The organism is Acuticoccus sediminis (assembly GCF_003258595.1).
In the GTDB taxonomy this organism is placed as follows: Bacteria; Pseudomonadota; Alphaproteobacteria; order Rhizobiales; family Amorphaceae; genus Acuticoccus; species Acuticoccus sediminis.
Genome location: NZ_QHHQ01000006.1, coordinates 171,180 through 228,066, shown reverse-complemented (window position 1 = coordinate 228,066; position 56,887 = coordinate 171,180). Strand labels below are relative to the sequence as shown.

Below are 56,887 nucleotides of genomic sequence, written 5' to 3'. Positions count from 1 at the left end.
CGATCACCTCGCTGTTCCCGGCCGCCGACTGGTACGAGCGCGAGGCGTACGACCTTTACGGCATCCTCTTCACGAGCCATCCGGACCTGCGCCGCCTGCTGACGGACTACGGCTTCGACGGCCACCCGCTGCGCAAGGACTTCCCGCTGACGGGCTTCGTCGAGGTGCGCTACGACGACGAGGCGAAGCGCGTCGTCTACGAGCCGGTGAAGCTGACGCAGCAGTTCCGCGACTTCGACTTCCTCTCCCCCTGGGAGGGCACGGACTACATCCTGCCCGGCGACGAGAAGGCGGCGAACTGATGGCCCGCACCGGACGCTGCCTCTGCGGAGCCATCGAGTTCGAGACGGAGCTGCAGAGCGAGGATGTCGGCGCCTGCCACTGCTCGATGTGCCGCAAGTGGTCGGGCGGCCCCTATGTCGAGGTGCAGACCGGTCCGCTGACGTTCACCAAGGGCGAGCCGACCGTCTACAACTCCTCCGATTGGGCGGAGCGTCTGTTCTGCCCCACCTGCGGGACGCACATCTGCTACCGCACGAAGGACGGCAGCTTCCATGCCGTCAACGCGGCGGCCTTCGACAGTCCGCCGACGGGCACGCTCGCGCTGGAAGTCTTCATCGACGAGAAGCCCGACACCTACGCCTTCGAGGGCGAGCGCAAGCGTATGACCGGGGCGGAGGTGATGGCAGCCTTCGCGGGGAACGACTGAGATGGCCGAGCAATCCGTCCGTAACTTCAACATCAACTTCGGCCCGCAGCACCCGGCGGCGCACGGCGTTCTCCGCCTCGTCCTGGAGCTCGACGGCGAGATCGTCACGCGCGTCGACCCGCACATCGGCCTCCTGCACCGCGGCACCGAGAAGCTCATCGAGCACAAGACGTACATGCAGGCGGTCCCCTACTTCGACCGTCTCGACTACGTCGCCCCGATGAACCAGGAGCATGCGTTCGCGCTGGCGACCGAGCAGCTCCTCGGCATCGAGATCCCGAAGCGCGCGCAGCTCATCCGCGTCCTCTTCTGCGAGATCGGGCGGATCCTGTCGCACCTTCTCAACGTCACGACGCAGGCGATGGACGTCGGCGCCCTCACCCCGCCGCTGTGGGGCTTCGAGGAGCGCGAGAAGCTGATGATGTTCTACGAGCGCGCCTGCGGCGCGCGGCTTCACGCGAACTATTTCCGCCCCGGCGGCGTCCACCAGGACCTCCCGCCGGAGCTGATCGACGACATCGAGGCGTTCTGCGACCCGTTCCTGAAGGTCGTCGACGATCTCGACCGTCTCATCACCGACAACCGCATCTTCCGCCAGCGCAACGCCGACATCGGCGTCGTGTCGCTGGACGAGTGCTGGGCCTGGGGCTTCTCGGGCGTGATGGTGCGCGGCTCCGGCGCGGCGTGGGACCTCAGGAAGTCGCAGCCCTACGAATGCTACGACGAGCTGGAGTTCGACATCCCCATCGGCAAGAACGGGGACTGCTTCGACCGCTATCTCATCCGCATGGAGGAGATGCGCCAGTCGGTCCGGATCATGCACCAGTGCATCGACATGCTGCGCGCGACGCCGGGCCCGGTGCACACGCTGGACGGCAAGGTCGCTCCGCCGAAGCGGGCCGAGATGAAGCGCTCGATGGAGGCGCTCATCCACCACTTCAAGCTCTACACCGAGGGCTACCACGTCCCCGAGGGCGAGGTGTACGCGGCCGTCGAGGCGCCGAAGGGCGAGTTCGGCGTCTATCTGGTGTCGGACGGCACGAACAAGCCGTACCGCTGCAAGATCAAGGCGCCCGGCTTCGCGCACCTTCAGGCGATGGACACCATGTGCGAGGGCCACATGCTCGCGGACGTCGCGGCGATCCTGGGCTCGCTCGACATCGTGTTCGGCGAGGTGGACCGGTAAGGCCCAGGATGGGGTTGCAGCCATTGACCACCGCGCTCGGACCAGGGTCGCCCGCACCTTCGCGGGAGGTCGCGACCGTCCGGGCCGCGTGGCCGGCGGGGCCCCGATGCTGCATTGCTGCGACGACCCCCTCCCCGAGGGGCCGTCCGTCGAACTGTCAGAACTTACATTCCCGTGTCTGCCTGCTAGGAGAGACACGATCGCCGACTTCCGGAGCTGACCCATGGCCGTAAGGCGCCTCGCCGAACAACAGCCCGCCGCGTTCGAGTTCACGCCGCAGAACCTCGAATGGGCCAAGGCGAAGATCAAGAACTACCCCGAAGGTCGTCAGGCGAGCGCCGTCATCCCGATCCTGTGGAAGGCGCAGGAGCAGCACCACGGCTGGCTTCCGGAGCCGGCCATCCGCCTCGTCGCGGACATGCTGGAGATGCCCTACATCCGCGTCTTCGAGATCGCGACCTTCTACACGATGTTCCAGCTGCAGCCGGTGGGCACGGTCGCGCACATCGGCGTCTGCGGCACGACGCCGTGCATGCTGCGCGGGTCGGACGACATCATGTCGATCTGCAAGAAGCGCATCGCGTCGCACGCGTTCGAGCTGTCGCAGGACGGCCGCTTCTCCTGGGAAGAGGTGGAGTGCGCGGGCGCCTGCGTGAACGCGCCGATGGTGCAGATCGGCGCCGACACCTACGAGGACCTGACCGCCGAGACGTTCAACGCCCTCCTCGACACGCTGGAGAAGGGCGGCACGCCGACCCCCGGACCGCAGAGCACGCGCAAGGGGTCCGAGCCGATCACCGGCGCGACCTCGCTCACCGAAGTCCCCGAGTATCCGCAGCCTGCCGGCACCGAGGCGCCCGGCGACGGCGCGCCGGACACCGACGTGGACCCGACCTCCCCCGCGGCCGCCGGCCAGAACATCGGCCGCCCGGACGGTGACAACCGCGTCGAGGTCGAGGCGACCCGCTCCGAGGGCGGCGCCCCGTCCGACCGCGTCGAGACCGACGGTGCGCCGGTGAGCGCCGAGGAGGCCGACCGCGCCGCTCCGGGTGGCGACGCCGCGCAGACGCCGATCACCGCCGCGGAAGCCGAGACCGCCTCCCCCGACGCACCGGCCGCCGAGGCCGCACCCGAGGCGACCTCCCCCGAGCCCGCACCCGAAGAGCCGGCCCCCGCCGCCACGTCCTTCCCGCCGGTGCCGGATGCCAACGCGGGCGCACGCGCCGACGCCGCCGGCGACCGGCCGCACGCGATGACGCTCGACGAGGCCGGCGCGCCCGACGACCTGAAGCGGATCTCCGGGATCGGCCCGGTGATCGAGAAGACGCTGCGCGAACTCGGCGTCTACAAGCTCGAGCAGCTTGCCGCCTGGACGCAGTCGAACAAGGAATGGGTGAACGCCTATCTGGCGTTCAAGGGCCGGATCGACCGCGAGCGCTGGGTCGAGCAGGCTCAGGACCTTATGAAGAAGTGAGACGGGGTCTGATGACCCGTCACCCGACCGGACCCCGTCACGGAGCCACACCATGCTGAGCGATCAGGACCGCATTTTCACCAACCTCTACGGCTTCGAGGACTGGACCCTTCCGGGTGCCCGCAAGCGTGGTCAGTGGTCCAACACCAAGTCGTTCATCGACGAGGGGCGTGAGTGGATCATCGAGCAGCTCAAGGGGTCGGGCCTGCGCGGCCGCGGCGGCGCCGGCTTCCCCTCGGGCCTGAAGATGAGCTTCATGCCGAAGGCGTCGGACGACGGCAGGCCGCACTACCTCGTCGTCAACGCCGACGAATCCGAGCCCGGCACCTGCAAGGACCGCGAGATCCTGCGCAACGACCCGCAGCTCCTCGTCGAGGGCTGCCTCCTCGCCTGCCGGGCGATGGACGCGCACTACTGCTACATCTACGTCCGCGGCGAATACATCCGCGAGCGCGAGCGCCTCGAGGAGGCGGTGCAGCAGGCGTATGACGCCAACCTCATCGGCAAGAACAACGTGCACGGCTGGGACTGCGACATCTACGTCCACCACGGCGCGGGCGCGTACATCTGCGGCGAGGAGACGGCGCTGCTGGAGTCGCTTGAAGGCAAGAAGGGCATGCCGCGCCTGAAGCCGCCCTTCCCGGCCAACATGGGCCTCTACGGCGCGCCGACCACGGTCCACAACGTGGAAACCATCGCGGTGGTGCCGGAGATCCTGCGCCGCGGCGCGACGTGGTTCGCCGACCTCGGCCGTCCGAACAACACCGGCACGAAGCTCTTCTGCATCTCCGGTCACGTCGAGCGCCCGTGCACCGTCGAGGAGGAGATGGGCATCACCTTCCGCGAGCTGGTCGAGAAGCACTGCGGCGGCGTGCGCGGCGGCTGGGACAACCTGCTGGCGGTGATCCCAGGCGGCTCGTCGGTGCCGCTGATCCCGCACTGGGAGTGCGACGACCTCAACATGGATTTCGACACGCTGCGCGACAAGAAATCCGGGCTCGGCACGGCGGCGGTCATCGTGATGGACAAGTCGACGGACATCGTGAACGCGATCACGCGCCTGTCGTACTTCTACCGGCACGAGAGCTGCGGCCAGTGCACGCCGTGCCGCGAGGGCACGGGCTGGATGTGGCGCGTGATGAAGCGGATGGTCGAGGGCCGCGCGGAGCTGCGCGAGATCGACCAGCTGCTCGACGTGACGAAGCGGGTCGAGGGTCACACCATCTGCGCGCTGGGCGACGCGGCGGCCTGGCCGATCCAGGGTCTCATCCGGCATTTCCGTCCGGAGATGGAGCGCCGCATCCGCGAGTACCAGGCCGCGCACGGCGCCGCGAAGCCGGCACGGGCAGCCGCCATCGCGGCGGAATAACCTCCGCCACCACGGGCAATGACGACGGCGGGGCGCCTCACGGCCGCCCCGCCGTTTTCGTCTGCGCCGCCCCGCCCGACCGACCCGGCTCTCAGGGATGCGGGGTCGTCAAGGGCCGCCCGGAGCCACGCGCAGCCCGCAGGGCGAGCATGGCGAGGACGGGGCGAAGCCCTTGCCCTTGACGAGCCTGCAGCCCGGCCCAGCGTGGTGCCAGGTGTTCAGGCCAGCCGGCCGCCCTTCGCGGCCGTCTGTCCTGAACGCCTGCCTGCCGGCGAGGTGGAGGGGAGCGCGAGGGGAGGAACGCCCCTCGCCTTCGGGGCACGGCGCCGCCTGCCGGTCAAGACAGGTTTCGAGCCACGTCCACGCCGGCCGCGCTCATTCCGGCCGCGGCCATCGCCACCGGCCCGACCCCGCCCTCAGGCGGCCGTCGCCGCCGCAAGGTGGGACGGCACGGGACGGCCGATGGCGTCGCTCACGAAGCGGGACACTTCCAGGAGTGCGGCAAGGTTGATGCCGGTCGGGATGCCCATGCCGTGGAGCATGTAGACGAGGTCCTCGGTCGCGACGTTCCCTGTGGCTCCCTTGGCGTAGGGGCAGCCGCCGACGCCGCCGACCGCCGAGTCGAGGACCGAGATACCGAGTTCGAGGCAGGCGTGGATGTTGGCGAGAGCCTGGCCGTAGGTGTCGTGGAAATGGAGCGCGAGCGCCCCGACCGGCACCACCTCGGCGACAGCCGCCGTCATCGCCCGCGCCGCGCCCGGCGTCCCCCGGCCGATCGTGTCGCCGAGCGAGACCTCGAAGCAACCCATCTCGTGGAGGCGCCTGGAGACCGCGGCGACGTCGCCGACCGGGACGTCCCCCTGGTAGGGGCAGCCGAGGACGCACGAGACGTAGCCGCGGACCTTCACGCCGGCCTCGCGGGCGCGCTCCATCACCGGCTCGAAGCGTTCGAGGCTCTCGGCGATGGAGCAGTTGATGTTCTTCTGGCTGAATGCCTCGGAGGCGCTGGCGAAGACGGCGACCTCGTCACACCGGGCGGCGATGGCCGCCTCCAGCCCCTTGAGGTTCGGCACCAGGACGGGGTAGCGCACGCCGGGCTTCCTGTGGATCGCGGCGAGCACCTCGGGGGTGCCGGCCATCTGCGGCACCCATTTGGGGGAGACGAACGCGCCGGCCTCGATGACCGTACAGCCCGCCTCCGCGAGGCGGTCGATCAGCTCCGCCTTCGTGGCGGCGGGGACGACGGCCTTCTCGTTCTGCAGGCCGTCGCGCGGGCCGACCTCAACGATGGTGACGCGGTCGGGAAGAGGCATGGGTAGCTCCGGGTTCAGCGAAGTGCGGATTTGAGGAAGTCGATGAGGCGCTGGTCGGCGCCGTAGGCGACGTTGACGCGGATGGCGCCGCGCTCGAGGGGGATGCGGTTGGGCCGGAAGAGGCTTCCGGGCGCGAGGAAGATGCTGCGTTCGGCGGCGGCCTTCACGAGTTCCATTTCGTCCACCCGTGGCGGCAATTCGGCCCAGACGTAGAAGCCGGGAACCTTCGGCGCCTTCACGCTGAGGCCGGCCCCCTCCAGCGCGGTCAGGGTCTTGAGGTGGGACTTCTCGATGCGCGCGCGCAGTCGGCGCAGGTGCCTCAGGTAGTGGCCGCGCTCGATGAGGCCAAGGACGAAGGCCTCGACGTAGTCCGAGCTCGCCACCGTCGTCAGCATCTTGATGTCGCGCAGCGCGGAGATGACCGGCGGCGAGCCGGCGACGAAGCCGCAGCGCAGGCTCGCCGACAGCGTCTTGGAGAAGGTGCCGACGTAGAGGACGCGCTGGAGCTGGTCGAGCGCGGCGAGGCGGGTAAGCGTCGGCGCGACGATGTCGGCGAAGGCGTCGTTCTCGACGATGATCATCCCGGACCGCTCGGCGGCCTGGAGGATCGAGAAGGCGACGGACGGAGCGAGGGAGGATCCGGTCGGGTTGTGCGCCTGGCTCTGGGTGAAGAAGGCCTTGGGCCCGAGGGCGAGCTTGGCGTTCAGCTCCTCGACGTCCGGCCCGTCCTCGTTGCGCTTCACCCCCTCCATCCGGATCCCGGCGAGGGCGAGCTTGCCGAACAGCGGGTAATAGCCGGGGTCGTCCACCAGCACGGTGTCGCCCGGCCGCAGGAAGTGGCGGATGATGAGGTCGAGGGCGTGGTTGGCGCCGTGGGTCAGGAGGACACCGTCCTCCGCGGCGCTGATCGAGCGCTCCAGCAGCATGACGCGCAGCCGCTCGCGCAGGGCCGCGAGGCCGTATGAGGAGCCGTAGCCGAAGGTGTCGGCGCCCTCCACGGCGCGGCTCGCCGTGAACCAGCGGCGCAGCTCCGAGCCTTCCATCCAGGAGGCCGGCGGGCGGCCGTCGCCGGGGCGCACGGCGTAGCTCTTGTCGAGCTGTTCGCGCAGGAGCGAGACGAGGTCGACGGCTGCACTGACATGAGGCTGCGGTGCCGACGTAACGGGCACCCTGTCCCTGCGGACCACATAATAGCCCGACCCTGCCCGGACCTCGAGGAGGCCGGCTGCGACCAACCTGTCATAGGCTTCGGCCATGGTATTTTTTGACACACCATGGTCGAGCGCCGCCTTTCGGATGGACGGCAGGCGCTGCCCGACGCTCCATGACTCGCTTCGAAGCCGCGCTCCGACTGCATCTACCACGGCATCGACACGCGATGCAGGCCGTCCCCTCACCAAATTGTCCCATTTATTAACTGGCACAGTCGCGCCAGTTAACTGACCAACTGTCCCTTGATTGTCCCGTTAGGTAAGCAGACAACACTTGGAAGAAGCGCGCAAGAGACGGACTGGAAAGGCGCAATGGATCAGGCTCAAAAAATAAGCTCGCGTTTGGAGGGGTACCGCAACAAGGCCCCCAATGAGCGCCTCGATCAGCTCGCGACCGCCACCGGCCTGTCGCAGGGTGACAGCGCCGCGCTCGCGGGCCAGGGCGTTCTCACCGTCGAGCGTGCGAACGGCATGATCGAGAACGTGATCGGCATCTTCGAGATGCCGATGGGCGTTGCGACGAACTTCACCATCAACGGCGACGACATCCTCATCCCGATGGCCGTCGAGGAGCCGTCGGTGGTCGCGGCCGCGTCGTACATGGCGCGTATCGCGCGCGACAACGGCGGCTTCGTCACCTCCTCCACGCTGCCGGTCATGCGCGCGCAGGTGCAGGTGATCGGCGTCACCGACCCCTTCGGTGCCCGCTCGCGCATCCTCGGCGCGAAGGAGCGGATCATCGAGACGGCCAACTCGCGCGACGCCTTCCTGGTGAAGCTCGGCGGCGGCTGCAAGGACATCGAAGTCCACGTCTTCCCCGAGTCGCGCCGCGGTCCGATGGTGGTCATGCACCTCCTCGTCGACGTGCGCGACGCGATGGGCGCCAACGCCGTCAACACGATGGCCGAAGCGGTCGCCCCGATCGTTGAGGAGGTGACGGGCGGCTCGGTGCGTCTGCGCATCCTGTCCAACCTGGCCGACCTGCGCCTCTCCCGTGCCACGGTCACGCTGACCGAGCAGTCGCTGGCGACGAAGGAGTTCTCCGGCCGCCGCATCATGGACGGCATCCTCGACGCCTACGAGTTCGCCCGGATCGATCCCTACCGTGCCGCGACGCACAACAAGGGCATCATGAACGGCGTCGACCCGGTGGTGGTCGCGACCGGCAACGACTGGCGTGCCATCGAGGCGGGTGCCCACGCCTACGCCGCACGCTCGGGTCAGTACACCTCGCTGACGACGTGGGAAGAGGACAAGGAAGGCCGTCTCGTCGGCACGCTCGAGATGCCGATGGCCGTCGGCCTCGTCGGCGGTGCCACGAAGACGCATCCGGCGGCCCAGGCGGCGCTGCGCGTCATGAACGTCAAGAGCGCGTCGCACCTCGGTGAGATCATCGTCGCGGTCGGCCTCGCGCAGAACATGGCCGCCCTTCGCGCGCTCGCGACGGAAGGCATCCAGCGCGGCCACATGGCGCTGCACGCCCGCAACATCGCCATCGCGGCCGGTGCCACGGGTGCCGACATCGAGCGGATCGCGGCCGAACTCGCCCGCCTCGGCGACGTGCGCACCGACAAGGCGCGCGAGCTTCTGGAGCAGTCGCGCTAAGCGCTGCGTCCCGGAACGGCCGCGCCCGGCGCGGCCGCCAGGACGTGTCGCGTTGGTGCGTTAAGTCCTTTGCCAGCCGCGACAATTCCGTCCCCAACCGCGACGAAAAGGTCGAGGGTCTCCACTCTCGACCTATGCAATTGCCCAATCAGTTGCGAATTCCAGCAAGACCCGATTCTCAAAAGAGATCCTCAGGGAGGACGATAGAATGACGAATATCAATCGCCGCACGCTCGTGAAGCTCGCCGGTGGCGCCGCCGTCATGGCCGCGGCCGGCCCGCTCGCCGCCCCCGCCATCGCGCAGGGCCAGAAGGTCAAGTGGCGCATGCAGGCGCTGTGGGACGGCGGCACGACCCCGCTCCAGTTCGAAGAGGACTTCGTGACCCTCGTCGGCGAGAAGACGGGCGGCGACTTCGAGATCCAGCTCTTCTCGGCCGGCCAGATCGTCCCCCCGGCGCAGGCCTTCGACGCGGTTCGCGGCGGCGCCTTCCAGATGATGAAGACCTTCGACGGCTACGAGGCCGGCAAGATCCCGGCGCTGGCCTTCACCTCGACGATCCCCTTCGGCTTCCCCGAGGCGGCGCAGTACAATTCTTGGTTCTACGACCACGGCGGCATCGAGATGGCCAAGGAAGCCTACGCTCCGGCCGGCCTCTCCTACATCGCCCCGTCCGTCTATGGCCAGGAGCCGATCCACTCCAAGGTCCGCATCACCGAGATCTCGCAGTTCGCCGGCAAGAACGGCCGCTTCGTGGGTCTCGCCTCGGCCGTCATGTCCGGCTTCGGCGTGAAGGTGTCGCCGCTGCCGACCTCCGAGGTCTACTCCGCGCTCGACAAGGGCCTGATCGACATCGCCGACCGCGGTGACCTGCAGGCCAACCTCGACGCCGGTCTCGGCGAGGTGGCGAAGTTCATCATCCTGCCGGGTGTCCACCAGCCGACGACGTCGACCTCCTACGTCGCCAACGCCGCGGCGCTGAAGCAGCTGCCGGACGGCTTCGCCGACGCACTCGCCGAGGCGGCCAAGGAGACGGCCGAGTCCTACGAGCAGAACAAGGTGAAGACCGACGAGAGCGCCCTCGCCGCGTTCAAGGAGCAGGGCGTCGAGGTGCTCGAGCTGTCGAACGAGGACGTCGTCGCGTCGCGCCCGAAGGCCAAGGAGCTCTGGGAGCAGGCCACGAAGGGCAACGCGCTCGCCAAGAAGATCCTCGACTCCCAGGTCGCTCTGATGGAGGAGATGGGGCTCCTCGGCTAACGCCGCCCCGTCTTCTTCCAGCAAGGCTCATGTGATGCCCCAAGTCATCAGCGCTTTCGCCACGGCCGTGACGAACGTCAACTGGCTGTTCTACAAGCTCGCGAGCCTCTTGATGCTCGTGATCGTGCCAGTGATGCTTTACGCGGTCGTGGCCCGGTACGGGTTCGGCGCGCCGTCGAGCTGGGGGCTGGAGCTTGCCACGCTGCTGTTCGGCCCGTTCTTCCTTCTGGGCGGGCCGTACCTCCTCCACATCAAAGGTCACGTGAACCTCGATCTGGTGCGCCACTCGGCGCCCCAGTGGCTCAACCGGGCCTTCGACATCGTGAACTTCCCGATCATCGGGGCGTTCGCGCTGATCCTTCTCTACTACGCCTGGCCGTTCGCGGTGCAGTCCTGGGAGCTGGGCGAGACGTCGTTCACCACCTGGAACCCGCCCATCTGGCCGGTGAAGTTCGTGATCCCGCTCTCGCTCGTGCTACTCTTCCTGCAGGCGCTGGTCGAATGGCTGCGCGTGCTCTTCGGCGACACTGACGCGCTCGAAAACGATGCCAACGCGCCGGAGGCCCTGTGAGCCCTAACGTCATCCTGGTGGCGATGTTCGCAGGACTCGCCATCTTCCTCCTGACCGGCCTTCCGGTCGCCTTCGTCCTCGGCGGCCTGTCGATCCTCTTCATCGTCCTCTTCTGGGACCCGAACGCCCTCATCATCGTCGTCCTGCAGATCTTCGACACGATGCGGTCGGAGTCCCTGCTCGCCATCCCGCTCTACATCTTCATGGCGATCCTGTTGCAGCGCTCCGGCGTGATCGAGGATCTCTACCGGGCGATGGAGATGTGGTTCGGCCGCCTGCGCGGCGGTCTCGCGGTGGGCACCGTCGTCATCTGCGTCGTCATGGCGGCGATGACCGGCGTCGTCGGCGCGGCGGTGACGGCGATGGGCATCCTCGCGCTGCCGGAGATGCTGCGGCGCGGCTACGATCCGAAGCTCGCCACCGGCACCATCTGCGCCTCGGGCACGCTCGGCATCCTGATCCCGCCATCGATCCTGACGATCGTCTACGCGGTGACCGCGCAGGTCTCGATCGGCACCATGCTGATCGCCGGCATCGTTCCGGGCATCCTGCTCGCCACCCTCTACACCGGCTACATCCTCATCTCCGCCTGGCTGGACCCGACGAAGGCGCCCGCGCCTGCCGACATGCCGGACGTCACCTGGCGCAAGAAGCTCGGCGTGCTGACGACGCTGATCCTGCCGACGGCAATCATCGTGATGGTGCTGGGGTCGATCTTCTTCGGCATCGCGACGCCGACCGAGGCGGCGGCCGTCGGTGTCGCCGGCGCGGCGCTGGCGGCGGCGCTGCGGGGCAAGCTGCGCCTGTCGATGCTGACGGACGCGTCGATGGAGACGCTGAAGGCCACCTCGATGATCCTCTGGATCACGGTGGGCGCGAAGGCGTACGTCGCGATCTTCACCTCGCTCGGCGGTGCCGACGCGCTGCTCGGCGCGATCGAGGGTCTCGAAGTGAGCCCCTACCTGGTGCTCGCGGCGATGATGCTGATCCTCATCTTCCTGGGCACCGTGCTCGACGAGATCGGCATCATCCTGCTCACGGTGCCGGTCTTCCTGCCGGTGGTTCACAGCCTCGGCTTCGATCAGGTGTGGTTCGGCGTCCTCTTCGCGATGACGATCCAGATGGGCTACATCTCGCCGCCGTTCGGCTACACGCTCTTCTACATCAAGGCCACGCTGCCGCCTCAGCTCACGATGGCGACGGTGTATCGCGGTATCCTGCCGTTCTTCCTTCTTCAGTTCGTCGGCCTCTTGATCCTGGTCGCCTTCCCCAAGCTTGCGACCTTCCTGCCGGCACTGATGGTCAACTAGCGCGACGGTCCGCCGGCCACGCGCCGGCGGACCCGCCAGTTGCCGACGCAGAGGTGGCCGCGCCCCGCGTGCGACCGCCACCCGAGCCAACAACAAACACCTGGAGGAAAGTGATGAAACGCACCCTCTGTGCGATCGCGGCCCTGTGCCTCGCGCCAGCCCTCGCCGCCCACGCTCAAACCGCTGACGGCGACGTTCCCGCCCTCCCCGTCACCGCGGACATGAAGAGCCCGGTGCCGATCCCGCCCGCCGAGAAGAGCCTGCCGACGATCACCGCGAAGGAGTGGTTCAAGGTCTCCGACGACGGCATGCAGCTCGAAGGGCCGGTGTTCGCGCCCAACGGCGACCTCATCTTCTGCGAGGTGTTCGAGGGGCGCATCTTCCGCCTGACGCCGGACATGCAGCTCAGCGAAGTGCTCGGCAAGAACGAGCTCCGCCCCGCCGGCATCGAGGTCGACAAGGACGGAACGCTCTACGTCGCCGAGCTCGGCAACTTCGACGACGAGGGCTCCGTCGTGAAGGTGTCCCCGGACGGCGCATCGGTCGAGGAGATCGTTCCGCGCAGCGCCGGCTACCTCGCGGACGACCTCGTGTTCGACAGGGACGGCGGGTTCTACTTCACCGACTTCAAGGGCGGCTCCACCCGGCCGGACGGCGGCGTCTACTACGTCGGACCCGAGGGCGGCGAGCCGGTTCAGGTGATCCCGAACGTCGCCATCGGCAACGGCATCGGCCTCAGCCCGGACGGCAAGACGCTCTGGTTCACCGAGCTCGCCAAGGGCCGGCTCCACAAGGTGAGCCTGGCGAACGCCACCACCGTCGCCCCGTTCGGCGCCGTGGTCGCCTACCAGTTCACCGGCCCGGCGCCCGATTCGCTGCGCACCGACCAGGACGGCAACGTCTACGTCGCCATGTACACGCAGGGGCGCATCATGGTGTTCAACAAGAACGGCTTCCCGATCGGCCAGATCCTCGTCCCCGGCCGCGACGAGGGGCACAACCTTCGCACCACGTCGATGGTGATCAAGCCGGGCACCGACGACATGTACATCTTCACCAACGACTGGGACGGCGGCGAAGGTTCGACGATCTTCCACGCCAAGGCGCTCGCGCCGGCCTCCACGCCCTACGCCTACCAGGACTGACCGCCGGCGGCGGATCGAGACGTGACGGGCCCCCACGCGGGGCCCGTTTTCGTTTGCGCCTCGCGCCGGCCGCAGCCGGGGGTTGGTTTGCACCGCCGCGCTTGGTGGTATGGAGTTTCGCAAAAGGACGACGTTGGGAGGACGGAGATGAGCGAGCGTACGATCGGACGGGTGGCGGTGATCGGCACCGGCGTCATCGGAGCGAGCTGGGTGAGCAACTTCCTGGCGCAGGGCCTCACGGTGACGGCGACCGACCCGGCCGACGGCGCCGAGGAGCGACTGCGCGCAGCGGTCGCCGCACACTGGCCGGCGCTGACCGAGATCGGCCTCGCGGCGACCGCCGATCCCGGCAAGCTCACCTTCTTCGCCTCGCCGGAGGAGGCCGCCGAGGGTGCCGATCTCGTCCAGGAGAACGGTCCCGAGCGGGTCGACATGAAGCGCACGCTCTTCGCCGCGCTCGACGAGGCCGCCCCCGAGCACGCGATCCTCGCGACGAGCACGTCCACCATCATGGTGAGCGAGTTCCAGGACGCCTGCGCCCGGCACCCCGAGCGCGTCATCCTCGCCCACCCGTTCAACCCGCCGCACCTCATCCCGCTGGTGGAGGTCGGCGGCGGCGCGGCGACGGCGCCCGAGGTCGTGGCCCGCGCGATGGACTTCTACCGCGCGATCGGCAAGCACCCCATCCACCTGAAGCGGGAGGCGCGCGGCCACGTCTCCAACCGGTTGCAGATCGCACTGTGGCGGGAGGCGTTCCACATCGTGCAGTCCGGGATCGCCAGCGTGGAGGACGTGGACGCCGCGATCGCCCACGGTCCGGGCCTGCGCTGGGCGCTCCTCGGCCCCTTCCTCAACATCCACCTCTCCGGCGGCCCCGGCGGCATCAGGGGGCTGCTCGAGGGCCCGCTCGGCAAGGCGACGACGGACATGTGGGCCGAACTCGGCAACCCGACCTTCGACGCCGCGATGGTCGACGCCCTGGCCGACGGCGTCGCCGAGGAGCTCGCCTCCCGCGACGTCGACGCGATGATGGAGGCGCGCAACCGCCTGCTCATCGAGCTGGTGCGCGACAAGGCGGCCGCCAAGGCCCTTCCCTGAGGCCCGCGCCCATGGACAGCCTACCGGGCTCCCTCTCGCTGACCGTCGAGGACGAGGTCGCGATCCTCACCCTGTCGCGCCCCGAAAAGCGGAACGCGCTCAACATGGAGACGGTGGCGGGCCTCGCAGCCTTCTTCGCCGCCCCGCCGGAGGGCGTGAAGGCGGCGGTGCTGGACGCGGCCGGACCGCACTTCTGCGCCGGTCTCGACCTCTCCGAAATGACGTCGATCCACACCCCGATGGCCTCGGTCACCCACTCGCGCGCCTGGCACCGGGCCTTCCACGAGATCGAGTTCGGCATGATACCGGTGGTGTCGGTGATGCACGGCGCGGTGGTCGGCGGCGGGCTCGAGCTCGCCGCTTCCACGCACGTGCGCGTCGCCGAGGCGTCCGCCTACTACGGTCTGCCGGAGGGGCAGCGCGGGCTCTTCCTCGGCGGCGGCGGCTCGGTGCGCATCAGCCGGCTGATCGGCGCGCACCGAGTGATGGAGCTGATGCTGACCGGCCGCACGCTGTCCTCGGAGGAGGGTCTCGCACTCGGCCTCAGCCACTACCGGGTGGCCGACGGCGAGGGCCGCGCGCTCGCCGTCGACCTCGCCCGGCGGATCGCATCCAACTCGGCCGAGAGCAACTTCGCGATCATCCAGTCCCTCCCCCGGATCGCCGCCAGCGCGCCGGAGACGGGTCTGATGATGGAGTCCCTGACGGCCTCCTTCGCGGAGGGCTCGCCCGAGACGCAGGCACGGCTCGCCGCCTTCCTGGAGAAGCGGGCCGGAAAGGTGACGCGGGACTAACCCGCGCTAGACGGAGGGATAAGCCCATGAACATCGACGACCTCGTCGCCATCGACGTCCACACGCACGCCGAGCGCTCCTGCCGGCAGCCGGCGGACACGTTCTGGCAGCCCTACGAGGACGCGGCGAACCGATACTTCAAGGTCGGCGAGCGGCCGACCATCGCCGAGACGATCGCCTACTACCGGGAGCGCAGGATCGGGCTCGTCATGTTCTGCGTCGACAGCGAGTCGACGATCGGCAACCGGCGCATCTCCAACCTCGAGGTGGCGGAGGCGGCGGCCGAGAACGCGGACATCATGATGGCGTTCGCCTCCATCGACCCGCACAAGGGGATGATGGGCGTGCGCGAGGCACGCGAGCTGATCGAGGCCGGGCTCATCAGGGGCTTCAAGTTCCACCCCACCCTGCAGGGCTTCTTCCCCAACGACCCTATGGCCTACAAGCTCTACGAGGTGATCGCCGAGCACAGGCTGCCGGCGCTCTTCCACTCCGGCCATTCGGGGATCGGCACGGGAATGCCGGGCGGCGGCGGGCTGCGCCTGAAGTACTCCAACCCGATGCACCTCGACGACGTCGCCGCCGATTTCCCGGACATGACGGTGATCATCGCGCACCCGTCCTGGCCGTGGCAGGACGAGGCGCTGTCGGTCTGCCTGCACAAGCCGAACGTCTACATCGACCTCTCGGGCTGGCGGCCGAAGTACTTTCCGCCACAGCTCGTGCAGTTCGCGAACACGCAGCTCAAGCGCAAGATGCTGTTCGGCACCGACTATCCGCTGATCGCGCCCGACGCATGGATCGAGGACTTCCGGGCCGCCGGCTTCCGCGAGGAGGTCCACCCGCTGATCCTGAAGGAGAACGCCGTGCGGGCCCTCGGCCTGGCGCCATCCGGGAGGGGATGACGCCGGCCCGGCACCGGGTCAGGAAGCGTCGGCCGCGACGCCGTAGCGGGTGTCCATCTCGTCGACGAGGTCCTTGCCGACGAGGCGCTGGCGCTCGGAGAACGGGGCGACCACGCCGTCGGCCTCGCTGATCACCTTCGTCGTGCGGAGCTGGCCGAGCGCCGTCTGCATCCCCAAGATCGCGCCCTGCAGCGACGCGTTGGCGTAGAGCACGATCGCGGCCCCCGCGGCGGAGAGGTCCTCGTAGGACATCGGCGGCGTCTTCCCGCCGATCACCATGTTGACGAGGTGCGGGGCGGACACCCGGCGCACGATCTCGCCGATCTCCTCCGGCCGCTTCGGCGCCTCGACGAAGACGATGTCCGCGCCGGCGGCGACGTAGCGCTCGGCCCGCTCGACCGCGGCGTCGAGGCCGTGGATGGCGTAGGCGTCCGTGCGGGCGATGATCTGGAGGTTCTCGTCCCGCCGCGCGTCGACGGCGGAGCGGACCTTCTGCTCCATTTCGGCGGCGGTGATGACGGATTTGCCGTCGAAGTGGCCGCAGCGCTTGGGGAAGTCCTGGTCTTCGAGCTGGATGGCGCTCGCCCCGGCCTGCTCCAGGGTGCGCACGGTGTGCCACACGTTGACCGCGTTGCCGAAGCCGGTGTCACCGTCGACGAGGAGCGGCTTGTCCGTGATGTTGCGGATCGCGGCGACATGGTCGGCGAGCTGGGTCAGCGTCAGGAAGGCGACGTCCGGAAGGCCGAGGTAGGCGTTGGTGACGCCGGCGCCGGTGACGTAGAGCGCCTCGAAGCCCATGTCGTCCGCAACGCGGGCTGCGAGCGCGTTCATCACGCCCGGGACGAGCAGCGCGCGCCGTTCCGCGACCGCCTGCTTCAGGCTGCGGGCATGGTCTGATCCCATCGTTCTCACTCCTGGTCCTTGTTGCCGCGGTCCGTGCCGCCGCGATCCCTGTTGTCGCCGTGCCGGGCCCGCGCCTGTTCGACGGCCCTGGCGATCGAGAGGCGGGCATGCGCCGTGTGGAGGCGCATCGCGGCCTCGGCCGCGTCCGGATCCCGCCGGCGCAGGGCCCGGGCGACGTCGACGTGTTCGGTGTGGGCGGCCTGCGCCCGGCCGGGCTCGACGCTCGACTGGTAACGGAAGATCCGCATGAAATGGTACAGCTCGCCGAGGAGCAGCTCCTCGAGGCGCGCCGAGCGGCTGCCGCGGATGATCCGGTAGTGGAAATCCTGGTCGCCGGGGAACTGGTAGTAGCCGTTGCCGGAGGTCACGTCGGGCTGTTCGCCGTGCCGGGCGAGGACGGCGTCGATCTCGTCGAGTTCGCCGTCGGTCATGCGCTCGGCGGCGAGGCGGCAGGCGAGCCCCTCCAGCGCCTCGCGCATCATGAAGAGGTCGAGGATCTCCTCCGGCGAGGGGCTAGCGACCATGACGCCGACGTGCGGGACGCGCACGAGGAGATTGCGGCCCTCGAGCCGGCGGATCGCCTCGCGCAGCGGCCCGCGGCTGATCCCGAGCTGGCGGGCGAGCGCCGCCTCCTGGAAGCGTTCCCCCGGGACGAGCTCGCCGCGCGAAACGGCATCGACCAGCCGTTCCATGGCGATATCGCTCAGCGAGGCCCGCTTCTCGATCGCTTCGATTGGCATTGCGCCGACGGTCCCGCTCACGCCCACATCGTTCGCCGTCACCTGCACCGCGGCCCGCGTACTGTCAACTGTCGACAGCTTACAGCCGCGCACTCTGCCCCTGGTCCGCGGGGCGGAACGCCTGCGTCAAGGCGACCGGATGCGGGTGGACCGTGGGGCTTTTCGAGCGGGCGGCGATGGCCAGGGCGGCCGATCTTCCGTATCGACGTGGTGGCGATCCCGTTCACCGGCCATCCCGCCAACCGGTCCTCCGGCGCAGGGCCGCTCCGGCGCGCGGCGGGCGCGATCGCCGCCCCAGCGCGGCCGGACCGGGCCGCGCCCTGCAAGCCGAGACGACTGCCACCATGACACGAGACACCAAACCGCCCATCCGCCGCGGCTTCGTCGACATCGACGAGGGTCAGGTGCACTACCGCACCGCCGGCGAGGCCCACGACGGGCTGCCGCTCGTCATGATCCACCCCTCCCCGGGCTCGTCGCTGATGCTGGTGCCGCTGATGCAGCGCCTGGCGCGGACGCGGCGCGTTGTGGCGCTGGACACGCTCGGCAACGGCGACTCCGCCCCGCCGCGGCACCTGACGCGCGACATCCTCCCCTACGCCGACGCCCATGCCCGCGCCCTCGCCGCGCTCGGCATCGACCGGTTCGACCTCTACGGCAGCCACACCGGCGGCAACATCGCCTGCGAAATCGCCATCGCCCACAAGGACCGCGTGCACCGCATGATCCTCGACGGCATGTCGGTCTACGCACCCGAGGAGCAGGCGGACCTGCTGGAGAACTACGCGCCGGGAATCACCGTCGACCAGAGCGGCGGGCACATCCACTGGATCTTCAATTTCGTGCGCGACACGTACCTGTTCTGGCCCTGGTACAAGCGGGACAAGGCGCACGTGCGCGACGTCGGCCTGCCGCCGGCTGACGTGCTGCACGACAAGGTGATCGAGGTGCTGAAGGCGGCGCGGACGTACCACCTGCCGTACCAGTCGGCGCTCGCCTACGACAAGGAGGCGCGCCTGCCGCTGGTCGACGTGCCGACGCTCCTCTCGGTCGCCGCGACCGACATGCTCGCGGTCTACTTCGACGCCGTCGCCGCGCTGCTGCCCGGGGCGCAGCACCTCAGGACGCCGGGCGTCTCCACCGAGGGGGACGCCGAGACGACCGTCGCCGGCTTCCTCTCCTTCCTGGACGGCCGGTAGAACCGGGACGGCCCACCCTGCCGGATCACCACCGGCGGGGCGGCGCCGCGCGGCCGCGGGTCAGGGGATCCGCAGCACCTTGGCGATGATCTCGCGCTGGATCTCGTTGGACCCTTCGCCGAAGGTGAAGAGGCGCGCATCGCGCCAGTGCCGCTGCATGGCGCTGTCCATCGAGTAGCCCGCGCTCGCCATGATCTGCATGCCGTGGTTGACCACGAACTGCAGCGCCTCGGTCGCGGTGATCTTGGCCATCGCGGCGATCTCCAGCGGCTCCTCGCCCATGTCGATCCGGCGGGCCAGCTCGCGCACCATCAGCCGCGCCTTCATCACCTCGGTGTGCATGTCGACGAGGCGGTGCTTGATCACCTGAAACTCGCCGATCGCGCGGCCGAACTGATGCCGCTCGCGCGCATACTGCGTGGCGAGGTCGGCGGCGGACTGGGCGAGGCCGACATTGGTCGCCGCCTGGCTGGCGCGCGAGTAGATCAGCGCCGAGGTGACCGCAGCGAAGCCCTTGCCGACGTCCGCCAGCCGCCACTCGTCCGCCACCGGCACGTCGTCGAGGCCGATGTCGTAGGACGGCATGCAGTTGTTGCCCACCTTCGGCAGCGTCGTCATCGCGATGCCCGGCGCGTCGGTCGGCACGAGGAAGGCGGTGAGCGAGCGCTCCCCCTCCTCCGGCGTACGGCACAGGGTGAGGAGGTGCGAGGCCCCGCCCGCGTCGCTGATCCAGGTCTTGCGGCCGTTCAGCACCCAGCCGTCGCCCTTCCGCACGGCGCGCGTCTTCACCGCCCGCGCGTCCGACCCGACGTCGGGTTCGGTGAGCGCCAGCGCGATGACGCGCTGCCCGTCGAAGAGGCCCGGCAGGAGGGCGTCCTTCTGCGCCTCCGTCCCGTGCGCCATCAGCGGCATGATGCCGAAGGAGAGCACCCGGTTGAGGATCGAGCCGGCGAAATAGGCGCTGTAGGAGAGCCGCTCCTGCACCTTGCACATCGACGACCACGGCAGGTCGATGCCGCCGACCGCCTCCGGGAACGGCGCGCGGATGAGGCCCATCTCGGCCATCGGCACCAGGAGATCGTTCGCCGGCGTGTGCGCTTCGTCCCGCCGCTGCACCTCGGCCGGTGTCAGATGACGCTCGCAGAAGGCATCGACGGATTGAAGGACGAGCTGTTCGTCATCCGCGGTCGTCATCGGTCTGGTCTCCAGGATCTGGTGCGCCCGGCCACGGCGCGATCACGGGATCGGCCGGTGGCCTGCAGGTGCGACACGAAAGCTAAGGTACTACGCATAGCACCTAATCTGATTCATGTATCATACATGGCCTGTTTCATGCATACTACCTCTTGAACCAACACGAGGCTCTGGGATCCGGTATGGTGGCACGACATGGACGGTAGGATCGTGATCGCTCGGTTCGCGAGTACCGGGCACGACACCTTCGCCCATCCGCTGATTCAGGCAGGGAGGCGGGCGTGCTGAGGTTCCTGATGCGCCGCGTCGCTCAGGCGGCGCTGACGATCCTGGGCGTGCTGACGGTCTCGTTCTTCCTCGTGCGCCTCTCCGGCGACCCGGCGGCCCTCCTCCTGTCCGAGCACGCGACCGCCGAGGACGTCCTCAAGCTGCGCACCGAGCTCGGCCTCGAGGAGCCGCTCTGGTGGCAGTTCCTCCTCTTCCTGCAGAAGGCGGCCGTCGGCGACCTCGGCACGTCGCTGCGCCAGCACGTCCCGGCGACCAGTCTGGTCCTCGACCGGCTGCCGGCCACGCTCGAGCTCGCCTTCACTGCCTTCGCCCTGGGCATCCTGATCGCGTTCGCGGCAGTCCTCGCGATCCGCCTCACCGGCAGCCAGCGTCTGCGCACTGCGGTGATGTGGACGGCCTTCTTCCGCCAGGCGATCCCGGTCTTCTTCTTCGGCCTGCTGATGATCCTGATCTTCTCGGTCGTGCTGCAGTGGCTGCCCTCGCGCGGACGCGGCGGGATCGAGCACCTCATCCTGCCGGCCCTGACGCTCGCGACGTTCGAGGTGGCTCTCTACCTGCGCCTGCTCGATTCGGCGTTCGGTGAGGAGCAGAGCCAGGACTACGTGCGGACCGCCCGCTCCAAGGGGCAGTCGCGGCGGATGATCATCCTGCGCCACATGCTGCCCAACGCGCTGCTGCCGCTGATCACCGTCGCCGGTATCAACCTCGGCATCCTGCTCGGCGGCACGATCATCACCGAGTCTGTGTTCTCCTGGCCCGGCATGGGGCGGCTTGTCGTCGACGCGGTGGTCCAGCGCGACTACCCGGTGGTGATCGCCGGCGTCGTCGTCGCCTCGCTCCTCTTCGTGACGATCAACCTCGTTGTGGATCTCCTCTACGGCATCCTCGATCCCCGGGTGCGCCTCTCATGAGCACCGTGACCTCGACCCCGGCCAAGCGCGGCCTCGCCCGTTCCGTCGCCGGCGTCTTCACAGGACAGCCGTTCTCCTTCTACGCGGCCATCGTCCTGCTCTCGGCGACGGCGGCGGTGGCACTGCTGACGCCGCTCCTGCCGAGCTACGACCCGTACGGGCAGGACCTCTTCGCCGGCTACCTCGAGCCGTTCCAGACCGCGGACGGGCCGAGTGGCAAGTTCTACCTCCTCGGCGCCGACGCGCTGGGGCGCGACTACCTCAGCCGCATCGCCGTCGCGACGCGCGTCTCGGGCTTCATCGGTCTCGCGGCGGTGGCGATCAGCCTCGTCATCGGCGTGACGCTCGGCCTCGTCGCGGGCTTCTTCCGCGGTCCGCTCGAGCAGGCGATCATGGGCCTCGCCGACCTGCAGCTCGCGATCCCGCGCATCCTTCTGCTGATCGCCGTCACCGCGGTGGTGGGGCCGAGCATCCTCAACCTCACCCTCCTCCTCGGCTTCACGAGCTGGGTTTCCTACGGCCGCGTCGCCCGCGCGATGGCGCTGTCGCTGCGCGAGCGCGAGTTCGTGCTGTCGGCCAAGACGCAGGGCGCCTCGTGGCGGTGGAACATCTGGCACCACCTCCTGCCCAACGTGCTGCCGCAGATGATCATCGTCGGCTCCTACGAGCTCGGCACGATCATCATCATCGAGTCGTCCATCAGCTATCTCGGCCTCGGCATCCAGCCGCCGCTGCCGAGCCTCGGCCTGATGATCGCCGAGGGGCAGAGCTACCTGCAGCTCAACCCTTGGATGGCCGTGCTGCCCGGCATCGTCCTCTTCATGATGATCGCCGGCGTCCAGTTCTTCTCCCAGCGCTTCACCTCCGAGGGGCGCGCGCAGAGTTTCGGAGGCTGACTGTGACCGACGGTTCCCCGACCCCCGCACCGGTCCTGTCCGTGCGCGACCTCGTCATCGACGTCGCGACGCCGGACGGCACCGCCCGCATCGTCAACAACGTCTCCTTCGACGTCCCCTCGGGCGGCGTCTTCAGCGTCGTCGGCGAGTCCGGCTCCGGCAAGAGCATCACGATGCTCGCCCTCATGGGCCTTCTCGACAGCGCGTCGGTCTCGGTGACCGGCGGCACGGCGATGTTCGAGGGACGCGACCTGCTCGCCCTGCCCGAGGCGGAGCTGATGACGCTGCGCGGCACGAAGGTCGCGATGATCTTCCAGGACCCGATGACCTCCTTCAACCCGGTGATCACCATCGGCCGGCAGATCGAGGAGATGATCGCGATCCACGACCGCACGATGAGCCCGAGGGCCCGGCGCGACCGGTCGATCGAGCTCCTCGACCTCGTCGGCGTACCCGACCCGGCCCGGCGCGTGCGCCAGTACCCGCACGAGTTCTCCGGCGGCATGCGCCAGCGCGCGATGATCGCGATGGCCGTCGCCAACACGCCCAAGCTCCTCATCGCCGACGAGCCGACGACGGCGCTCGACGTCACCATCCAGGCCCAGGTGATGGAGGTTCTGGCGAAGGTGCGCGAGGAGACCGGCGCGGCGATGATCCTCGTCACCCACGACCTCGGCCTCGTCGCCGAATATTCCGACGATGTCGGCGTGATGTACGGCGGGCGGATGATGGAGCGCGCCGCGGTCGATCCCCTCTTCGAGGGGCCGCGGCACCCCTACACCATCGGCCTCCTCAACTCGATCCCGCGCCACGACACCGACATGCACGCGCTGTCGCCGATCCCCGGCCAGCCGCCGGCCGTTGGCGAGCACCCGTCCGGCTGCGTCTTCCACCCCCGCTGCGGCCTCTCGCGCGGACGGACGGTCTGCGCGGCGGACGAGCCGGCGCTGCGCCCGGTCGGCGCCGCGCGTCTCTCGGCCTGCCACTTCGTCGACGAGATCGACGCCTGGTCGGCCGCCGGCGCCCCGCCGCCCGAGTTCGCGCCGGGCGTGGAGATGGCCGATGTATGACCTCGTCCCCACCCGCGTCCTCGAAGTCGACGACCTCCACACCCACTTCAGCGTCCGCCGCGCGAGCGGCTTCCGGCGCGACACGCTGAGGGCCGTCAACGGCGTCTCGTTCGCCATCGATGAGGGCCGAACGCTCGGCCTCGTCGGCGAGTCGGGCTGCGGCAAGTCCACCCTCAGCCGCACGCTCCTCGGGCTCGAGACGCCGACCGCCGGCACGGTCAAGCTGCACGGGCGCACCATCGCCGGCCTCGGCAAGGGCCTCACCAAGAGCGACCGGCGCAACATGCAGGTGGTCTTCCAGGATCCCTACGCCTCGCTCGACCCGAGGATGAGCGTCCACGACGTCATCGCCGAGCCGCTGAAGATCCACGGCCTCTACCGTCCCGAACGGGTCGACGCGCTGGTCGAGGCGGTCGGCCTCTCGCCGGAGGCGGCGCGGCGGCTGCCGAAGGCCTTCTCCGGCGGCCAGCGCCAGCGCATCGCCATCGCCAGGGCGCTCGCCCTCGATCCGGCGCTGATGATCCTCGACGAGGCGGTGTCGGCGCTGGACGTCTCGATCCAGGCACAGATCCTCAACCTCTTGAAGGCGTTGCAGCGCAGGCTGAAGCTCGCCTTCCTGTTCATCTCCCACGACCTCTCCGTCGTGCGGCACATCTCCGACGACGTCGCGGTGATGTACCTCGGGCGCATCGTCGAGATCGCGCCGCGCAAGGCGCTGTTCGACGCCCCACGCCATCCCTATACGCGGGCCCTCCTGTCGGCCGCGCCGGTGCCGCGCCCGCGCGCCAACCGCACGCAGCGCATCATCCTCAAGGGCGACCTTCCGAACCCCACGAACCCGCCGTCCGGCTGCGTCTTCCGCACCCGCTGCTACAAGGCGACGCCCGACTGCGCCCGCGAGGTTCCGGCCCTCGACCTGAAGGCCCCCGACCACTTTGCCGCCTGCCTGTTTCCCGAGCCCGCACCGATTCCGGTGAATCGGGCGGCAGCGCCCGCCTGAGCCCCTCAGCCCTCATCCCGCCTGCACCAGGAGAAGCCCCATGATACCCCTGAAGGCCATCAAAGCCCCGCTCACCGTCGCGGCGATCGCGCTCTCGCTCGCGGCCATCGACCGCGCCGAGGCCGCCGAGGGCAGCATCTACGTCGCCCAGAGCGTCGACCCGGCGACGCTCGACCCGATGCAGAACATCGCGGCGCAGTCGCTCAACGTCTTCCAGAACGTGTTCGAGCAGCTCACCCGCATCGGCACGGACGGCAGTCTGGAGCCGCTCCTCGCCGAGTCCTGGGATGTCAACGACGACGCGACGGTGTGGACCTTCAAGCTGAACACCGGCTCGACCTTCCACAACGGCGAGCCCGTCACCGCCGACGACATCATCTACACGTACGAGACGATCATCAACAATCCGGGCGCGCCGGCGGCCGGGTACCTCAAGGCGGTCGACAAGGTCGAGAAGATCGACGACACGACCATCCGCTTCACGCTCAACCAGCCGTACGCCATCTTCGGCCGCCAGGTCAGCCTCATCTTCATCGTGCCGAAGAAGGCCTACGAGGAGATGGGCCCGGAGGCGTTCTCGACGAAGCCGATCGGCTCCGGCCCGTTCAAGGTCGAGGAGTGGGTGAAGGACGACCACATCACCCTCACGGCCAACGAGGACTACTGGAAGGGCGCGCCGAAGGTCGCCGAGGTGCAGTTCATCCCGATGCCGTCCGAGCCGGCCCGCGCCGCCGCCCTCGCCTCGGGCGAGATCGACATCGTGCCGCTGCTGCCGCCTCCCCTCGTCGACAGCCTGTCCAGCCAGAGCGGCATCAAGATCGACAAGGTGGAGAGCAACCGCGTCGTCTTCGCCGGCTACGTGCCGGACGACGGCCCGCTCGGCAACGAGAAGATCCGCAAGGCGATCGACTACTCCATCGACCGCAAGGCGATCACGGAGCGCCTGCTGCGCGGCCTCGGCAACCCGATCGGCCAGATCGCCCCGCCGGTGACCTTCGGCTACGACCCGTCCGTCGAGCCGACGCCGTACGACCCGGAGAAGGCCAAGGCCCTTCTCGCGGAGGCCGGCTACGACGGCACGCCGATCAAGTACATGTTCCCGACCAACCGCTGGGCCTTCGCCACCCAGTCGGCCCAGGCAATCGCGGGCTACATGCAGCAGGCCGGCATCAACGTCGAGATGGAGCCGATGGACTACGCGGCCTACCTGCCGATGTGGATCAACAACACGCTCGAGGGGATGTACATGTTCTCCCTCGGCATCTCGATCCTCGACGCCGACCTGATCCTCGGCCTCGAGTACGAGAGCGAGAAGAGCCACGGCTACTGGTTCTCCGACGAGCTCGACGCGCTCGCCAAGGAGCAGCGCGCCACCGCCGACCAGGAGAAGCGTCAGGCCGCCATCTCCAAGATCTGGCAGATCAGCAACGAGAAGGCGCTGTTCAGCCCGATCTACGTCGAGGTGCAGGCCTACGGCGTGCGCGACTGCGTGACCGCCTGGGAGCCGCGCGCGGACGAGCGGCTCAACTTCGCCGAGGCCGCGGCGACCTGCGAGCACTGATCGTGACGGCCGGCGCGGGTCCGTCCCGCGCCGGCCCCATCGAACGAGGACATCCGATGCCCAGATACGAAGACTTCGACCCCAAGACGACCACCATCGCCGACCTGCTCGACTTCTACGCCTCGCGCTATGCGACGCCGCACAATGTCGGGTGGGGCGAGAGGCCGGCGCTCGTCATCGTCGACTTCTCGATCGCGTTCACCAGTGCGGCGGCGCAGTTCGATTCCGGCGGCAACGGGTACGACGACGAGGTGGCCCGCACGGCCGTCCTGCTGGCGGCGATGCGCGATGCCGGCCTGCCGGTCTTCCACACGACCATCGCCTACGAGCCGGGTCTCGCCGACGCCGGCCTCTGGGCCAAGAAGATCCCGTGGCTCGACGGCCTTCTGGCCGACAGCCCCGAGGTCGGCATCGACCCGCGCCTCGAGCCGGCCGAGGGCGAGCCGGTCATCGTCAAGAAATACCCGTCGGTCTTCTTCCAGACCGACCTCGACGAGCGCCTCAGGGCGGCAGGCGTGGACAGCGTGTTCATCGCCGGCTGCACGACGAGCTCGTGCGTCAAGGCCAGCGTCGTGGACGCGATGGGCCTCGGCTACAAGACCTGCATCGCCGAGGACGCGGTCAGCGACATGAACCCGATGCTCCACGTCATCAACCTCGCCGAGATGCGCGGCCGTTACGCCGACACCGCCCCGGTCGACACCATCGTCGCCCGCATCGCCGAGCTGAAGGCGGGCAAGCACGCCGCCTGAGCCGCGGCGCCGCCCGGACCCTCCGGCCCGGGCACGACATTCCAGGAGACGCCGGCCACGGACCGCGGAGGGCCGGACCGGACGCTCCACGCAGTGACACGGGCGGCCTCGGACGAGGCGGGCAACCCCGCCGCCGCGACCGCTCCAACCCCTCCCGCATCGCGCCGCAACGCACCGACGGCGCGCCACGCGGACGATCAGGACACGAGAACAATGCAGCAAAACCGGGTGATGGCGATCGACGCGGTGGTGAACTACGAGTTCGCCGATCCGGAACTCGAGCGCCGAGGATGGGCGGAGACGTTCATCCGCGAGAAGATCGGCGCCGAGGAAGGCCGCATCAAGGGCCTGACCGAGGACGCCTTTCTCGAGAAGATGGACCGCGCCGGGGTCGAGCACTGCTTCCTGATCGCCACCAAGGCGGGCAGCAAGATGCACAAGATCCACCGCCACATCCCCTACGAGAAGGTGGCGGCGATGTGCGCGAAGTACCCGGGCCGCTTCTCCGGCCTCGCCGGCGTCGACCCGACCGAGGGCATGGACGGTCTCGCCGAGCTCGAGCGCGGCGTCAGGGAATACGGCTTCGTCGGCGCGCACCTCTACCCGCACTGGTTCGAGATGGCGCCGGACCACGCGCGCTACTACCCGATCTACGCCAAGTGCTGCGAGCTGGGCGTGCCGATCCAGATGCAGGTCGGCCACTGCCTGCGCTACTCCGACGAGCGGCCGCTGAAGAGCGTCGGCCGGCCGATCACCCTCGACACCATCGCCTGCGATTTCCCGACCCTGAAGCTCGTCGGCATCCACATCGGCTGGCCGTGGACCGAGGAGATGATCGCGGTCGCCTACAAGCACCCGAACGTCTTCATCGGCACCGACGCCTACGCGCCGAAGCACTGGGACGAGAAGTTCGTCCACTACATGAACACCTTCGGTCAGGACAAAGTGCTGTTCGGTACGGACTACCCGGTGGTGGACCTGGAGCGCGCGCGGATCGAGTTCGACGCGCTCGGCCTGCGCGACGCTCCGGCCCGCAAGGTCCTGCGCGACAACGCCATCAGGCTCTACGGCCTGAAGCTGCCGCTCAGCACCGCCGCCGCGGCGTAGTCACAGACGCCCGGATCGCGCCCCTCGCGATCCGATCCCGTTCGCATTGTGGCCCTCGCCCCCACCTGCGGCGCGGGGGCGGCGGCTACAGCACCTCGAAGACGTGCATGCGCACCGCCGACGCCTCGCGCGCGCCGGTGCCGATGCAGATGATGCTGTTGAGGTAGCGGTAGTCCGGCGCCCCGGTCTCGAACCGCGGGTGGGTCCGCATGTAGTACTCGCTCGGGTCCACATTCTCGCCGGCGGCGAGCCGGGCGAGCACCTCCGGCGGCCCGTGGCGGACGCCGAAGTTGCGGATCTCGATCAGCGCGCCGTCGTCGGTCTCGATGGCGTACCGGGTGTCGAGCTCGGCGAGCCCGTCGGGAAAGACCGTCTGCCAGTCCGCCCCCTGGTTGAGGATCCGGCCCGAGAAGCGCCCGCTCACCGAACCGCCCACGATCGGGATGATCCGCCGCCGGCCGGCCCGTCCCGGCCCCAGCTCCATCGGGGAACCCAGCTCGACGTAGAGGTCGATGAGGTGGGACAGGCGGGGCGGTTCGGCCATCGGAGCGCTCACATCGTGCGTGGCAGGAAGAGGACGATCGCCGGGAAGGCGATGTAGAGGATCAGCCGCAGGATATCGGCCAGCACGAACGGCAGGATCCCCTTGAAGATCGTCTGCAGCGGCACGTCCCGCGCGATCGTGTTGATGACGAAGACGTTCATGCCCACCGGCGGGGTGATCAGCCCCAGCTCCACCGTCACGACGATGATGATGCCGAACCAGATGGGATCGAACCCCAGCCCCTGGATCACCGGGAAGACGATGGGCACCAGCAGGATGATCATCGCCATCGCGTCGAGGATGCACCCGGCGAGCAGGAAGAACCCGAGGATCAGCGCGAGCGTGCCGTAGGCACCGACGTCGAGGCCGACGAGGAACTCCGTCAGCTTCTGCGGCGTGCGGGTGATGGCGAGGAAGTAGCCGAAGAGGACCGCGCCGATGAGGATCGTGTAGATCGCGACCGAGGTCCGCAGCGCCTCGGTGAGGCTCGCCATGATGAGGCGCGGGCCGAGCCGGCCGCGCAGGACGCCGATCAGCATCGTCAGCAGCGCGCCGACCGCGGCAGCCTCCGTCGGCGTGACGACGCCGAAGTACATCGCGCCGATCACCAGCACGAACAGCAGCATCACCGCCCAGATCCCCGACAGCGAGGCGAACCCCTCGCTGAGGTCGAACGGAGTCCCCTCCGGCAGCGACGACCGGTGCGCGAGCCGGACCGCCGCCATGTAGAAGAGGATCGCGATCAGGCCCGGGATGATGCCCGCCACGAAGAGGACGCCGACGTCCTGCTCGGTGATGTAGGCGTAGACCGCCAGCACCACGGACGGCGGGATGAGGATCCCCAGCGTGCCGCCCGCGGCGATGACGCCGGAGGAGACGTCCTCGGGGTAGCCGAACCGCCGCATCTCGGGGAGCGCGATCTTCGTCATCGTCGCGGCGGTCGCGACGGAGGAGCCGCAGATCGCGGCGAAACCCGCGCAGGCGGCGATGGTGGAGAGCGCGAGGCCGCCGCGGAACCGGCCGAGCCAGGCCTGCCCGGCGCGGAACATCTCCCGGCTCATCCCGGAGTTGGTGGCGAAGACGCCCATCAGGATGAAGAAGGGGATCAGCGACAGGTTGAAGTCGGCGATGACGCGGATGGGCGACGTGGTCAGGAGGTTCAGCGCCGGGCCGAACCCGCGTACGGCGGCGAAGCCGAACACGCCGACGAGCCCCATGGCGATGCCGATCGGCACCCGCAGCGCCATCATGACGAAGAGCGCGACGAAGCCGCCGGCGGCAACGAGATCAGCGTGCGCCATCAGCCGTGCGCCTCGTCGTCCTGGTCGATGCGCTCGGCATGGTCCAGGGTGTCGCCGCGCAGGATGATCAGGCCGAGCCGGGCAGCGACGGTGAGCACCGCGGCGGCGGCGCCGAGCCAGATGACGCCGAGCAGCGGCCACACCACGAGGCGCAGGTCGAACGTCGCCTCCCCGCCGCTGTAGGCCCGGTCGACGCGGGCGAACATCTTCCACGCCAGGAGGACGACGAAGACGAGGACGAGAGTCCAGGCGAACGCGTCGACGACCCGCCGGACCGGGCGCGGCAGGGCCTCGGCGAAGATCTCGACCTTGATGTGCGAGCCGCGGAAGCCGAGCGCGGCAAAGCCCCACATCACCGCGGCGCCGATGAGGAGCCGCGACAGGTCGAAGGAGTCGGGCACCGGCACGGCGAAGAGGTACCGGCCCACCGCCGACACCACGATGAGAACCGTCACCAGCGCCAGGAGCAGGCCGGCGACGGCCTCCGTGCCTGCACAAAATCGCTCGAGAAACCGTACCACACGCACTCGGACCGCTGCGGGTCCGCCTTTGTTGCCGGGGATGACCGGGAGGGTCGCGGCCCGGCGCGGTGCCGCGCCGGGGAAATGGCCGGCCCGGGCGGTCCCGGCCGGCCGCTGCGTCAATCGCCGGCGGGCATCCGCGCGTCGTGCGCGTCGAGCGCGGCGAGGAAGCCGTCGTAGGCGGCCTGGGCGTCGATACCGCGTTCGCTGACCGCGGCCATCCACTCCTCGGTGAGCGGTGCGGCGGCCTCGCGCCACTTGGCGAGATCGTCGGCGGTGGGCTTGTAGAGGGTGTGGTCGGGGCTTTCCGCCATCTTGGTGCGGCCACCCGCCTCGACGTCGATCCAGCCGTCCACCACCTTCTCCGCCCACTCGGACGTGCAGTGGTCCATCAGGACCTTGCGGTTCTCCTCGGAGAGGCCATCCAGCATGTCCTTGTTCATGACGAGCGCGAAGGTCGTCACGTAGAGCGGCGTGTCGAGGTGGTGGGACACCTCCTTGTCGATGCCGAAGATGTAGATCGACTCCCAGGGGAAGGTGATCATGTCGGCCGCGCCCTTGGCGATGGCCTCGCGCGCCTCGGGCGCCGGCACCTGTACCGAGGCGCCGCCGATCAGGCTGACGAAGCGCGCCATCGTGGCGTGGGCCGGGCGCACGTTCTTGCCGGCGACGTCGGCCGGCACGTGGACCGGCGTCTTGGAGTGGAACGTGCCGGGATCGTGGACCTGGGCGAAGCAGAAGGTGACGTCGGGCATCTCCTCGGCGGCGTACTGGCTGTACCACTCGTGGAGGGCGCGGCTGCCGCCCTTGGCGTCGGACACGAGGAACGGCAGCTCGCCGACCGCGATCAGCGGGAAGCGGCCGGGCTGGTAGCCCGGGTTGATCCAGGCCATGTCGGCGATGCCGTCACGGGCGAGGTCGTAGTGGTCGGGTGCGGCACCGAGCTGCTGGGCCGGGAAGAGGTTGATCTTGATGCGGCCCTCCGACGCCTCCTCGATCGACTTCGCCCACGGCTCGAACCCCGTGGTCTGGATTGGATGGGTCGGCGGCAGCCAGTGCGCGAAGGAGAGCTCCACCTCCTGCGCGGCCAGACTGCCCGGAAGGGCCAGAGACAGGGCGCACGCCAGCGCTGTTCTCAGCATGTTTCGTTTCCTCCTTGGTCCGGCGATCCATGGCCGCCGGATCTATTGAAGCGCCGCAGATCCCGCGCCGCGCACCGCGCAGGTTGGCGGTGAACGCGGCGGCCCGCAACGTCGATTATGCGGCGGCGTGACGGGCCCGGGCCGCACGGCGGTCCATAAGCGCCATTGTATTCCCCCCGCAACGAACTATCGTTTCGCTCTGCGTATCAGGGCGGCCGGTCGATGAAAAGCGCCGCGCGCGAGGCCTGAAAGACGCCGGAGACACCGGCGCAACGCGGCGCCGCCGGCAGGCGTGACGCAGGGAGGACGAAAATGGCCGCCAGACGGTTTGCACCGCTCGCGACGTGGACGCCCGACGTCCGCCACGAGACCCGCGCCGACGGGACCACGCTGGTGTGGCGGGCCGATCCGCTGGGCCCCTACCCCGACAAGATCACCGAGCGGCTCGACCACTGGGCCGCTGCCGCGCCCGACCGCACCTTCCTCGCCGAACGCGACGGGGACGGCTGGCGCCACCTCACCTACGCCGAGTGCCGGACGGTGGTTCGCGCGCTCGGACAGGCGTTCCTCGACCTCGGGCTCTCGCCGGAGCGGCCCCTCGCGATCCTCTCCGGCAACGACATCGAGCACGCGCTGATGGCGCTGGGGGCGCAGTACGTCGGGGTGCCGTCGGCGGCGCTGTCGCCCGCCTACTCGCTGCTGTCGCAGGACTTCTCCAAGCTGCGCGACATCGCCGGGCAGCTGACGCCCGGACTGGTGTTCGCCGCCGACGGGGCGCGCTTCGGCCGGGCCATCGACGCGGTCTTCGCCGGTACGCCGGTCGCCCTGACCCGCGCCGGGCTCGAGGGGCGGCCGGCGCTGCGCTTCGCCGACCTCGCCGCGACGGAGGCGACCCCGGCGGTCGACGCGGCGCACGCGGCCGTCGGGCCGGACACGGTCGCGAAGTTCCTGTTCACGTCGGGCACGACCGGCTCGCCGAAGGCCTCGATCCAGACGCAGCGGGTGATCTGCTCCAATCAGGAGATGATCGCGGACTGCTACGCCTTCATGCGCGAGGAGCCGCCCGTCATCGTCGACTGGGCGCCCTGGAACCACACCGCCGCCGGCAACAAGAACTTCAACCTCGTGCTCTACAATGGCGGCACCTACTACCTCGACGGCGGGCGTCCGACGCGCGACGGGATCGTCGAGACCATCCGCAATCTGCGGGAGATTTCGCCGACCTGGTACTTCAACGTGCCGGCGGGCTACGAGATGCTGCTGAGTGCGATGGAGGATGATCCCCTCCTGCGGGAGACGTTCTTCGCCCGGCTGCGGATGATGATGTACGCCGCCGCCAGCATGGCGCAGCACACCTGGGACCGTCTCAACGCGGTCGCGGCGGCGACGCGGGGCGAACCGATCCTCCTCTCCACCGGCTACGGCGCGACCGAGACGGGGCCGTTCGCCCTCTCCTCGATGGAACCGCAGGACAGTCCCGGCAATGTCGGCATCCCGGCGCAGGGCGTGACGCTGAAGCTGGTGCCGCACGGCGACAAGCTGGAGGCCCGGCTGAGGGGCCCCAACATCGCCCCCGGCTACTGGCGCAACGGGGACCTCTCGCGGGGTGCGTTCGACGAGGAGGGCTTCTACCGCGTCGGCGACGCGCTGCGCTTCGCTGTGCCGGGCGATCCGGCGCGCGGCTTCCTCTTCGACGGACGCCTCGCCGAGAACTTCAAGCTCTCGACGGGGACGTTCGTCTCGGTGGGCGCGCTCCGCGCGGCCTTCGTCGACGCGATGGGCGGCCTCGTCGGCGATGCGGTGATCGCCGGGGAGGACCGCGACCGCGTGGCGGCGCTGATGATCCCCCACGTCCCGGCGCTGGCGGCACTCGTCCCGGGCGGGCCCGGAATGTCACGCACCGGGCTGCTGGCCCACCCGGCGGTGCGGGCCGCCGTGGCCGAGCGGCTGACGCGGCTCGCGGCGGAGGCGACTGGATCGGCGACGCGCGTGGTGCGGGCGATGTTCCTCGACGACGACCTCTCGTTCGACCGCGGCGAGGTGACGGACAAGGGCTCGATCAACCAGCGCGCGGTGCTGCGCCACCGGGCGGACCTCGTCGCCGCGCTCTACGGCGACGATCCGCGCGTGATCCAGGCCGACCCCGCGGTCGTGGCGCAGGGGGTCTGACGCGGCTCATCGCGTTTCCATCGTGGCGCCCACCGCCTCCAGCGCCTCCTTCGTGACGGCGGGACCGGCGGCCGCCATCATCGCGAGCACGAGGCGCGCGTTGAGGGCGGCGCTCGCCTCCTCCGACAGGCCGCGGTGGAGCTTCAGGAGCGTGGCGTAGCGGGCATCGGCGTCCTCGCCGTCCTCCAGCGCGCGCGGCGGCAGTGCGTGGACCCCGCGCCCCTCCATGACGGCGTCGCGCGCCGCCGCCACCGTCTCGGCGCTCGCGCCCTCCGGCCACACCGCCGCGACATGCTGGTCGGGCCGTACCAGGACGAGACCGCGGCCGTACCGCTCGGCGATGGTGCCGCACGCGGAAACCTCCAGCGGGGTGACGCCTTCCACGACCGGCGCCGGCATCCCCACCGCGAGGAGCACGAAGCCGCCGCCCAGCGCCGACAGCAGCCACCCCTCGCCGAGCGGCGCGTCCGGACACGGATCGCCGGGCCGCAACGGCGCGGCGGCGCCAGGCGGGGCCCCGCCGAAGAGCGGCGCGAGCGAGGCCGGGCGGCTCAGGCGGCCCGAGTTGATCAGCGGCCGCGCCGCCGGAAAGTGCGAGGAGACTGCGAGGAGCTCGTCCCGGAACATCCGCTCCGCCTTGTTGCGGGGGGACATGAAGTTGGTGGAGCGGGCCGAGTTGACGATGTTCTCGTCCGCCGCGTGCACCCGCTCGGCGTCGTAGGTCTCGATGAGGGCGGGCGGTGCCTCGCCACGGATGACGGCGGCGAGCTTCCAGGCGAGATTGTCGACGTCCTGGATCCCGCCGTTGCCGCCGCGCGCGCCGAACGGGCTGACGACGTGAGCCGCGTCGCCGGCGAACAGGACGCGCCCGTGCACGAACCGGGCGAGGCGGGCGCAGCGGAACGAGTAGACCGACACCCAGTCGATCTCGAACGGCCGCCCGGCCACCGCCTTCTCGATGCGAGGGCGGACCACGTCGGGGCGCCGCTCCACCTCCGGGTCCGCATCCGGGCCGAGCTGGAGGTCGATGCGGTAGATGTCGTCCGGCTGCTTGTGGAGTAGCGCCGTCTCGCCGGGGTGGAACGTCGGCTCGAACCAGAAGCGGCGCTCGGAGGGGAAGTCGGCCTTCATCTCCACGTCGGCGATGAGGAAGCGGTCCTCGAACGCGGTCCCCTCGAAGGCGAGGCCCAGTCGCCGGCGCACGGTGGAATGCGACCCATCGCAGGCAACAAGCCAGGCGGCGCCGAGCTCGTACGTGCCGTCGGGAGAGGCGACGGTCACGGTCACGCCAGCCTCGGTCTGCGCGACGTCAGTGACGCGGCTCCGGAAGCGCAGGTCGATGAGGTTGCCCAGCTCGCGCGCGCGGTCGATCAGGTACTCCTCGACGTAATACTGCTGGAGATTGATGAACGCCGGCATCTTGTGTCCGGCCTCGGGGAGGAGGTCGAAGCTGTAGACCTCCCGGTCGCCATGAAAGAGCCGGCCGACCTTCCAGGTGATCCCCTTCGCCAGCATCCGGTCCGCCACGCCGAGGCGGTCGAAGATCTCCAGCGTGCGCTTGGCCCAGCAGATCGCGCGCGAGCCGACGGAGACCTTGTCGCCGTCGTCCACCACGACGGAGGCGATGCCGTGCCGGGCGAGGTCGATGGCCGCCGTCAGTCCGACCGGCCCCGCGCCGACGATGACGACGGGCGCCCGGCTCGCCGTGCCCGACAGCTCCGGTGCGGGGCGATAGGGGAGCGGGCCGTAGTCATAGCGTGCCATGAGCCCTCTCCTCTCGCCTATCCCTGGAGCGCGGCCCACATCATGCGGTCGCGCTCGGCGGTCCAGATGCGGGGCGTGTCCATGCCGAGCGCCTCGTCGTAGGCGCGCGCCACGTTGAACGGGAAGCAGTGCTCGTAGATGGCGAAGTCGCCGAACTTCGCGTCGCACGCGGCGCGGACGGCGTCGGCCGCCTCCCGCAGCGACCCGCCGCGGGCGGCGACCTGCGAGACGGCACGGAAGTGGCTGTCGACGAAGTCGCGCGTCGACGCCAGCGCCTCGGTGACCCTGGCTTCGCCCACCAGCGCGTCGCCGCGGCCGGGTGCGATGGCGGCGGGGCGGAAGGCGGCGATGGCGTCGAGCGTGCCGCCCCAGTCGGCGAAATGCGCGTCGCCGCAGTAGCAGGCCGACCTGTACTCGACGATGTCGCCGGTGAACATCACTCCCGCGTCCGGCACCCAGGCGACGATGTCGCCCGCCGTATGCGCACGGCCGAGGTGCATGAGGTCGACGCGCCGCTTGCCGAGGTAGACCGTCATGCGGGTCGCGAAGGTCATCGTCGGCCAGGTGAGGCCGGGGATCGACTCGTGCCCCTCGAAGAGGCGCGGGAAGCGGCCGAACTCGGAGTCCCAGTCCTCCTGCCCGCGCTCGGCGACCATCGCGCGGCACTTGTCGGAGGCGATGATCTCGGACGCGCCGTAGGCCGACGCGCCCAGCACGCGCACGGCATGATAGTGCGAGAGGGTGACGTACTTGATCGGCTTGTCCGTCACCGTGCGGATCCGCTCGACCACCATGTCGGCAAGGCGCGGCGTCGCCTGCGCGTCCATGATCATGACGCTGTCGTCGCCGATGATGACGCCGGTGTTGGGGTCACCCTCGGCGGTGAAGGCCCACAGGTCCGGGCCGATCTCGGTGAAGCTGATTTCTTTGGCCGCCAGATCACCGGCGGACGCGAACGACTTGGCCAAAGCGGCCCTCCCCTCGGCTGAGGGCCGACCGGCCCCGCCCTCCCGTGACGTGCCGTTTCCCGGCAACTTGGCCGTGAGGTTAGGCGCCCGGCGGCGGCCCCGCAACCTCGCCGCGCGACCGTCCGGCGGGCATCGGCGGGGGACGGGTCGATGAGGCGGCGGAAAGGAATTCGGCCGCAGCGGTCGGGTACGCTGCGGCCGAAAGGCTCCCTGTGGGGACGACGACCCCGGAGGCCGACTGCGCAGACCGGCGCGGAGTCGGGAGCATCCTGTTCCGGTCGGACCGGGTGTCCGCAGCGGTGTCGGGGGACCGCTGCAGCAGACGGCATCGGACCGGCAAGATCGGTACAGCACCCGTCTCGACACACCGGCCCGTCGCGGTGCTGAACGACGACGGACCGTGGCTCGCCCTGTCCGCGAACCACGGTCCATACATTAATCACACGTTGTGTCAGCATTTAGGCAGCCGGGGATGAACTCCCCGGCGGCCCACGGGTCCTTACGGCGCCGGAACGGTCGGTGCCGCGATCAGCAGTCCGGCACGTCGCGGCCGGGGCGGCCCATCTTGTCGAAGTCTTCCTTCGACATGCCGAGGGTCTGGTTCACGCCGTCGACCTTCTTCACGACCTTCGTCGCAAGGGTGCCGTCGTCCTGCTCCACCACCTCGATCACGAAGTTGGTGCCGATCGCCTGGCGGTTCTCGTCCAGCTTGATCGGCCCGTTGGGCGCGTCGAGCTCGAGGGTCGAGAGGCACTGGCGGAACTCGGGGTCGCCGCCGCCGAGCTTGCCGTCGACCTTGTCGAGGCACTGCAGCGCGGCGCTCGTCGAGTTGTAGTAGTTGGTGGCGAGGAGCGAGGGACTGGCGAAGCGCTCGGACGGCGGATAGGCGTCCTGGTAGGCCTTCACGTAGGCCTGCCACTTCGGGTCGTCCCAGGTGTCGGCCTGGCCGGAGGAGGCCGGGGTGCCGATCAACGCCTGTTTCGCGGAGCCCTTGGAGTTGAGCACCGTGCCGTCCACCATGATGGTGCCGCCGATGAGGTTCGCGTCGCCGCCGGCCTGCTGGTACTGGTTCAGGAAGTTGACCGCGTCGCCGCCGCCGAGACCGAGGTAGATCGCGTCCACGTCATCGGGCAGCGCGGCGATCACCGAGGCGAAGTCCTTGGTGCCGAGCGGGACCCAGAAGCGGTCGACGATCTCGCCGCCCGCGTCGCAGAACTCCTTCGCGAAGCCGAGGAAGTTGGTGTGGCTGAAGGAGTAGTCCTCCGCCACCGAGGCGACGTACTTCCAGCCCTTCTCGTTGGCGACGTAGTCGCCGAGGCCGACGCCCCACTGCGCGCCGTCCATGTTGAAGCGGAAGTAGTTCTCGGACGGGTTGACGTAGGTCGTCTCCTGCGCGCCGGAGGCGGCGTCGATGATCGTCACGTCGGGATACTGCTTGGCGAGGTCGCGCACCGCGATCCCCTCCGAGCCCGAGAGCGGACCGATGACGAAGTCGACCTTGTCCTGCTCGATCAGCTTGCGAACGGCGCGGACGGCGACATCCGGGCTCGCGTCGGTCGGGGCGACCACGTACTCGATGGGGCGGCCGCCGGCCTTGTTGTCATGCTGCTTCAGCGCGAGCTTGAAGCCGCGCATGCCGTCCTCGCCCAGCACGGTATACGTGCCCTCGAGCACCGCGGTGACACCGATCTTGATGGGATCGGAGTCCTGTGCGAGGGCAGCACCGGAGACGAGAACGGCCGACGCGGCGACCGTCGACATGAGCATTCGTAGCATTCGTTCACTCCCTGATCATGATGCCGCTCTTGACGGCGGCCGATCCGGAGAGTTTGCGACCCGGCGTTGCAGATCGTCATCCCTCATAGTCTCAAAATTGTCCGGGACTACAGGCGAAGCCGACGTTTTGAGCTTTCACGACGAAGTGGAGCCGCGAAGGCTTGCCAGTCCCTCCCGCGGCGCTTTAAGCGTCGGGTGACATTGAAACGGCGGGGGATCTCTTGGCGATCTTCGAGGTCCTCAGCGACCCTGTGCTGCCCGTGTACGCGATCATCGCGGTGGGCTACCTGATGGGCCGCTGGTCGGTGGTGTCATCGTCCGAGGCGCGGATCCTGAACCGCGTCGCCCTGTCGCTCTTCCTGCCGCTCCTCATCTTCGGCCTCATCATCGACGCGCCGATCCGCACGTTCGACCCCTCTCCGGTTGTCCTCTACTTCGCGGTGGAGGTGCTGATCTTCACCCTCGGCGTGCTGCTGGCGCTCAAGGTGTTCCGGATGGGTCCGGGCGAGTCGGTGCTCCTCAGCTTCGCCGGCATCTTCAGCAACACGGTGCTGATCGTCCTGCCCATCGCCGTCCTGCTCTACGGCGCGGAGAACATCCTCGAGGTCACGGCGGTCCTGACGCTCGACTCCACCATCACCTTCGCCGGCGCGATCATCGCGCTGCAGCTCATGAAGCTCGGCAAGTTCACCCCACTCGCGGTGCTGTCGTCGGTGGTACGCTCGCCGATCCTCGTCGCCATCGTCGCGGGCCTCGCGGTGAACCTCGCGGGGATCACGATCCCGCACCCGGCCGTCACCTTCATCGACTTCAACGGGCACGCGGCCCCGCCGATCGCCCTGTTCGCGCTCGGGGTGCTGCTGTCGGAGGTGAAGATGACGCTGGAGCCGCCGGTGGTCGTCTTCACCGCGGTGAAGTTCCTGCTCTTCCCGCTCACGGTGTGGCTCGCGATCGAGATGTTCGCGTCGAATCCGGCGGCGGCCGACCGCTTCGTGCTGGCGGCAGCCGCCCCGGCGGGCACCATGGCGTTCAGCCTCGCCGTCCTCTACGGCGTCAGGACGAGCCGGATCGCGCAGGTGATCGTCTACACCAACGTGCTGACGATGCTCTCCCTCTCCCTCCTCGCCTGACCGCCTGACCGGCGTCAGCCGAGCGCGTCGAGGACGGCGTCCGTCGTCGTGACGGCGGAGACGTTCTGCAGCGCGTAGTCGATGGACGCGCGGTGCCAGTCCGCGTTCATCGTGGAGCACGCGTCCTCCGGGACGATCATGAGATAGCCCTTGTCGGCGCCGGTGCGTGCGGTGTGCTCGACGCTCATGTTCGTCCATGCGCCGCAGGAGATCAGCGTGTCGCGCCCCTCCGCCTTGAGGACCGTCTCGAGGCGCGTCCCCTCCCAGGCGCTCATCCGGCACTTCTCGACCACGTAGTCGCCGCCCTGGGGCTCCAGACCCGGCACGGGCGCCGCGCCCCACGTGCCGCGTACCAGCGCGTTCGCCTCGATCGTCCCCTCGAAAAGGGGCGCGTTCAACGTCATCCCCGGCGCCCCCGGATCGACGACGAACCACACGAAGATCACCGGCACCCCCAGCGCGCGGCACCGCTCGGCGAGGCGCGCGGCGTTCTCGATCGCCCGCTGCTCGCGGCAGTGCGCCGGCGCGCCAGACGACGCGAAGGCGCCGCCCTCCATCACCACGTCGTTCTGCATGTCCTGGATGATGAGGGCGCAGCGGGAGAGCTCTAGCCCGCCCTCCACCGGAGCGGCGGAGGTGCGGGACGGCCGGGCCCGCATGTAGGGCTCGCTGCGCGGTCCGACCTTGACGGGGAGCGAATAGAGCGAGGTCGAGGCGGTGACGTAGAGCGTGCGCCAGTCGGTCCCGCCCCAATGGAAGTTGGCGGCGAGCTCCGGGATCGCGACGCGGCCGATGTGCCGCCCGTCCGGCGCGTAGACCCAGATGCCGCCCGGCGCCGTCACCCAGACGTTGCCCTCGAAGTCGCACTTCATCCCGTCCGGCACGCCGGCCTTCAGCGAGTCCTTGATGCCGGAGGCGAAGACGCGGCCGTTCCTGGGCCGCCCCTGGCCGTCGACGTCGAAGACGCGGATGTTCGTCTGTTCCGTGTCGTTGACGTAGAGCCGCGACTCGTCGGGCGAGAAGCACAGCCCGTTGGGCATCGAGAACTGGTAGCGGTCGACCACCAGTTCCGGCTCCGCCATCCCCGGCTTCACCCGGTAGACGCCCTGGAAGCCCAGCTCCCGCGGCCGCTCGACGCCGAAGACCGGCATCCGCCCGTACCAGGGGTCGGTGAAGTAGATCCAGCCCTTCGACGAGACGACAACGTCGTTCGGGCTGTTCAGTTCCCGCCCCTCGAAGTGCGAGGCCAGCACCTCGCGCGTGCCGCCGGGCGTCAGGCGCACCAGCGAGGACGTCGCGTGCTCGCAGACGACGAGGTTGAGGTCGGTGTCGAAGGTCTGGCCGTTACCCTTGTTGGTGCCGCGCTTCACCTCGCGCACCCCCGACGCGTCGGCGCGGCGGCGCACGTCGGCCGGGATGTCGGAGAAGAGGAGGTAGCCGTCCGGGTGCCAGACGGGGCCCTCGGTGAACTGGAAGCCGGAGCCGACCTGGGCGACGGGGGCGTGCTCGTCGACGAGGGCGCGGAAGGCGGGTGTCAGCGCGTCGTGGGCCATCGCCGCAGCCTCAGGCCGGGAACCACTGGCGCTGCGGGACCGTCTCGCGAAGCGGCCCCGGCACCTCCATGTCGAGGCGGCCGACGATCCTGCCGCGCTCCACCTTGGCCGGCTTGTCGTGCACCGGCAGCAGGAACTTCGACCCGGACAGGAGCTTCTTGATCGCCGCCTTCTCCTGCCGCTTCGTGGTCGAGTGGTTGCCGGTCACGCGCGGCTCGTTCTCGTGAATCTCGTTGAAGGGGCGCACGACCTGGTCGTTGATGTCGTAGATCACGTCGCCGCAGATGGTCACCCGGCCCTCGGCGGTCTCGACATGGACGTTCATCGACCCCTCGGTGTGCGCGCCCGCCCAGTCGAGGGTGACGCCGGGGATCAGCTCGACCTCGCCGGTCAGCTCGGTGTCCTCGAAGCGCAGGGCTCCGGGCGTGTGCAGCCGCTCCACGAGGTGCATGACGTCCGGCTTGGGGTACTGCGGGTGCATCAGTCCCGAGACCGAATGCTCCATCTCCCGCCGGTTGACGACCACGGTGGTCGTCATCGGGAAGTGGTCGTCCTTGCCGGCGTGGTCGATGTGAAGGTGCGTGTGGCAGATGTAGCGGATGTCCCCCGGCTTCAGGCCATGGCGGGCGAGCTGGTTCTCGACCTGGTTCTCGTGGAACGACAGGCCCCGCATGCCGAGCGTCTCCATGATCGCATTGTCGCGGAAACCGGTGTCGACGAGGATCGGGTAGTCCCCGCCGAGGATGAGGAAGCCGTAGGTGTACACTCGGCGGGTGCGCCCGCAGTCGCGCCCCAGGACGAGGAAGGACGACTCCAGCTCGATATCGCCGAAGTCGAGCACCTTGATTTCGAGTGCCATGCCTTCCCCCATCCGTGTCGTCGGGATCGTCCGCCCCGTTGTGGGAAAGGCTAACAACGCGAACTTCTCGGCGCACCGCCAGAAGACGCAAAATCAGACGACAGGGTAAGCCCGCCGGCCGCCGTGAACCGGCGTCCCTCGACTGGCGCGACCTGCCGCGCGACCGGCGATCGCGGTCCGAGCATTTCGCACACCTTGGCGCGGCACGCCGTTCACTGCGCCGCGCCGGGGATCACGTCACAGAATGAAGAGGTGATCGTCGAACCCGTGGAACAGCGTGTGCGACTGCAGCTCGTCCACCGTGTAGACGACCGCCTCGACCACCGTCGTCCCCGGATCGCTGTCGTTGTGGTTCGTCCATTCGGGCGTGTGACCGGGAACGGACGAGCCGACGATCCCGCGCTTCAGCGTGACGTCCCCGACCTTGTGAAGCCCGGGGATCTTCGCCGCCGCCTCGCCGTCGCCACCGGTGTCGAAACCGAAGTCGGAGGCGGAATTGAGGTCGGCGTCGGTGGTCATGCGCCCCTGCTGCTGGAAGACGCCCCCGAAGTGCGAGCCGCCCCCCTCACCGTAGATCCCGAAGCTCTCCGACGGGGCGGGCCTTTGGCCGGTCGTGCCGTCGCCGAAGTGCAGGCCGGAATCGTCGACCAGGAATGTCTGCTCGCCGCCGTCGGTATAGAGCCGCGTCATGCCGAGTGTCTGTCCGATCACTCCGCTCATAGCATCCTCCTCCTGTGCGCCAATGCGGAACACTCGGAAGCTGGCTGCCGCGGGCGCCGGGCGCAGTGACGCGAAACACGTTCATGCGGGCTGGCGCGGCCGCCACGGCGATGTGATCGGCCCACGCGCTGCGGGACGTGCGCGCGGTCAGATGCGGTAGACGCGCTCCGCGGTGGCGCGGAAGACGTTCGCGCGGTCCTCCTTGGGAAGCTCCGCGAGGGCGTCCCTGAAGGCGGCGATCAGCGAGGCGTAGTCGGTCCAGAGCTTCTCGATCGGGAAGTTGGAGCCGTAGAGGCAGCGGTCCGACCCGAAGATCTCCACCGTCTCCAGCGTGGCCCAGCGGACGTGCTCCGGATCGTTCTGGCGGATGAACGTGCCGAAGCCCGAGACCTTCGAGACGACGTTCGGGCGTTCGGCGAGGCGCGCGATCTCGCGGCGCCAGTAGGCCTTGCCCGGAGTGGAGAGGTCCTCCGGCATGCCCGCGTGCTGCAGGATGAAGGTGACGTCCGGGCAGGCGTCGACGAGGCGCAGCGCAGCCTCGACCTGATGGGCGAAGATCTGCAGCTCGAACGCGTACTCGTAGGCCGCGAGGTGGCGCACGTTGGCGATCAGCGCGTCGGAGCCGACCACGTCCGGCCCGCTCGCGAAGCGGTAGAGGGGGTTGGTGTGGTGGTGCATCTGGTGGCGCACGCCGCGCATCAGCGGGTAGCCGGCGAGGCGGTCGAGGTCGCGGCGGGCGTCCTCCTGGGTCATGTCGACGTAGCCGGTGATCGCGTGCGGCCAGCCGCTGCGGTCGGCGGCGTGGGAGACCCAGGCGACCTCGTCCACGAACCAGTTCGGCGACCAGTTGGCCTGCACGTAGACCGACTTCTCGACGCCGGTGCCTTCGATGTCCTTGAGGTACTCGGTGATGAGGTAGTCGCGCTTCACGCCGTCGTAGGGGCCGAAGATGCGCGGCACCGTCGGCCCGAGCAGCCAGGGCAGGTCGGCCCGTCGCCAGATGTGGTGGTGCGCGTCGACGATCTTCATGCAGCCCTCGCTAGTCCCAGGATTTCGGCGGCGATCCTGCCAGGGGACGAGCCGTCCCCCAGACGTGCCAGCATCGGGCGGATCGCGGCCATGGCCGCGGTGCGCGGCTCGTAGTTCGGATCGGCGGCCAGCGGTGAGAGCCACAGGACCGCCCAGGAGAGGCGCGACAGGCGTTCCATCGCGCCGACCAGCACGGCCGGGTCGCCGCGCTCCAGGCCGTCGGACAGGACGACCACGGCCGCGCCGCGGGCGAACCCGGCGTAGCGGGGGACGGCGAGAAAGGCGGCCAGCGCGTCGCCGAGCCGGGTGCCGCCGTCCCAGTCGGACACGGCGGCGGACGCGGCGGCGAGGGCGGCGCCCTGATGGCGGCGCCCAATGGCGCGGGTGATGCGCGTGAGCCGCGTGCCGAGGGTGAAGATCTCCACCCTCTCGGCGCTTCGGGCGAGGGTGTGGGCGAATCGGAGGGCCGCGTCGGTCTGTGCGGCCATCGAGCCGGACACGTCGATCAGCAGAAGGATGCGCCGTTGCCGCGTACGCCGCTTCAGCTGCGGCAGTCGGACCACCTCGCCGTCGCGCCGGACGGCGTCCCTGAGGGCCCGGCGCATGTCCGGCCGGTCGCCGCGGCGCCGGCTGACGAGGCGGCGCGACGTGCGGCGCGGCAGACGGCCCGGGGCCGCGCGGCGGAAATGGCGGAGGGCGTCGGCCTCGGAGAGGTCGGCGAAGGCTCGGCCGGCGAGAGCCTCCGTGGCGGTGGCCTCGGCGCCGCTCTCGGTCAGCTCCTCGGGTTCGATGGCCTCGACCGCGCCCTCCTCCGGCTCGGTGACATCCGGCTCCTCGTCGCTGGTGACGGGGGCGGCGACGGTGTGTCCGAGAAAGTGCGCGCGGTAGAGCGCGTCGAACTCGGCGCGGCGGTCGGGCGGCGGGGCGAGCGTGGCGAGCGCCGCGGCGTGGATGTCGGCCATCGCGCGGGGGCCGAGGAGGCCCACGGCGGCGACGAAGCTCTGCGTCTGCTCGGGCGCAACCGCGAAGCCGGCACGGCGCAGCCGCGTCGCGAAGCCGACGAGGGGCCGCGCGGCCCGGGGCAATGGCTCGATCGCCGCCATGTCAGCGCCCGCACGTGAGGGCGCGGCGGCACGCCCCGGCGTCGGCGGACCGGGGCGCCCTCCGTCCGGAGGCCCGCAGCCGGGGCACGACCCCGCCGCTCACGCCACGGCCTCCTCGATCATGTCCTCCAGTCGCCCGTCCAGGAAGGTGAGGTCGTCCTGGTCCTTGAGGGCGACGCCGATGGCGCGGCGGAAGGCGGTCGGCCACGGGTTGCCCTGCGCGTGCAGGAGCGTCGCGGCCTCGGCCCACTCGACCGTCTCGGCGATGCCGGGGGCCTTGGCGAGCGGCTCGGCGCGCAGGGCCGTGACGGCGGCGACGACCTTGTCGGCCGTGTCCCGGGCGACGGTGGAGGCGCGCATCATGACGATGTCGGCCTCCCGGCGGGCGTCGGGGTAGTCGATCCAGTGGTAGATGCAGCGGCGGCGCAGCGCCTCGTGCAGCTCGCGGGTGCGGTTGGAGGTGAGGATCACGACGGGATGCTCCTCCGCGCGCACGGTGCCGCGCTCGGGGATCGAGATCGAGAAGTCGGACAGGAATTCGAGCAGAAAGGCTTCGAACTCGTGGTCCGCGCGGTCGATCTCGTCGATCAGGAGCACCGTATCGCGGGGGTGGCGCAGCGCTTCCAGCATGGGGCGGGCGATGAGGTAGTCGTCGGCGTAGATGTTGACGTAGGCCTCGCCCGCCTGGCGGATCGCCAGCATCTGCCGCGGATAGTTCCATTCGTAGAGGGCGGCGGCGGAATCGATCCCCTCGTAGCACTGGAGGCGCAGGAGCTCGCGCCCGAGGATCGAGGCGATGGCCTTCGCCGCCTCGGTCTTGCCGACGCCGGGCGCGCCCTCCAGCAGCAGCGGCTTGCCGAGCGCGAGCGCGAGGTAGGCTGCGGTCGCGAGATCGTCGCCGGCCAGGTACTGCGCGTCCCGCAGGGCGATGGCGAGCCGCTCTGGCGAGTCGATCCCGACGATGGAGGGGCGGACGGGCATGCTAGGTACTCAGCCCATCTCGAACCAGTTCGTGTCGAGCTTCACGGTGACCTGGATCAGTCGGTCCTCCGGCTCGCCGTCGGACCAGATGGTCAGCGTCTCGTCGGTGTCGAACTTCAGCCGGATCTCGTAGGGCAGCAGGCCTTCGTCTATCGCCGCCAGCCGTGACCCGATCAGGGTCCAGACCTGCCTCGAGAAGGCCTCTCCCGAGTCGGTCTTGTCCTTCCCGTCTCGCGAGACGCTGACGCATTCCGCCGTGCGGAGAGTGAATTCGATCCCGGCATCCGAAAAAAGGATCAGGCCATAGCCTCGCCCGGCAAAGCCGTAGTGGTCAAATCCCCGGCGCCCGATCATGGCACCCTCGAGGACGGACCCGATGAGATGGCTGCGCCAGACGTCGGAGAGTTCGCTCACTGACGGCTCCCGGCCCTGGCGTGACGTCCCGGCCGGGTACCGCCGTTGTCGCGGATGCCGCGCAGGATCTTTTCCGGGGTGATCGGGAGGTCGGTGATGCGCACGCCGACCGCGTCGAAGACGGCGTTGGCGGCGGCGGGGAGCAGCGGGTTGGCGCACATCTCGCCGGGCCCCTTGCCGCCGTAGGGACCGTCCGGCGCCGGCCGCTCCAGGACGGCGACGTTGTGGGGGGCGATGTCGCCGGGCCCGGGCATCAGGTAGTGGTTGAAGTCGGTCGGGCCGTGGTCGCGGTTCGGGTAGTAGGGCTCGGTCGTCTCGTAGAGGGCGTGGGAGAGGCCCATCCACGCACCGCCGATGAGCTGCTGTTCGACGAGGCGCGGGTTCAGCGCCCGGCCCAGCTCGTAGGCCGAGTTCACCTCCAGGACGCGCACCTCGCCGGTCTCGTCGTCGACCTCGAGGTCGAGGATGACCGCGGCGTGGGCGAAGCAGGAGACCGGCGTCATCTCCCCCGTCTCGGGGCTCACCTCCGACAGCGGGATGAGGAAGATCCCCCGCCCCGACACGGTCTTGCCGTGCTTGAACTGCGCCGCCTCGCACGCCTCTCCGGTGGTGATGGAGCGGGACGGCGCGCCGTTGACGTGGATGTTGCCGCGACCGTCGGTCACGAGGTCGGAGGCGTTGACCTCAAGTTCCTCGGCGGCCGCCTCGAGCATGACCGCCCTCGCCTCCCTGGCCGCCTGGATCACGGCGTTGCCGACGCGGTGCGTCCCGCGCGAGGCGAAGGAGCCCATGCAGTGTGGGCCGGTGTCGCTGTCGGCGGTGTCGACGTAGACGTCCTCCACCGGCACCCCCAGCGTCTCGGCGGCGATCTGGCGGGTGACGGACTTCATCCCCTGGCCGAGGTCGATGGAGGACAGCGCCACCATGAACTTCCCGTCCGGATTGGAGTGGACGAGCGCCTGGGACGGGTCGCCCCCGAGGTTCATGCCGATGGGGTAGTTGATGCAGGCAAAACCCCGGCCCTTGTGGATCGCCACGACACCCTCCCCGTTTCAAGAGCGGGTTAGAGTGATGCGTCCGCGCCGCCGGCGCATTGCCTTCAGTCTCATTGATCGCGCCGGGCCGCGACCGCCGGGGCGGACGGGCGTCGGCGCCGGGGCGAACGAGGCGCCGTCAGGGCATCGGCTCGGTTGTCAGCTCCGGCGGCTGCGGGGCGCCGACCCCGTAGCGGCGCGCGGCGAGGCGAAGCTCGACGGCACGGCGCCGCTCGCGATGCACCACGTAAAGTCCGGCGCCGAGGATGATCGCGGTGCCGAGCCAGGTCAGCGGATCCGGGAATTCGCCGAACACCAGATACCCGATGGCCGTGGCGCTGACGATCTCGAGGTACTGGAAGGAGGCCAGCATGCTCGCCTCCGCCATCCGCAGAGCCACCGTCATCATGAGCTGCACCAGCGTCGCCCCGAGGCCGACCGCCAGCACAAGCACCCAGAGCTCCGCCGTCGGCGTCGTGAATTCGAGGATCCCGACGGAGTAGATCCCGCCGACGATGAGCAGCACGCTGAGCGTCAGCGAGCCGAACACGCCGGCCATCGCCTGGATGCGCATCGCGTCCACCCGTCCGGAGAGGCTGCGCAGGATGGTCATCGCTCCGGCGAAGAGCGTGGCGGACGCGAGGGGCATCAGCGCGGCCCAGCCGAACGCCGCGAAGTTCGGGCGGATCACGACGAGCGCGCCGAGAAGCCCGACCAGCACCGCGATGGTCCGGTGCCGGCCCACCTTCTCGCCCAGGAACAGGACGCTGAAGATCGTCAGGATCAGCGGCTCGGCGAAGAAGATGGCGATGGCGTTCGCGAGCGGCAGGGTCTGCAGGCCCCAGAACATGAAGCCGCCGCAGACGGAGAGGAACATCCCGCACAGGGCGATGCGGCCGAGGTAGGCGCGGACCTCCGGCGTGAAAATGGCGCGGCCCATGAGGGGCAGCGCCACGAAGAGAATTCCGGTCTGGATGAGATTTCGGAACAGGCCGACCTCGAACGGCGAGATCTGCGTCGACAGGACCTTACCGCACGCGTCGATCGCCGGAATGATCAACATCGCCGCCGCGAACAGGGCCATGCCCTGTCCGGAGCGGTCTTCGCTCTGCTCGTATGGAATCGCCACGCCTGAGCATACCCTTTCGGCTTACCTCCGCCGGAGGCCGGAAATCGAGGCGAAGCGTGGCCCGCGGCGCGGCGCCGCCCCGTCGGGGTTGGCGGCCGGCTCGGGTGCGCGCTCCGGTCGCGGCGCAGAAGGAGGCGGACCGGCCGACCCCGCCGGCTCTGGCGTCCGGCGCAGGTCCGCCCGTGCCGGCTGAGGTGCGCGCGGAGGCTGGTGCGACGGACGCGGCGGCACGGCGTCCCGCCCGGTCCCGACCGGCTCGCGGGGGCGCTCGCCCTGCGCGTACGACCCGGACGCGTAGCCGGAAACCCGGCCGTTCTCGTCCTGCGCCGTGAAGGCCGGCAGCTCGCCCCGCTGTCCCCCGCCGCCGTGTAGCGACGAGGCCGCTCGCGCCTCCGCCGACAGCGGCCAACCCGCCTTCTCCGCAGCGACATGGCAACACTCGACGAGGGCCGTGTTCTTGGCAAGGCGCCGGTGGGCTTTCATGTCCCCGTCGCGGTAGGCGTTGAGGATGCGCATCTCGATCGGGTCGAGCCCCAGCTCGTGGGCGACGACGTCCATGTGGCTCTCGATCGCGAAGTCGACGCCGGTGACGCCGAAGCCGCGCATCGCCGTCGCCGGCGTGCGGTTGGTGAAGACGCAGTAGACGTCGGCGTAGACGTTCGGGATCGTGTACGGCCCCGGAAGATGGCCGACCGACTTGATGATCGCGTACGAGGAGAGGCGCGTGTAGGCGCCGGCGTCGAAGTAGCCGACGAACTTGCGGGCCATGATGCGCCCGTCGTTCATCACGCCGTCGGTGACGTACCAGCGCTCGGCGCCGCGGGGGGCGCCGACCTGCATCTCCTCCTCGCGGTCGAACATCGCCTTGCAGGGCCGCCCGGTGAGGACCGCGCCGAGGATCGCGAGCGGCTCGTGGATGGAATCGACCTTGCCGCCGAAGCCGCCGCCCACCGTGCCGCCGATGAGGTGCAGCCGCGCGGAGGAGAGGTCGAGGAGCTTGGCGGCGGTGCCGAGGGAGAAGAACAGCGCCTGGGTCGAGGTGTAGCAGACCCAGCGGTCGTTGGTTTCGGGCGCGGCGATGGCGCCGCAGGTCTCGATGGGCGCCTGCTCGATGGGGCTCATCTGGTAGCGGCCCTCGATCACCCGGTCGCACTGGCGAAAGGCGGCGTCGACGTCGCCGTAGCGCAGCTTCTGGTGATCGTACTTGCCGTGGTAGACGAACTTGTTGGCCGGGTACGCGGGGTTCACCGCCACCGCGCCCGGCTTGATCGCCTCCTCCACGTCGAGGACGTGGGGCAGCAGCTCGTAGTCGACGCGCACCCTCGCGACGGCCTCCCGGGCGATCCGCTCGGTGTCGGCGACGATGGCCGCGACCGGTTCGCCCTTGTAGCGCACCTCCTCGCCCTCGGCGGCGATCATCGGCTCGTCGTCGAGGCCGAAGTCCATCAGCGAGAGCAGCGTGTTGAGGTTGTGCGGCACGTCGCGGGCGAGGATCACCCGCTTCACCCCGGGAACGCGCTCGGCCTCGGAGGTGTCGATCCGGCGCACGCGGGCATGGTGGTGCGGCGAGCGCACGCAGCGGATGTGGAGCAGCCCGTCGAACAGGTGGTCGTCGTAGAAGGGCGAGCGGCCGGTGACGTGCCCCAGCATGTCCTGCCGCTGCGTCGGCTTGCCGATCTCGTTGAGATTGTCGTCACGCTCGTCCGCGAAATATTCCTTGCGAAACTCAATGGGCATCGTCGCTACCTCCGTCCCGCGGACGCCGCGCCCGCGCCGCCGGCGGCGGCGAGGACGGCGTTGATGATCGCCTCGTAGCCGGTGCAGCGGCAGAGGTTGCCGGAGATCGCCTCCACCACCTCCTCGCGCGTCGGCCGCGGGTTCTTCTTCAGGAGCGCGGTGGCGGACATCAGCATGCCGTCGGTGCAGTAGCCGCACTGGGCGGCGAAGTTGTCCATGAAGGCCTTCTGCAGCGGCGAGAGGCGGCCGTTACCGAGACCGGCGACGGTGTCGATCGCGCGCCCGTCCACCGTCTCGGCGAGCGTCAGGCACGAGAGCTGCGGCTCGCCGTCGACGAGGACGGTGCAGGCGCCGCAGGTGCCCTGCCCGCAGCCGTACTTGGGCGTGAGGTCGCCGGCGGTGCGGCGCAGCATGTCGAGGAGGTTCTGCCCGTCGTCGACGAAGACCGCGCGCTCGTCGCCGTTGTGCGTGAAGCGGATGGGTGTCTTGGCCATTACCGGGCCTCCAGGAGACGCTTGAGGTGAACGCCCGCGACCTCGCGCCGGTACCAGGCGGAGGCGAGGGCGTCGTCGACCGGCGACAGGCCCTCCGCCGCGCTGGCCGCCGCCCGCTCGATCGCCTGCCGGTCGCCCGCCCGGCCCGAGAGTGCCCGCTCGGCAGCCGTGGCGCGGACCGGGTGCGGCCCCATCCCGTTGAAGACGATGCGCACGTCCCCGCCCCCGCCGCCGCGCGGCAGCAGCGCCGAGATCGACATCAGCCCGACGCCCTTCGGCCTGACGCGGGAGACCTTGGCGAACCGCAGCTCCCCCTGCGGGCGCGGGAAGTTGACCGCAGCGACGAGGGCGCGGCTCCCCCCGCCCCGCACCAGCTCGTCCACCGCGACGCGGCCACCGCCGGCCAGCTCGGCCTGCGCGCCGAGGGCCATGAGCGCGCCCGCGAGGTCGCCGTAGGGCGCCGGGGCGAAGAGGTTGCCCGCCACCGTCGCCACGGACCGGACCTGCGGCCCGCCGATGACCCGTGCGACGGGCGCCAGGAAGGCGAGGTCGCGGTGGGCGGCGATCGCGCCCATGGTGACGCCGCCGCCCAGCCGCACCTCGCTGCCGACGGCAATCTCCGTGTAGGCGCGGTCGGTGATGCGGATGAGCGTGTCGAACGAGGTGTCCCCCTCGTTGACCGCGCGCATGACGATGGTGCCGCCCGAGTAGACGCGGGCGGTGCGGCGGTCCGCGAAGGCCCGGCCCGCCTCGGCGAGCGAGGCGTAGGTGGCGACGCTCACCGGCATGGCCGTGCCTCCGATGCGCGCACGTGACGGGGCGGTGTGCCCGGTCGGGTCGTCGGTCGGCTCATGCGCCCCCCCGCTCGCCGACGAACGCGCGCACCGCGTTCATGCCGGCGTAGTAGATGTCGTTGGTGACCATGGTTTTCAGTTCGCTCTCGCGGCCCCGGGGCGTGTCGAAGCGCGACTCCCAGTGCCAGAAGGTCATGTCGCCGTCGGTGACCGGCAGCAGCCGGCAGTGGGCGACGTAGTTGAAGAGCGGCACCGGCGTGTCGAGCAGGCAGTAGCTCATCGTCATCTCGGCATCGTCGAGCGCCAGGAGTTGCTCGCGCAGTTCCGCCCCGTCGGCGAGGTGGAAGCGCCGCACGCCGCCGACCTTGTCCGTCGGCGCGCCGCGCTCCATGACCGAGTCGGCGACCGCCGGGTGCCAGCGGTCGTGCCCGTTGAAGTCGCGCACGACCGCCCACACCGCCTCGATCGGCGCGTCGATGACGGTCGAGGTGACGATCTTCACCATGCCGGCCGCCCGTCCCTGCCAGTGCCGCTCATGTCGCCCTCGGCCTGGTGGAGATGGCGGTCACGAACGGTGTCAGCGCGTAGAGCGTGCCGTCTCTGTCGCGCCGCTCGTACTCGCCGACGAGCGCAACGGCGAGCGGCTCTCCGATCATGCCGTTGTCGAGCATGTACTTCGTCGCCATCCGCACCGGCCCGAGGACGCCGGGTCCGGTCAGCGTGAGGCGGTTGGCAACGCGGAAGATGTCGAGAGTGAGCCCGGCGTCCGCGATCAGGCGCGGCAGCTTCGCCGCGAGGAAGGCGTCGGTCACGAACGTCTTCCTGAAGAGGTCGAAGCAGGCCTGCAGCGGGTCGTCCTCGAACGCGCCGGCGGACTGCTTGGAGAAGTCCGCGTCGCAGATGACGAGCCTGCCGCCCGGCTTCAGGACGCGTGCGGCCTCCGCCACCAGGACAGCAGGGTCCGGCACGTGGGAGAGCACCGTGTGCTGCACCGCGATATCGATGCCGCCGTCCACCTCGGCGAGGCGGTCGCCGCTGCCGACGGCGAAGGCGAGGTTGGCCCGGCCGCCGACCCGCTTGTCGGCCTCCGCCACCAGCTCCGGCGAGGGCTCGACGCCGAGCACCGAGGCGTCGGGGAAGCGGTCGGCGATGCGACGCGACACGGGACCCGTCCCGGCCCCGATCTCGACGATCCGGGCCCCCGGGGCGACCGTCAGATCATCCAGATAGGCGTCGATGACGGGTACCATCTGCGGATCGGCGCCACGGTTCTCGAGCGTTTCGACCATGATGTCGATCAGCTCCTGTCCGGCGTCCGAGACGTTCTGGAATGGGTCGGCCATGGCGCTTTCCTCCGCCTTCCTCAGCGCGTGAAGTGCCGCTTCAGAGCGTCGAAGCCCCCTTGGAACACGTTGGTCCCGATACCGCTCACGAGGTCGTCCACGTCGTCTTCGGCGCACTCAAAATCCGCCGACCATTCGGCGAAAGTTCGGTCGCCGTCGGTAATCGGGGTGATCCGGAGCGTGGCGACATAGTCCGTCAGCGGCATCGGGCTCTCGAGGATCGCGTAGGTGCAGAACATGTCGTAGTCGGAAAGGCCGAGGAGCTTCTCGCGCAGCCGGTCGCCGTTCTGCAGGCGGAAGTCACGCACGCAGCCGATCTTGTCGGACGGCAGGCCGTCCTCGATGCGGCTCTCGCGGATGCGCGGGTGCCAGCGCGGCAGCGCGTTGAAGTCCCGCACCCGTGCCCAGACCTCGGGCGCGGGCGCATTGATCACGCTGGAGACGTAGACGCGCGGCACGTCACGCTCCCTTCGGCTCTTTGGAGCCCCTGTCGCCCTTCTCGCCGCCGGAGCTGCCCGAGCCGCCACCGCCGCCGGACTCGCGGGCGATGCGCTGCATGTCGCTTGCCTCGCGGATGAGGCCCGGCATCTTGGCGAGCGTTCCGCCCTCGATGCCGATGTCGGCGAGCAGCGAATCCACCAGCGGCGCCTGCATGCGGTAGCGCAGCGCCGAGTTGATCACCTCGTCGGTGGCATTCTGCCGGCCGCCCTCGCCGCCATGGCCGTATCCGTTCGCCCCGTCGAGCTGGACGATGCGGATGTCGGAGATCTTCTCCATCGGCTTGACGGACGCGGCGACGATGCCCTCGATCCGCTCCAGCAGGCGGCGGCGGAAGACGGACGCGCGGGCGCCGTCGGAGAGGACGTTCTCGGCCTCGTTGATGAGCTTCTGCGCCTCGGCCTCCACGGCGGTGCGCACCTTCTCCGCGTCGGCGGCGTGGCGCGCCTCCTGCGCGGCCTTCTCGGCCATCAGCACGTCGATGGTCTTGCGGCGCTGCGCCTCCTCGGTCTGGCGCACCGTCTTGACGCGCTCCTCGGCCTCCGCGGCGCGGGCGAGCTCGTTGTCGGCGGCGATGCGCGCCGCGCTCTCCTCCAGCGACTTGGCGTAGAGGGTGATGGCCTTCTCCATCTGCGCCATCTCGACGTCGCGCTCGCGGGCGACCTCGCGGCGGCGCCGCTCCGTCTCGTGGCCGATGCGGGCCTCGTCGAGACCCCGCTCGGAGGCGATGCGGGCGCGCTCGATGTCCTCCGTCGAGGCGATCTCGGCCTCACGCAGCGCCTGGACGCGGGCGATCTCGAGCTGCTCGGTCGCGCGGCGCCGCTCCAGCCTGGCGGCGTCGATGACCTTCTCCCGCTCGATCCCGGTCTTCTCCACGTCACGACCCGCCTCGATCTCGGCGCGCTTGACGCGGGCTTCGGCCGCGGCCCGTTCGGTCCGCTTGGTCGCGAGTTCGATGACCCGGGCCTCCTCGGCCTCTTCCACCATGCGCTTGCGGTCGATGTCGGAGACCTCGCGCTCCTGGCTGGCGGCGATCCGCTCCATCTCGAGGCCGAGTTCCATCTCGATGCGCTGGCGCTCGGTCGACTCGCGGCGGCGGATGTCGGCCGCTTCGAGGGCCGCGCCGCTGCTGATCTCGCGCTCGGAGGCGTCCTGCTCGGCCGCGATCCGCTCGGCGCGCAGGATCTTGGTGAGCGAGATGCGGGCGGTCTCGGTCCGCTCCTCCGACGCGGTCTGGTTGATGGCGACCTCCTCGCGGGCGGAGATGCGGGCCTCGTCGATCCGGGCGTCGGTGGTGATGCGCGCCTCCTCGACGGTCCTGCGGGCGGAGATGTCCGCCTGGTCGACGGCGCGGCTCCGGGCGATCTCACGCTCGCGCACGTCCTGCTCGTAGGCGATGCGGTCGGCGGCGATCGCCTTGTCCCGGGCGATCTGCGCCGCCTCGACGGCCTGCCGGGCGGCGATCTCGGCCGCCTCCACCGCTTCTTGGCGGGCGATCTCCAGCTCCCGCACGCGGCGGTCGGTGACGATGCGCTCCTCGGACGTCGCGGCGGCCTCGGCGATGCGCATCTTCTCGACGGTCTCGCGCGCCTCGATCTCGGCCTCGTCCACGGCGCGGGTGCGGGCGATCTCGCGGCGGCGAATCCCCTCCTCGCTGGCGATGCGCGCGTCGACGATCGCCTGATCCTGGAGGATGCGGGCCTTCTCGGTCTCCTCCCGGGCGGCGATCTCGGCCGCTTCCAGGAGCTTCTGGCGGGCGATCTCGCGGGCACGGGTCGCCTCGTCGCTGGCGATCCGGGCCTCGGCGACGGCGCGCTCCTGCTCGATGCGGGCGCGATCGGTGGCCTCGCGCGCGGCGATCTCGGTCTCGTCGATGGTGCGGCGGCGGGCGATCTCGCGCGCCTCGATGTCCTGCTCGTTGATGATCCGCGATTCCGACACCGCCCGCTCCTGCTCGATGCGGGCGGTCTCGGTGTCGCGCCGGGCGGAGATCTCGGCGCTGTCGAGGGCGCGCTGGCGGTCGATCTCGCGCTGACGGATCTCCCTTTCGGACTGGATCCGCACCTCGGCGATGGACTGGTCGTTGGCGATGCGCGCCAGCTCGATCGTCTCGCGCGCGGTGATTTCGGCGCGCTCGGCGTCGGTCTGCCGCTCGGCCCGCTCGCGGGCGATCTCGGCGCGCTGCTGGGCTCGGCGGAACTCGATCTCGCGCTCCTGCTCGAGGCGCGCCTGCTCGGAGTCGCGCTCGATCGCGAGGGCGTCCTTCTCCGCCTCCAGGTTGCGCGTGCGGATCCGCGTCATGGACGCCTGCTCGATCTCGTTGCGCAGCGTGCGCCGCTCCTCGATCTCGCGGATCAGGGCGGTGAGACCCTCGGCGTCGAAGCGGTTGGAGGGGTTGAAGTACTCGAGCGCGGTCTGGTCGATGTCCTTGATGGCGACCGATTCCAGCTCCAGGCCGTTCTGCTCCAGCGATTCCTGCGCGAGCTCCTTGACGCGCTTCACGTAGGTGCCGCGCTGCTCGTGGATGTCGCCCATCGCCATCTCGGCGGCGGCGATGCGCAGCGCGGACTCGAACTTGCCCGCCAGCAGCGGCTGCAGCCGCTCCGGCTCCAGCGTGCGCCGGCCCAGCGTGGAGGCCGCGCGGGAGACCGCGGCGCGCTCCGGACGGACGCGGACGTAGAACTCCGCCTCGACGTCCACGCGCATCCGGTCCTTGGTGATGAGGGCGTGCTCGCGCTCACGCGTGACGTCGAGCGGCAGGGTGTGCATCGCGACGGGCGTGATGTCGTGGATGATGGGCCAGACGAAGGCGCCGCCGTCGATGACGACCTTTTCACCGAGGAAGCCGGTCCGCACGTACGCGTGTTCCTTGGTGGACCGGCGGTAGAGCCAGTTCATCACCCAGTAGACGACGAAGATGACGATGACGGCCAGGACGAGCCACAAGATGAGCTCGCCGATGAGTTCCCCTGTCATGATGCGCGTCACTCCCGGTTTATTTTGCCGGACATGGTGACGCGGTTTTGGGAACCGTGCGTTGCAGTGGGTCTGATTTTGGGCGGAAGACCAGACGCCCTGATCAGTGCCGCGGCGCGGCGGGCGCCCGGTATTCGCGCGGCGGCCGGACCGGGCGTGCCGCGGGACGGCAGGGCGCCGGGCGGGCCGGCGCCGGGGCCGGGGTCAGGAGGCGGCGGCCGCCGGTTCGAACTGCGGCACGGCGTCGAAGTATGCGCCGAAGCGTTCCGTCAGCGCGCGGATGGTGGATTCCTGCAGCTTCTCGCGGTGATCGCCCGGCGTGATCTTGCGGATGTGCTGGTCCGCCGACTCCTCGCGCGGGGCGAAGGCCTTCGTGTGCCGCTCCACCAGCGTCGCGACGAAGTCGTCCTCGAGACCGAGATGCGCGCCGACCTTGGCGAGGTACGTCGCGGTTGAGGTCACGAGCTCCTCGTAGGTCAGGATCGGTACCTGATAGGTGCGCGACAGGTCGAGATACTCGTCGTAGACCGCGAGGTACTGGTGGATGTGCGACAGGACGAAGTCGTCGATCCCCCGCTCCTCCCACGCCCGCACCTCCTCCGGACCGATGCGGCCCGGCATCGTGTCGCGCATGGAGTAGAGCTTATGGAAATAGAGCGAGACGAGGACGTCCCTCGGGTCGCGCAGGTGGATGATGGTGCCGACGCGGTCGAACGGAAAGTCCGCCGGGGCGAAGATGCGGCGCCGGACGGGACCGGCCACGAACGCCTTCTCCTGCCAGAACGGGTGCGCCGCCATGTCCGCGGTCTTGATCCGTCCCTCCTTCACGCCTGCCGTATAGAGCGGGACCCCGCGATGCCGGGCGATGTCCGTGCAGAGGCGCAGAAGGAAGGTGGAGGCGCACTTCCACGTCGTGAAGTAGACGACGCGACTCAAGTCTTTGGCTGCAGTATCCATAGACAAAACCTTTGTCGATCCGCCGCGCGGTCGTCAATACGGGCGAGCGGGCCGTGCTCAGGCGGCGCGCTCGCGCGCGTTCGTGCCCGCGCCCACCGCCCTCACGAAGTCGGCGAGCTTGTGCCGGTCGAGCCGAGTGCCGGTCCGCACGCCGGAGTAGAGATCGACGCCGAACGGTCGGACACTGCCGATCGCCTCCCCCACGTTGCGGGCGTTGAGGCCCCCGGCGAGGAACACCGGCCGCGCGCTCGCCGCGACGATGCGCGCGCTCACCGTCCAGTCGTGGGTCCGCCCCGTGCCGCCGAGGTCGGTGGCGTCGAGGCTGGGCCGGCCCGAATCGAGCAGGAAGGCGTGGACGTGGGGCTCGTATGGCGCCAGCAGGCCG

The 56,887-nt window shown here is 69.7% G+C and carries 53 protein-coding genes (2 of these 53 only partly in view); 23 read left to right on the top strand and 30 right to left on the bottom strand.

Annotated features, from left to right (window positions below):
* The 5 genes from DLJ53_RS24980 to nuoF form a co-directional block, all read left to right on the top strand.
* Window positions 1–302 carry the 3' portion of an NADH-quinone oxidoreductase subunit C gene (locus DLJ53_RS24980; protein ID WP_111350328.1) on the top strand. 316 nt of this gene lie to the left of the window's left edge, so 302 of the gene's 618 nt are visible here — the last part of the coding sequence; the start codon falls outside the window, past its left edge; its stop codon occupies window positions 300–302.
* Window positions 302–709, top strand: coding sequence for a GFA family protein (locus DLJ53_RS24975; RefSeq protein WP_111350326.1), 408 nt, complete (start codon window positions 302–304; stop codon window positions 707–709). The genes DLJ53_RS24980 and DLJ53_RS24975 overlap by 1 nt, the downstream gene beginning before the upstream one ends.
* Before the next feature lies 1 nt (window position 710).
* The gene (locus DLJ53_RS24970) at window positions 711–1,895 is read left to right on the top strand and encodes an NADH-quinone oxidoreductase subunit D (RefSeq protein ID WP_111350324.1); all 1,185 of its coding nucleotides are present in this window, start codon (window positions 711–713) and stop codon (window positions 1,893–1,895) included.
* Window positions 1,896–2,118: 223 nt separating this feature from the next.
* Entirely contained in the window at window positions 2,119–3,369 is a 1,251-nt protein-coding gene (gene nuoE, locus DLJ53_RS24965) for an NADH-quinone oxidoreductase subunit NuoE (protein ID WP_111350322.1), read from the top strand.
* Between the two features lie 52 nt (window positions 3,370–3,421).
* Window positions 3,422–4,738, top strand: a complete 1,317-nt coding sequence (gene nuoF, locus DLJ53_RS24960) for an NADH-quinone oxidoreductase subunit NuoF (RefSeq protein WP_111350321.1) — start codon at window positions 3,422–3,424, stop codon at window positions 4,736–4,738.
* Between the two features lie 416 nt (window positions 4,739–5,154).
* Here nuoF and DLJ53_RS24955 read toward each other — a convergent pair whose 3' ends face one another.
* Window positions 5,155–6,051 (bottom strand): hydroxymethylglutaryl-CoA lyase, encoded by an 897-nt coding sequence (locus tag DLJ53_RS24955; protein ID WP_111350319.1) that lies wholly within the window; start codon window positions 6,049–6,051, stop codon window positions 5,155–5,157.
* 14 nt (window positions 6,052–6,065) lie between these two features.
* Window positions 6,066–7,415 (bottom strand): aminotransferase-like domain-containing protein, encoded by a 1,350-nt coding sequence (locus DLJ53_RS24950; protein WP_244935159.1) that lies wholly within the window; start codon window positions 7,413–7,415, stop codon window positions 6,066–6,068.
* Window positions 7,416–7,574: 159 nt separating this feature from the next.
* Between DLJ53_RS24950 and DLJ53_RS24945 the strand changes: the two genes are divergently transcribed.
* The 8 genes from DLJ53_RS24945 (at window position 7,575) to DLJ53_RS24910 (ending at window position 15,945) form a co-directional block, all read left to right on the top strand.
* A complete protein-coding gene (locus DLJ53_RS24945; protein WP_111350315.1) occupies window positions 7,575–8,867 on the top strand; it encodes a hydroxymethylglutaryl-CoA reductase, degradative in 1,293 nt (430 codons plus the stop codon).
* Between the two features lie 208 nt (window positions 8,868–9,075).
* Window positions 9,076–10,122 (top strand): TRAP transporter substrate-binding protein DctP, encoded by a 1,047-nt coding sequence (gene dctP, locus DLJ53_RS24940; RefSeq protein WP_111350313.1) that lies wholly within the window; start codon window positions 9,076–9,078, stop codon window positions 10,120–10,122.
* Between the two features lie 34 nt (window positions 10,123–10,156).
* The gene (locus DLJ53_RS24935) at window positions 10,157–10,693 is read left to right on the top strand and encodes a TRAP transporter small permease subunit (protein WP_111350311.1); all 537 of its coding nucleotides are present in this window, start codon (window positions 10,157–10,159) and stop codon (window positions 10,691–10,693) included.
* A complete protein-coding gene (locus tag DLJ53_RS24930) occupies window positions 10,690–12,003 on the top strand; it encodes a TRAP transporter large permease (RefSeq protein ID WP_111350309.1) in 1,314 nt (437 codons plus the stop codon). Before DLJ53_RS24935 ends, DLJ53_RS24930 begins: the two co-directional genes overlap by 4 nt.
* A 113-nt stretch (window positions 12,004–12,116) precedes the next feature.
* Window positions 12,117–13,148, top strand: coding sequence for an SMP-30/gluconolactonase/LRE family protein (locus tag DLJ53_RS24925; RefSeq protein WP_111350307.1), 1,032 nt, complete (start codon window positions 12,117–12,119; stop codon window positions 13,146–13,148).
* A 147-nt stretch (window positions 13,149–13,295) separates the two neighbouring features.
* The gene (locus tag DLJ53_RS24920) at window positions 13,296–14,246 is read left to right on the top strand and encodes a 3-hydroxyacyl-CoA dehydrogenase NAD-binding domain-containing protein (RefSeq protein ID WP_111350304.1); all 951 of its coding nucleotides are present in this window, start codon (window positions 13,296–13,298) and stop codon (window positions 14,244–14,246) included.
* Window positions 14,247–14,257: 11 nt separating this feature from the next.
* A complete protein-coding gene (locus tag DLJ53_RS24915; protein ID WP_111350302.1) occupies window positions 14,258–15,040 on the top strand; it encodes a crotonase/enoyl-CoA hydratase family protein in 783 nt (260 codons plus the stop codon).
* A gap of 26 nt (window positions 15,041–15,066) precedes the next feature.
* Window positions 15,067–15,945: an amidohydrolase family protein gene (locus DLJ53_RS24910; protein ID WP_111350300.1), complete on the top strand. Its 879-nt coding sequence runs from the start codon at window positions 15,067–15,069 to the stop codon at window positions 15,943–15,945.
* 18 nt (window positions 15,946–15,963) lie between these two features.
* Here the strand turns inward: DLJ53_RS24910 and DLJ53_RS24905 are convergent, their stop codons facing one another.
* Together DLJ53_RS24905 and DLJ53_RS24900 are read right to left on the bottom strand one after the other, a co-directional pair.
* Window positions 15,964–16,848 (bottom strand): isocitrate lyase/PEP mutase family protein, encoded by an 885-nt coding sequence (locus DLJ53_RS24905; protein WP_111350298.1) that lies wholly within the window; start codon window positions 16,846–16,848, stop codon window positions 15,964–15,966.
* Between the two features lie 5 nt (window positions 16,849–16,853).
* Entirely contained in the window at window positions 16,854–17,588 is a 735-nt protein-coding gene (locus tag DLJ53_RS24900) for a GntR family transcriptional regulator (protein WP_111350636.1), read from the bottom strand.
* Between the two features lie 344 nt (window positions 17,589–17,932).
* Between DLJ53_RS24900 and DLJ53_RS24895 the strand changes: the two genes are divergently transcribed.
* A complete protein-coding gene (locus tag DLJ53_RS24895) occupies window positions 17,933–18,787 on the top strand; it encodes an alpha/beta fold hydrolase (protein WP_162409532.1) in 855 nt (284 codons plus the stop codon).
* A 60-nt stretch (window positions 18,788–18,847) separates the two neighbouring features.
* Here the strand turns inward: DLJ53_RS24895 and DLJ53_RS24890 are convergent, their stop codons facing one another.
* Entirely contained in the window at window positions 18,848–19,981 is a 1,134-nt protein-coding gene (locus DLJ53_RS24890; RefSeq protein ID WP_111350294.1) for an acyl-CoA dehydrogenase family protein, read from the bottom strand.
* Between the two features lie 281 nt (window positions 19,982–20,262).
* On the opposite strand from DLJ53_RS24890, the gene DLJ53_RS24885 reads away from it, so the two are divergent.
* The 7 genes from DLJ53_RS24885 (at window position 20,263) to DLJ53_RS24855 (ending at window position 27,566) form a co-directional block, all read left to right on the top strand.
* Complete coding sequence (locus DLJ53_RS24885; protein WP_111350292.1) at window positions 20,263–21,180, top strand: ABC transporter permease; 918 nt, start codon at window positions 20,263–20,265, stop codon at window positions 21,178–21,180.
* Window positions 21,177–22,076, top strand: coding sequence for an ABC transporter permease (locus DLJ53_RS24880; protein ID WP_111350290.1), 900 nt, complete (start codon window positions 21,177–21,179; stop codon window positions 22,074–22,076). Before DLJ53_RS24885 ends, DLJ53_RS24880 begins: the two co-directional genes overlap by 4 nt.
* Before the next feature lie 2 nt (window positions 22,077–22,078).
* Entirely contained in the window at window positions 22,079–23,146 is a 1,068-nt protein-coding gene (locus DLJ53_RS24875) for an ABC transporter ATP-binding protein (protein ID WP_111350288.1), read from the top strand.
* Entirely contained in the window at window positions 23,139–24,146 is a 1,008-nt protein-coding gene (locus DLJ53_RS24870; RefSeq protein ID WP_111350286.1) for an ABC transporter ATP-binding protein, read from the top strand. Before DLJ53_RS24875 ends, DLJ53_RS24870 begins: the two co-directional genes overlap by 8 nt.
* A gap of 40 nt (window positions 24,147–24,186) precedes the next feature.
* Window positions 24,187–25,707, top strand: coding sequence for an ABC transporter substrate-binding protein (locus DLJ53_RS24865; RefSeq protein ID WP_111350284.1), 1,521 nt, complete (start codon window positions 24,187–24,189; stop codon window positions 25,705–25,707).
* Between the two features lie 56 nt (window positions 25,708–25,763).
* Window positions 25,764–26,459 (top strand): isochorismatase family protein, encoded by a 696-nt coding sequence (locus DLJ53_RS24860; RefSeq protein ID WP_111350282.1) that lies wholly within the window; start codon window positions 25,764–25,766, stop codon window positions 26,457–26,459.
* A gap of 213 nt (window positions 26,460–26,672) precedes the next feature.
* Entirely contained in the window at window positions 26,673–27,566 is an 894-nt protein-coding gene (locus tag DLJ53_RS24855; protein WP_111350280.1) for an amidohydrolase family protein, read from the top strand.
* An 85-nt stretch (window positions 27,567–27,651) separates the two neighbouring features.
* On the opposite strand, the gene DLJ53_RS24850 is transcribed toward DLJ53_RS24855, so the two are convergent.
* The 4 genes from DLJ53_RS24850 to DLJ53_RS24835 form a co-directional block, all read right to left on the bottom strand.
* Window positions 27,652–28,110, bottom strand: coding sequence for a DUF3237 domain-containing protein (locus DLJ53_RS24850; RefSeq protein ID WP_111350278.1), 459 nt, complete (start codon window positions 28,108–28,110; stop codon window positions 27,652–27,654).
* 8 nt (window positions 28,111–28,118) lie between these two features.
* Window positions 28,119–29,411 (bottom strand): TRAP transporter large permease, encoded by a 1,293-nt coding sequence (locus tag DLJ53_RS24845; protein ID WP_111350276.1) that lies wholly within the window; start codon window positions 29,409–29,411, stop codon window positions 28,119–28,121.
* Window positions 29,411–29,932, bottom strand: coding sequence for a TRAP transporter small permease (locus DLJ53_RS24840; RefSeq protein ID WP_111350274.1), 522 nt, complete (start codon window positions 29,930–29,932; stop codon window positions 29,411–29,413). The genes DLJ53_RS24845 and DLJ53_RS24840 overlap by 1 nt, the downstream gene beginning before the upstream one ends.
* Window positions 29,933–30,051: 119 nt before the next feature.
* Window positions 30,052–31,074, bottom strand: coding sequence for a TRAP transporter substrate-binding protein (locus DLJ53_RS24835; RefSeq protein ID WP_111350272.1), 1,023 nt, complete (start codon window positions 31,072–31,074; stop codon window positions 30,052–30,054).
* A gap of 312 nt (window positions 31,075–31,386) precedes the next feature.
* Here DLJ53_RS24835 and DLJ53_RS24830 point away from each other — a divergent pair, with 312 nt between their 5' ends.
* The gene (locus DLJ53_RS24830) at window positions 31,387–33,243 is read left to right on the top strand and encodes a feruloyl-CoA synthase (protein ID WP_111350270.1); all 1,857 of its coding nucleotides are present in this window, start codon (window positions 31,387–31,389) and stop codon (window positions 33,241–33,243) included.
* A gap of 6 nt (window positions 33,244–33,249) precedes the next feature.
* Here the strand turns inward: DLJ53_RS24830 and DLJ53_RS24825 are convergent, their stop codons facing one another.
* The 3 genes from DLJ53_RS24825 to DLJ53_RS24815 form a co-directional block, all read right to left on the bottom strand.
* Window positions 33,250–35,007 (bottom strand): FAD-dependent monooxygenase, encoded by a 1,758-nt coding sequence (locus DLJ53_RS24825; protein ID WP_111350268.1) that lies wholly within the window; start codon window positions 35,005–35,007, stop codon window positions 33,250–33,252.
* Window positions 35,008–35,024: 17 nt separating this feature from the next.
* Entirely contained in the window at window positions 35,025–35,975 is a 951-nt protein-coding gene (locus DLJ53_RS24820) for an MBL fold metallo-hydrolase (protein WP_111350266.1), read from the bottom strand.
* Window positions 35,976–36,503: 528 nt separating this feature from the next.
* Window positions 36,504–37,751, bottom strand: a complete 1,248-nt coding sequence (locus tag DLJ53_RS24815; protein ID WP_111350264.1) for an ABC transporter substrate-binding protein — start codon at window positions 37,749–37,751, stop codon at window positions 36,504–36,506.
* Between the two features lie 221 nt (window positions 37,752–37,972).
* Between DLJ53_RS24815 and DLJ53_RS24810 the strand changes: the two genes are divergently transcribed.
* Window positions 37,973–38,881, top strand: a complete 909-nt coding sequence (locus DLJ53_RS24810; RefSeq protein ID WP_111350262.1) for an AEC family transporter — start codon at window positions 37,973–37,975, stop codon at window positions 38,879–38,881.
* 14 nt (window positions 38,882–38,895) lie between these two features.
* On the opposite strand, the gene DLJ53_RS24805 is transcribed toward DLJ53_RS24810, so the two are convergent.
* The 18 genes from DLJ53_RS24805 to DLJ53_RS24720 form a co-directional block, all read right to left on the bottom strand.
* Window positions 38,896–40,434, bottom strand: a complete 1,539-nt coding sequence (locus DLJ53_RS24805) for an isochorismatase family protein (RefSeq protein ID WP_111350260.1) — start codon at window positions 40,432–40,434, stop codon at window positions 38,896–38,898.
* Window positions 40,435–40,444: 10 nt separating this feature from the next.
* Complete coding sequence (locus DLJ53_RS24800; RefSeq protein ID WP_111350258.1) at window positions 40,445–41,293, bottom strand: N-acyl homoserine lactonase family protein; 849 nt, start codon at window positions 41,291–41,293, stop codon at window positions 40,445–40,447.
* A gap of 237 nt (window positions 41,294–41,530) precedes the next feature.
* The gene (locus tag DLJ53_RS24795; RefSeq protein ID WP_111350256.1) at window positions 41,531–42,013 is read right to left on the bottom strand and encodes a hypothetical protein; all 483 of its coding nucleotides are present in this window, start codon (window positions 42,011–42,013) and stop codon (window positions 41,531–41,533) included.
* A 147-nt stretch (window positions 42,014–42,160) separates the two neighbouring features.
* Window positions 42,161–43,042 carry an amidohydrolase family protein gene (locus DLJ53_RS24790; RefSeq protein ID WP_111350254.1) on the bottom strand — a complete coding sequence of 294 codons (882 nt, stop codon included), beginning with the start codon at window positions 43,040–43,042 and terminating at the stop codon, window positions 42,161–42,163.
* Window positions 43,039–44,145 (bottom strand): vWA domain-containing protein, encoded by a 1,107-nt coding sequence (locus DLJ53_RS24785; RefSeq protein WP_111350252.1) that lies wholly within the window; start codon window positions 44,143–44,145, stop codon window positions 43,039–43,041. The genes DLJ53_RS24790 and DLJ53_RS24785 overlap by 4 nt, the downstream gene beginning before the upstream one ends.
* A 99-nt stretch (window positions 44,146–44,244) precedes the next feature.
* A complete protein-coding gene (locus DLJ53_RS24780) occupies window positions 44,245–45,126 on the bottom strand; it encodes an AAA family ATPase (protein WP_111350250.1) in 882 nt (293 codons plus the stop codon).
* A gap of 9 nt (window positions 45,127–45,135) precedes the next feature.
* Complete coding sequence (locus DLJ53_RS24775; protein WP_111350248.1) at window positions 45,136–45,540, bottom strand: hypothetical protein; 405 nt, start codon at window positions 45,538–45,540, stop codon at window positions 45,136–45,138.
* Window positions 45,537–46,577 (bottom strand): xanthine dehydrogenase family protein molybdopterin-binding subunit, encoded by a 1,041-nt coding sequence (locus DLJ53_RS24770; protein WP_111350246.1) that lies wholly within the window; start codon window positions 46,575–46,577, stop codon window positions 45,537–45,539. The genes DLJ53_RS24775 and DLJ53_RS24770 overlap by 4 nt, the downstream gene beginning before the upstream one ends.
* Before the next feature lie 136 nt (window positions 46,578–46,713).
* Window positions 46,714–47,658, bottom strand: coding sequence for a DMT family transporter (locus DLJ53_RS24765; protein WP_111350244.1), 945 nt, complete (start codon window positions 47,656–47,658; stop codon window positions 46,714–46,716).
* A 66-nt stretch (window positions 47,659–47,724) separates the two neighbouring features.
* Window positions 47,725–49,440, bottom strand: a complete 1,716-nt coding sequence (locus tag DLJ53_RS24760) for a xanthine dehydrogenase family protein molybdopterin-binding subunit (RefSeq protein WP_111350242.1) — start codon at window positions 49,438–49,440, stop codon at window positions 47,725–47,727.
* Between the two features lie 5 nt (window positions 49,441–49,445).
* Window positions 49,446–49,934, bottom strand: a complete 489-nt coding sequence (locus tag DLJ53_RS24755; RefSeq protein WP_111350240.1) for a (2Fe-2S)-binding protein — start codon at window positions 49,932–49,934, stop codon at window positions 49,446–49,448.
* Window positions 49,934–50,722, bottom strand: coding sequence for an FAD binding domain-containing protein (locus tag DLJ53_RS24750; RefSeq protein ID WP_111350238.1), 789 nt, complete (start codon window positions 50,720–50,722; stop codon window positions 49,934–49,936). The genes DLJ53_RS24755 and DLJ53_RS24750 overlap by 1 nt, the downstream gene beginning before the upstream one ends.
* 61 nt (window positions 50,723–50,783) lie before the next feature.
* The gene (locus tag DLJ53_RS24745; RefSeq protein ID WP_111350236.1) at window positions 50,784–51,233 is read right to left on the bottom strand and encodes an SRPBCC family protein; all 450 of its coding nucleotides are present in this window, start codon (window positions 51,231–51,233) and stop codon (window positions 50,784–50,786) included.
* A 28-nt stretch (window positions 51,234–51,261) separates the two neighbouring features.
* The gene (locus tag DLJ53_RS24740) at window positions 51,262–52,071 is read right to left on the bottom strand and encodes a methyltransferase domain-containing protein (RefSeq protein WP_111350234.1); all 810 of its coding nucleotides are present in this window, start codon (window positions 52,069–52,071) and stop codon (window positions 51,262–51,264) included.
* 20 nt (window positions 52,072–52,091) lie between these two features.
* Complete coding sequence (locus DLJ53_RS24735; protein WP_111350232.1) at window positions 52,092–52,529, bottom strand: SRPBCC family protein; 438 nt, start codon at window positions 52,527–52,529, stop codon at window positions 52,092–52,094.
* Window position 52,530: 1 nt separating this feature from the next.
* Window positions 52,531–55,545 carry a flotillin family protein gene (locus tag DLJ53_RS24730; RefSeq protein WP_111350634.1) on the bottom strand — a complete coding sequence of 1,005 codons (3,015 nt, stop codon included), beginning with the start codon at window positions 55,543–55,545 and terminating at the stop codon, window positions 52,531–52,533.
* 204 nt (window positions 55,546–55,749) lie between these two features.
* Window positions 55,750–56,481 carry a sulfotransferase domain-containing protein gene (locus tag DLJ53_RS24725; RefSeq protein WP_162409530.1) on the bottom strand — a complete coding sequence of 244 codons (732 nt, stop codon included), beginning with the start codon at window positions 56,479–56,481 and terminating at the stop codon, window positions 55,750–55,752.
* A gap of 78 nt (window positions 56,482–56,559) precedes the next feature.
* Window positions 56,560–56,887 carry the end of a phosphoribosylanthranilate isomerase gene (locus DLJ53_RS24720; protein ID WP_111350228.1) on the bottom strand. The gene runs 350 nt beyond the window's last position, so 328 of the gene's 678 nt are visible here — the last part of the coding sequence; its start codon lies beyond the right edge, outside the window — the gene reads right to left on this strand; its stop codon occupies window positions 56,560–56,562.

Coding starts and splice junctions, on each gene's coding strand:
- DLJ53_RS24835 (WP_111350272.1), bottom strand. CDS start 31,074: ATGCTGAGAACAGCGCTGGCGTGCGCCCTGTCTCTGGCCCTTCCGGGC.
- DLJ53_RS24920 (WP_111350304.1), top strand. CDS start 13,296: ATGAGCGAGCGTACGATCGGACGGGTGGCGGTGATCGGCACCGGCGTC.
- DLJ53_RS24865 (WP_111350284.1), top strand. CDS start 24,187: ATGATACCCCTGAAGGCCATCAAAGCCCCGCTCACCGTCGCGGCGATC.
- DLJ53_RS24765 (WP_111350244.1), bottom strand. CDS start 47,658: ATGGCCCTGTTCGCGGCGGCGATGTTGATCATTCCGGCGATCGACGCG.
- DLJ53_RS24780 (WP_111350250.1), bottom strand. CDS start 45,126: ATGCCCGTCCGCCCCTCCATCGTCGGGATCGACTCGCCAGAGCGGCTC.
- DLJ53_RS24745 (WP_111350236.1), bottom strand. CDS start 51,233: ATGGTGAAGATCGTCACCTCGACCGTCATCGACGCGCCGATCGAGGCG.
- DLJ53_RS24915 (WP_111350302.1), top strand. CDS start 14,258: ATGGACAGCCTACCGGGCTCCCTCTCGCTGACCGTCGAGGACGAGGTC.
- DLJ53_RS24845 (WP_111350276.1), bottom strand. CDS start 29,411: ATGGCGCACGCTGATCTCGTTGCCGCCGGCGGCTTCGTCGCGCTCTTC.
- DLJ53_RS24880 (WP_111350290.1), top strand. CDS start 21,177: ATGAGCACCGTGACCTCGACCCCGGCCAAGCGCGGCCTCGCCCGTTCC.
- DLJ53_RS24860 (WP_111350282.1), top strand. CDS start 25,764: ATGCCCAGATACGAAGACTTCGACCCCAAGACGACCACCATCGCCGAC.
- DLJ53_RS24785 (WP_111350252.1), bottom strand. CDS start 44,145: ATGGCGGCGATCGAGCCATTGCCCCGGGCCGCGCGGCCCCTCGTCGGC.
- DLJ53_RS24895 (WP_162409532.1), top strand. CDS start 17,933: ATGACACGAGACACCAAACCGCCCATCCGCCGCGGCTTCGTCGACATC.
- dctP (WP_111350313.1), top strand. CDS start 9,076: ATGACGAATATCAATCGCCGCACGCTCGTGAAGCTCGCCGGTGGCGCC.
- DLJ53_RS24740 (WP_111350234.1), bottom strand. CDS start 52,071: ATGGCCGACCCATTCCAGAACGTCTCGGACGCCGGACAGGAGCTGATC.
- DLJ53_RS24935 (WP_111350311.1), top strand. CDS start 10,157: ATGCCCCAAGTCATCAGCGCTTTCGCCACGGCCGTGACGAACGTCAAC.
- DLJ53_RS24870 (WP_111350286.1), top strand. CDS start 23,139: ATGTATGACCTCGTCCCCACCCGCGTCCTCGAAGTCGACGACCTCCAC.
- DLJ53_RS24795 (WP_111350256.1), bottom strand. CDS start 42,013: ATGAGCGGAGTGATCGGACAGACACTCGGCATGACGCGGCTCTATACC.
- DLJ53_RS24755 (WP_111350240.1), bottom strand. CDS start 49,934: ATGGCCAAGACACCCATCCGCTTCACGCACAACGGCGACGAGCGCGCG.
- DLJ53_RS24905 (WP_111350298.1), bottom strand. CDS start 16,848: ATGGGATCAGACCATGCCCGCAGCCTGAAGCAGGCGGTCGCGGAACGG.
- DLJ53_RS24890 (WP_111350294.1), bottom strand. CDS start 19,981: ATGACGACCGCGGATGACGAACAGCTCGTCCTTCAATCCGTCGATGCC.
- DLJ53_RS24900 (WP_111350636.1), bottom strand. CDS start 17,588: ATGCCAATCGAAGCGATCGAGAAGCGGGCCTCGCTGAGCGATATCGCC.
- DLJ53_RS24800 (WP_111350258.1), bottom strand. CDS start 41,293: ATGGCACTCGAAATCAAGGTGCTCGACTTCGGCGATATCGAGCTGGAG.
- DLJ53_RS24750 (WP_111350238.1), bottom strand. CDS start 50,722: ATGCCGGTGAGCGTCGCCACCTACGCCTCGCTCGCCGAGGCGGGCCGG.
- DLJ53_RS24790 (WP_111350254.1), bottom strand. CDS start 43,042: ATGAAGATCGTCGACGCGCACCACCACATCTGGCGACGGGCCGACCTG.
- DLJ53_RS24830 (WP_111350270.1), top strand. CDS start 31,387: ATGGCCGCCAGACGGTTTGCACCGCTCGCGACGTGGACGCCCGACGTC.
- DLJ53_RS24730 (WP_111350634.1), bottom strand. CDS start 55,545: ATGACAGGGGAACTCATCGGCGAGCTCATCTTGTGGCTCGTCCTGGCC.
- DLJ53_RS24925 (WP_111350307.1), top strand. CDS start 12,117: ATGAAACGCACCCTCTGTGCGATCGCGGCCCTGTGCCTCGCGCCAGCC.
- DLJ53_RS24850 (WP_111350278.1), bottom strand. CDS start 28,110: ATGGCCGAACCGCCCCGCCTGTCCCACCTCATCGACCTCTACGTCGAG.
- nuoF (WP_111350321.1), top strand. CDS start 3,422: ATGCTGAGCGATCAGGACCGCATTTTCACCAACCTCTACGGCTTCGAG.
- DLJ53_RS24970 (WP_111350324.1), top strand. CDS start 711: ATGGCCGAGCAATCCGTCCGTAACTTCAACATCAACTTCGGCCCGCAG.
- DLJ53_RS24955 (WP_111350319.1), bottom strand. CDS start 6,051: ATGCCTCTTCCCGACCGCGTCACCATCGTTGAGGTCGGCCCGCGCGAC.
- DLJ53_RS24805 (WP_111350260.1), bottom strand. CDS start 40,434: ATGGCCCACGACGCGCTGACACCCGCCTTCCGCGCCCTCGTCGACGAG.
- DLJ53_RS24760 (WP_111350242.1), bottom strand. CDS start 49,440: ATGCCCATTGAGTTTCGCAAGGAATATTTCGCGGACGAGCGTGACGAC.
- DLJ53_RS24910 (WP_111350300.1), top strand. CDS start 15,067: ATGAACATCGACGACCTCGTCGCCATCGACGTCCACACGCACGCCGAG.
- nuoE (WP_111350322.1), top strand. CDS start 2,119: ATGGCCGTAAGGCGCCTCGCCGAACAACAGCCCGCCGCGTTCGAGTTC.
- DLJ53_RS24855 (WP_111350280.1), top strand. CDS start 26,673: ATGCAGCAAAACCGGGTGATGGCGATCGACGCGGTGGTGAACTACGAG.
- DLJ53_RS24815 (WP_111350264.1), bottom strand. CDS start 37,751: ATGCTACGAATGCTCATGTCGACGGTCGCCGCGTCGGCCGTTCTCGTC.
- DLJ53_RS24975 (WP_111350326.1), top strand. CDS start 302: ATGGCCCGCACCGGACGCTGCCTCTGCGGAGCCATCGAGTTCGAGACG.
- DLJ53_RS24945 (WP_111350315.1), top strand. CDS start 7,575: ATGGATCAGGCTCAAAAAATAAGCTCGCGTTTGGAGGGGTACCGCAAC.
- DLJ53_RS24825 (WP_111350268.1), bottom strand. CDS start 35,007: ATGGCACGCTATGACTACGGCCCGCTCCCCTATCGCCCCGCACCGGAG.